The organism is Limnovirga soli (genome assembly GCF_013106755.1).
Lineage (GTDB): Bacteria > Bacteroidota > Bacteroidia > Chitinophagales > Chitinophagaceae > Limnovirga > Limnovirga soli.
In genome coordinates this window covers 1-57,671 of sequence record NZ_WHPF01000001.1, presented here as the reverse complement: position 1 = coordinate 57,671, position 57,671 = coordinate 1, and the positions used below count along the sequence as shown (strand labels likewise).

Sequence of the window (57,671 nt, the reverse complement as noted above, 5' to 3'; positions counted from 1 at the left end):
TGATACCATGCGTAATAAAATAATTTCTGTAGAAGCCTGTTTAGGCAGCACCGGAGATTATATTAGCTATAAAGGAAATGTAGAGCCTCAATACCAGATTTCAGGTTCACAGTTTTTTGATTTATACAAAGAATTTACACTATATTATTATAATGAATACCTAAATACAAATCCTAAAATTAATATTGGTAGTAACCCTAAAAATGATGGTGCTGACCAGGCTATCTGGTTTAGAGATAATTGCCCTGGCGGATGGATTAAAACAGGTTCTATTGGTAAAGGATACCAGTTAAATGATGAAGTAAGCAAAAAAGAATGGTTATACCCATTATTAAATGAACCACAGTTTAATACCAGTGACCCTTATATGAGGTCACGTTCTGAAATTACCGGTGGTGCTGTGTTTTCAAACATGTGGCTGGATGGAAAATACCGTAATATGTTTGCCTTGATGACCTATATGCTACACTGGGGTGTGGATATGAGCAATCAGGGATATGATCAAATTCTGGATGCTAATTATGATTCTTCTTTTTCTTTTTATGATAAATATGCAGGCGAAAAATATGCACCTAAAAGTGCACATGCCATGTGTGCATTACGCGATGGGTTGGATGCCGCAGATGTTGTTCGATTCCCTGAATCAGTTTACGGACCGGCTACCAGAACAGTAGAAAGATTAACAAGTGTAGTAGCCCCTTTTATGGCTTATGGTGCTAAATTAAATGACCCAGAATCTGCTATAAGTACCAATGAAATGGTACAGTTAAATTCTAATGGTATTAATGATGCAGGTTGGAATGTATTTGCCGGTAATTACGACAGGTTTATGCACCAGATTACACCTAATGAAACAAGTGTAGGTTACTGGAATGTTTTATCTGCCAATTATAATTCTATGTATGGCCGTTTTGCCAGAGGCTTTGATAATGCAAAAGGCAAAAATGCTTTATATTTTGATCTGGATAGTAATTTTTTAAATTATGAACCATTAGCAGCCAAAACATCCATATTACTAAAAGTAGTTTACTTAGACAGAGGCACTGGTAGCTGGCAGTTATTTTATGATGCATTAAACGATGCAAACAAAGCTTCTATTAGTGTTACATGTACCGGTACCAATATATGGAAAACAGCTTCTATCACCATTGAAGATGCTTATTTTGGCAACCGTGGTTTAAAAGGTGCTGATTTTTATATTAAAAGTATGAGTAGTGAGAATGTATTGTTCTCGCTTATTGAATTGGAAAGACCTGATCAAAACGCTTCAAACACTGGTTTGTTTGTTACCAATACCTTATCATTCGACAGCACCTGTATTAACAGTACTGTTGATGCTAAACCAATTATTTTAGGCGGATCATTTCTTAATGGAAGCCCTGTAAAAGTTGGTCCGTTAAAAGGCTTTTTATTTTTAGATACAATTAATAATGTGTATGCCGATTCATTAATATTTAATGATTATGGTGCTACCCTTAATATTGTAGTTAATGTAAAAGTAAACACTGCTAATGCCGGAACATTTGAAGGATTGATTCCTGTTACAGGTGGTGGTGTAAATCAGAAAAATATTTTAGCAAAAGCTATTGTGGTTAACAGTTCTCCGGTTATTACAGAGAATCTGATTAATGTTACCTGTTATAATGCTAAAAACGGAAATATTGATATTACAGCTACTGGTGGTTTTGGTACTATTGCCTATAACTGGTATGTAGGTGGAAAAGTAAAATATACTACTCCTGATATTACAGGTCTTACTCCTGGTGATTATTCACTGGAAGTGTTATCAGCTGCTGCTTGTAAAATAAATAAAACCTATACCATTACCCAACCCGATCCTATTAGTGTAAGTGTAACCGGTGATGATATGATTTGTAAAAATACCACTACTACAGTATATGTAAATGTTACTGGTGGTACAGCTCCTTATACAAATGCAGGAACCATTACCAATGTTTCTTCAGGCTGGGCCAGTTATAAAGTTACTGATGCCAACGGATGTACAGGTAGCGCACCATATACAGTAACCAACGGTACTGGTGTAGCCCCTGTAAAACCTGCAGCCATCAGCGGTGCTGAAGCAGATGCCAAAGGCTTATGCGGTGGTGGTATTTTTAATTATACCATTGCCCCGGTGAGCAATGCTACATCATATACCTGGACAGTACCTGCCGGATGTGCAATTGTTTCTACTTCAAATGGTGGTACACAACTAACCATGAGTGCCCCTGCTAATTTTAATTCAGGTGCTCTTGCAGTTTCAGCAAATAATACCTGCGGAAGCAGTGTTTCACAAACAAAAAATCTGGTAAGCATACCTGCTAATCCAAGTGCCATCAACGGTTACAAAGTAGTAGCTCAAAATCAAACAGGGTTGGTATACAGTGTAACTCCAATAAGTGGTATGCAATATACCTGGACAGTTCCTGGAAGTGCAAAAATTATCGGTAGCAGTGTAGGTGCATCTGTAACCATTAACTGGGGCAGTGCCAATGGCAGAATTAAAGTTGCCGCTTCTACAAGTTGCGGTCAGTCTGGCGTTTCAGTACTTGATATTACAGTGTCTTCAGGCACTTCATTATATGCTTCAGTTGCTGCTTTACCAACATTTGACCCCATTTGTGTAAATAGTAGTAATGTAAAATCATTTGTAATAAATGGGATGAATTTGAATGGTTCAGCTATTTCATTGGCTCCTGTATCCGGATATAGCTATTCAACCAGTGCTACAGGTACTTTTACCAATTCACTTTCTTTAACCAATTATGGCAGCAGTATTAGTCAAACAATATATGTTAAATTCCTTCCAGTAGCAGCAGCTGCTTATAATGGCAATATTGCTGTTAGTGGTGGTGGTGCTTCTTCCTTTAATGTTGCCCTTAGCGGTACAGGTGTAAGTAGCAGCCCTGTATTAAGCGCTGTAATTTCTGATGTTAGTTGTTTTGGATTACAGGATGGTTCAGTAGCTCTTACTGCCACCGGCGGTGCAGCTCCTTTTATTTACAGCTGGACAGGTGCAAATAATTTCACATCTACCACAAAAGATATTAGCGGCCTGGTTACCGGTAATTATACCGTAGCAGTTACATCATTAGGCGGATGTACCACCACAAAATCAATTGTAATTAATCAACCAGCCGCCTTAAGCATGACAGCAACTGCAGGTGAAATTTCATGCAATGGTGCAAGTACCAATGTGTTGGTTGCTGCAACAGGCGGCTCAATACCTTATACTGGTACAGGTAATTTTACCGCTTTTGCCGGTACTAATGATTATATAGTGACCGATAAAAACGGTTGTACTGCAAATAAAACCTTAGTAATTACCCAACCTCAGCCATTTGTTGTAACAACCTCACAAAATAATATAACCTGTAATGGCGGTACAGCAACCATTAACGTAACTGCAGCAGGTGGTACATTACCCTACACCGGCACAGGTACATTTACAGTACCAGCAGGTACCTATAATTATACCGTAACCGATGCCAGAGGTTGTAATGATACAAAATCAGTTACCGTTTCTCAGCCTTATAAATTAACCATGAGTATTGCTGCAGGTAATGTGGGTACCAATGGATTGGCTTCTGTTACCGTAACAGCCATGGGAGGTACCAGTCCTTATACAGGTACAGGTGTATTTAATGTTACTCCAGGTACACATGCATATGTTGTAACTGATGCCAATGGTTGTTCTGCAACAGGCAGTGTAACAATTAATCCATTATCTGATTTAACCGCTCAGGCAAATGCAGGTACTATCATGTGTAAAAATGGTACTACCTATATTGTTGTTACTGCAACCGGTGGATTAGCACCATATTCCGGAGTAGGTACTTATACCGTAACTGCCGGACAATACAACTATAAAGTAACTGATGCTATTGGTAATGTGGCATTTGCAAATGTAACTGTAAACCAACCTGAAGAACTGGTTGCTGCAGCCAATGCCAATGCAATACTTTGCTATAATGGATCAACAACCATCAATGTTTCTGCAACCGGCGGTACAGCACCTTATTTAAATACAGGCTTATTTACAGTAAAAGCTGGTACTTATTCCTATAATATTACTGATGCAAATGGTTGTAAAGACACTGCTTCAATAGTAGTAAACCAACCTCAGGTATTAAGCTCAACTGTAACAGCAGGTACAATAATTTGTAATGGCTCAACTGCCAATGTAACTGTATCTGCAACTGGTGGTACCCTGCCTTATACTGGCACCGGAACATTTGCAGAAACTGCAGGTGCTCATATATATACTGTAACAGATGCTAACGGATGTACTTCGGTTAAAAACTTAACCCTGGTTCAACCATCTGTTTTAAATACAAATGTTAAAGCCAGTGCCATTGTTTGTGCTGGTGGCTCATCTACAGTTACAGTTACTGCTAATGGTGGTGTTGCTCCTTATATTGGCACTGGAACCTTTAACATAACTGCCGGTACATATACATACACTGTAACTGATGCCTATGGTTGTGCAGTACCTAAAACCATTGTGTTGGAAGAAGGTACACTTACTACTCCTGCAAAACCTGGTATCATCAACGGTTTAAATGCTGATACATTGGGCGTTTGCGGTACAGCAACATTTGTTTACAATATTGATACTGTACCAAATGCCGCAACATATTCCTGGTATACCCCAGCTGGTACCTCTATATCTAGCACCAGTGCCGATGGTACTACCATGAGATTAATAGTAAATGGTAATTTTGTGGCAGATTCAATCTATGTAACAGCCAACAATGTGTGTGGTATTAGCGAAAGAACAGGTAAATTCATCACCGCTACTCCTGCTCAACCTTCTGCTATCAATGGCCTTACTTCTGTAAATCCTTTGAAAGTAAATGTTAGCTATAGTGTTAACGGCAAAACTTCTTTAAATTATTTCTGGACAGTTCCTCAGGATGCTACCATCGTATCAGGTCAAAATACAGATGCAATAAAAGTGAACTGGGGTATTAACCCAGGTACCATAACAGTACGTGCTTTTAATGGCTGCGATACCTCTGCTCCAATTAGCTTGTATGTTGGTGTAGCAACAGGTAGCCTAAGTACTTCAGTAAATGCACTGCCTGCTTTTGATACCATTTGCGTAAACAGTATTAGTGATGCTAAATCATTCACCCTTACTGGTAGCGCATTAAATGGTTTTGATGTGATAATTGGTGCGGTAAGTGGCTATACTTTCAGTACAACTAATTATGGTACTTATACTGATTCTTTAATCATCTCAGGTTATGGCACTTCTATTAATAAAAGCATTTTTGTAAAATTCAACCCTAATGGGGCAGGTAATTACAACGGTGTTATACCTGTATATGGTGGCGGTGCAAATACTGCCTCTGTGAATTTGCTTGCTGCTGCAGTACAAAGTGCACCTGCCTTAAGCGCTCAAATTACCAATATTACCTGCAATGGATTAAAAAATGGTGCTATAGATCTTACTACCACCGGTGGTGTTGGCCCATTTGCTTATAACTGGAATGGTACAGGTAGTTTTGATAAATCACAACAGGATATCAGTGGATTGTCTGCTGTTAATTATACAGTAACTGTAACTGCTTATGGTGGTTGCACCAGCAGTGCTACTTATACTGTAAACCAACCCGCTGCCCTGGCAGTAAGTGTATCTGCTGATGCAATGATTTGTAAAAACACCACCACTAATGTGTATGTTTCTGCTGCTGGTGGTACTTTACCTTATACAGGCACTGGTACATTTACAGCTGCATCAGGTTCTTCTCCCTATACTGTTACTGATGCCAATGGTTGTGCTGTAACAAAATCTATTACCATTGCCAATGGTGCTGGTGTAGCACCTGCAAAACCAGTATCTATCAACAGTACATCTGATGCTAAAGGCCTATGTGGTGGTGGTAGCTTTACCTTTACTATCGATCCGGTTGCTACAGCAACTTCTTATAGCTGGGCTATTCCTGCTAACACAAGTATTAGCTCAAAATCTCCCGATGGTACCCAAATCGTATTATCTGTGCCTGCAAACTTTAATACAGGTACTTTAAATGTAACAGCCAACAATAGCTGCGGTATTAGTGCAGCACAAACAAAATCACTTACAGTTATACCTGCCAAACCTGCTGTTATCAATGGTTCTACCAGCGCTAAAGCACAACAAACAGGTATGGTATACAGTACAAGTGGTATTGCCGGTTTAACTTATACCTGGACAGTACCAGCAGGTGCCACTATCACTGCCGGACAAAATACACCAACCATTACAGTTAAATGGGGTAACAATGCCGGTAATGTAAATGTAAAAGCAGTATCTAATTGTGGTAGCTCTTCCAACACTAGTTTATACGTTGGTATTTTGCCTTCTTTCTCTGGTCAAAATGGTTTAGAAGCCTCTAGTACCAGCAAAGTAAGCAACCCATTAATTATGCCTAACCCGGTTAAAGACATTGCCTATATGGTATTCAATGCCGATACAAGCATGCAATACAATATCATCATCAGTAATCTTGCCGGTAAAGTATTACAACAGTTACAAGGTGTAACAGTACAAGGCGAAAACAGAATTAAAATAGATGCACGCAATTATGCAAATGGCATGTATTTGGTTACCATGATAAATGCAGATGGTACCAGAACAAATATGAAACTTATAAAAGAATAAAATAATAAAACGCCGGCAATGTTTGGCAAATAAGATCTTTTAAATACACAATTACAGCATCGAAAATGCAATGCGTTATCGATGTTGTTTATACCCCGGTGTATAAAAAAATTGTTAGAGAAAGGTAGGTACTAAAATATCTGCTGTGTATTCCTACACTGGCAGATTTTATTTTGAAATTAATAAATGATCATATAACAATGTATTCAGAGAGGGTAGGTAATAACTGCTGTGTAGTCTTGCACTGGCAGTTTTTCTTTTTTTGAATACAATTGTACTTACGAATGTTGAGGGTAGACGGATAGGTACATGGCCCGCTCTGTATAGTATACAGGGTCGGGCTTTTTTATTGTATGGGGTTTTATTATTAGCCGGGCAAAGGCAACAATAGCAACATCCTTGCGTCGCACACTTGTGCTGCAGAATAAGCATGGGCTTTTAAATGCTGATATATGGCCCGAACGTACAAGAGTGCGACGCAAGAATATTTCATAGCAGTACAAATGCCGGGTACATGATGGCAGCATTGTTTTTTCTATAACACAGATTTGCAACAGCGTTATAAAGATATTCCGGCATTAACAAAATAGCTTCTATATAATGTAAATACCTTTGTGCCATATTCTAAGGTGCTTTTTTTGGGGCACCGGCTAATAAACAATATTATATGGAAACAGTGAATTGGAAAGTGGAAGGCATGAGTTGTACCAATTGTGCACTTAGTATTCATAAATACCTCGAAGCAAAAGGACTTGATAATGTTAAAGTAAATTTTATTGGCGGCGATGTAAGTTTTAACCTGAGCAATACCCTTACCAAAGAAGAGTTGGAAAAGGGGATAGACAATCTTGGTTATCATGTAGTAAATGGTACACCCGGTAATAAAGCCCCTAAAAGAGTTTTTAAAAATCACCTGCAACGTTTTTTATTCTGTATCATATTTACCGCACCAATGCTGGCAGGTATGATTCCCGGTATACATATTCACGCACTTATGAATCCTTATGTGCAGCTGGGTTTAACCATGCCGGTGTTTCTTGTGGGTATGGATTTTTTTGGCCGTAGCGCCATTAATAGTTTGTTGAAGGGTATCCCCAACATGAATGTATTAATTGCATTGGGTGCCTTATCGGCCCTGGTGTACAGCCTGTATGGTACATTAATTGGTCAGGCAGAAGAATACATGTTTTACGAAACCACAGCCGCCATTATTACCCTGGTTTTTCTTGGTAATTATTTGGAAGATAAATCAGTTGAAACTACACAGGCTGCATTAAAAAAATTAACTATCTCCCAAAAGATTACCGCTAATATGATTGCTTATGATGAAGACCATAACGAACATATTTTTCCCGTAGACAGCAATAGCTTAAAAGTTGGCGACCTGATACTTATCAAATCCGGCGAATATGTGCCCATGGATGCCAAAGTGTTATGGGGCGAGGCCAATGTAAACGAATCTATTCTTACCGGTGAAAGCCTGTCTGTAGAAAAGAAAATGAATGATAAACTAATTGGCGGCAGCATAATAGAAAGTGGTACCATAAAAGCATATGTAACTGCCGTGGGTGAAGAAACCGTACTAAGCAGTATTTTAAAACTGGTAAAAGAAGCTCAAACCGAAAAGCCACCCATACAACAAATGGCCGATAAAATAAGTGCCATATTTGTACCGGTGGTAGTTGGCATTGCCTTGCTAACGTTACTGGCTAATTATTTTTTTACCGATATTGGTTTTGGCGCCAGTTTGTTAAGAAGCATTGCAGTATTGGTTATATCATGCCCCTGTGCCATGGGGCTGGCTACACCTGCTGCCATTGCTGTTGGCCTTGGCCGCGCAGCACGCAATGGTGTGTTATTTAAAAATGCACGTAGCCTGGAAGTATTTAAAAATATTAAGCAGGTAGTATTTGATAAAACAGGCACTTTAACTACTGGTGCATTTGCCATTGCAGGTTTTAACACCACCATAGATGAGGAGGAATTTAAACGCATTGCTTTTTCTTTGGAAAAATATTCCACCCACCCAATTGCCAAATGCATTGCACGTACATGGAAAACAAAAAGCGATATTCGCTGGGCCGCCATACAGGAAGTTAAAGGTCAGGGAATGCAAGCTACAGATAAAGAAGGTAATACCTATGCAGCAGGCTCCTACACCATTGCTGCACAGTTTACTGCAGATGATACACACAATATTTACATACTACGCAATAACCAGCTCATCGGCTGGATGGATGTGGCCGATGACATACGCCCCGAAGCAAAACAGGTAGTACAGCAATTGCATGCCATGGGCATTAAAACAGTTTTATTAAGTGGCGACAGAAAAGCTAAGTGCGATACCGTTGCCCAACAACTGGGTATTGACGAAGTAATTGCTGAGCAGTCGCCGGAGCAAAAACTACAAACCATTGCTGCATACAATGCCATAACACCAACCGCCATGATTGGCGATGGTATTAACGATGCCCCTGCACTGGCCAAAGCCACCGTAGGCATTTCACTAAGCGATGCCTCTCAAATTGCCATGCAAAGTGCGCAGGTGGTGTTAATGAGTCACGGAATAAAAAATTTACCATTATCGCTTGGTTTAGGCAAGCATACTTATATCACCATCAGGCAAAATTTATTCTGGGCATTTATTTATAATATCATCGCCATACCCATTGCGGCTCTTGGTTTTTTAAACCCCACATTTGGTGCGCTGGCCATGGGTTTAAGCGATGTGGTTTTGGCCATCAACTCTTTACGTTTAACCTGGAAAAAAGTAGTATAAAAATGGGGGGCGTGCCCTTGCGGGCCGGGCTATTCGCTGCAAGTCCTCGCTGCACTGCGTTACGCTGTGGGCTTTCCGCTGCTATCCCTCACGCAACAGCCATAATACAATTATCTTTACGGCAATATGGTATCTCCCTTACACATATTACAGCAATACTGGCGGCATACCTCCTTCCGGCCCATGCAGGAAGAAATTATCAATGCCGTACTTTCCGGTAAAGATGTGCTGGCATTATTACCTACGGGTGGTGGTAAGTCAATTTGTTTTCAGGTACCTGCTTTAATGCAGGATGGTGTATGTCTTGTAATTTCTCCCCTTATTGCATTGATGAAAGATCAGGTGGCCAACCTGGTACAAAAAGGTATTCCCGCCATGGCCATTCATAGTGGCATGCCCTACCCCGAAGTACAGCAATGTTTGCAGCAAGTGGCCGAAGGTGAAATTAAATTCCTGTACTTGTCTCCCGAACGGTTGGAAACTGAATTGTTTAAAGACTTTCTGGAATATATGCAAATCAACCTTATTGCTGTAGATGAAGCGCACTGTATTTCGCAATGGGGATATGATTTTAGACCGCCCTATCTGCGTATTGCACAAATACGTACCCTTTTACCAAATGTGCCTGTATTGGCTTTAACAGCATCTGCTACGCCAAAGGTGCAGGAGGATATTATTGATAAACTGGTTTTTAAACAATACAGCATTTTTAAGCAATCTTTTGAGCGGCCAACTTTATCCTACAGCGTTTTTTTGGTAGACAGTAAAATAAATAAGTTACTGGATATTTTACGTAAAGTGCCCGGCAGCAGCATTGTGTATTGTAAAAGCCGCAGGCTAACAAAGGAAGTTGCACAAATGCTGGCCATGCAACAGGTATCGGTAAATTATTACCATGCCGGTTTAAGTGAACAGGAACGCAGTGAACGGCAAATGGCATGGCTGCAAAATAAAACCAGGGTTATGGTATGCACCAATGCATTTGGCATGGGCATAGATAAACCTGGCGTACGAACAGTGGTACATTATGATGCACCCGATTGTATTGAAAATTATTATCAGGAAGCTGGCCGTGCCGGGCGTGACGGCAAAAAGGCTTTTGCTGTTTTATTGTATACTCAGGAGGATATCGCCTACCTGCAAGGCCTGCCTCAACAACGCTTTCCTGATGAACTGGTGATACAGCAGGTGTACCAGGCACTGGCAGATTATCTGCAAATACCCGTAGGTATTGGCCAATACCAATATTTTGATTTTGATTTTGGCAGCTTTGTAAAAACCTTTAAACTGGATTTGCTACAGGTAATAAACGTGCTTAAGGTATTGGAGCAGGAGGGGCATTTAAGTTTTAATGAAAATATTTTTTTGCCGGCACAGGTTATGTTTAAAGCGCCACAATCTTTAATGGAAGCCTATGAAGAAAGCCATCCCATGTTACAACCGGTTATTAAATGCCTGTTGCGTACGTACCAGGGCATATTGGATAACCGTGTGTCTATAAACGAAAAGCAAATTGCTAAAATGGCGGGACTTTCTTTTGAAAGTGTATATAAAGATTTACAACAACTGCATGCTTTGGGGATAATAGAATACCTGCCACAAAAAGAAACGCCGCAAATACATTTCTTAACCAACCGTGCACCAGCCAGGTTTTTGCATATTAATAAACAGCATTATGCCAGCCGTAAAAAACTATACACGCAAAGGGTAGAGGCAATGTTGCAATTTATGGGAAGTAAAAAGGATTGCCGCAGTGTATATATTGCAGCTTATTTTGGCGATAATGCAGTAAACAAATGTGGCATTTGTGATAATTGCCTGCACCAAAAAACATCTAACCTGGCCCCTGATGAATTTAATGCCATTCAAGAGCAGCTATATGCCCTATTGCCGCCAGAGGGCATGGATACCAAACAACTTTTAGAGAAGCTTACTACCATACCAAAAACTAAATTGTGGCAGGTGCTCAACTTTCTACATGCTGAACATGAATTGGCTATTAATGAATTTGGATGGATCATAAAACTGTAGTAATTATGAAGGCAGCTTCCTTTTTAATGAGTTTTATTTTCTTGCTTTAGGTCTATTGAAATTCCTGTTTTTTGTTAAACAAATGCCTTTCTTTTTGATGGCAGCTTTACACATTCTGCAGTACAAGAGTGCGACGCAAGTAAAGCTAAATAGCATTACTGCTTTCTGGCTAATAAAAAAAGAATTCCCCCATTGAAATGGAGGAATATTAACCCTTAAAACAACCAACATGAAAATCGTTCTTAGTAGTATTACAAACGATTAAATTGATTGTTTAGAATTATTTGCTAAAATTATTGTAAAGCAATTTCAAGTACCTGTTGCATGGTTTTTACATAATGAAACTGTAGACCATGTATAAAATTGCTATCTATTTCTTTAATATCTTTTTCGTTTTGCCAGCAAAGAATAATTTCCTTTAAGCCTGCACGTCTGGCGGCCAATACTTTTTCTTTAATGCCACCAACGGGTAGTACTTGTCCGCGAAGGGTAATTTCCCCAGTCATAGCCAGATAAGATTTTACTTTGCGGCCGGTAAAGGCTGAGGCTAGTGAAGTGAGCATGGTTACACCTGCGCTTGGACCATCTTTAGGTACTGCCCCTTCCGGTACGTGTATATGTGCGTTGCGTTGCAGGAATAAGGATGGTTCTATGCCAAACTTTTTGGCGTTGGCTTGCAAATAGGTAAGTGCAGTGGAAGCGCTTTCCTTCATCACATTGCCCAGATTGCCGGTGAGTTTAAGATCGCCTTTGCCCTCACTTAGGATGGTTTCTATAAACAGGATATCGCCACCAACATAGGTCCATGCCAGGCCAACGGTTACCCCAGGCATATTGGCTATTTTATAAATATCATTACTATATCTTGGTGCACCTAATATTTTCTCAACATCGGCCTGGGTAAGGATGGATTTGATTTTATTTTTAGTGGCATATTCTTTTGCTTCGTAACGCATAATGCTGGCTAACTGGCGGTCCAGTTCACGAACGCCGCTTTCGCGTGTATAGCTTTCAATAATTTTTTCGAGCACTTTATCGCTGATCTTGAATTTTACATTAGCCAGTCCATGCGCTTCTTTTTGTTTAGGTTCCAGGTGGCGTTTGGCAATTTCTACTTTTTCTTCGATGGCATAGCCGCTAAGATCAATAATCTCCAGCCTGTCGCGCAGGGCGGGTTGTATATTCTGGAGGTTATTGGCAGTTGCTATAAAAAGCACTTTACTTAAATCGTATTCCAGTTCCAGATAGTTATCGTAGAAAGAATTGTTTTGTTCGGGGTCTAATACTTCCAGTAAAGCAGAAGAAGGATCGCCACGAAAATCGTTGCCAATTTTATCAATCTCGTCGAGTATCATTACCGGATTGGATGATTTTACCTTGCGGATATTTTGCAAAACACGGCCTGGCATGGCACCAATATAGGTTTTTCTATGGCCGCGTATTTCGCTTTCATCGTGTAAGCCACCTAAACTTACGCGTACATATTTGCGGCCTACGGCATGTGCAATGCTTTTGCCCAAAGAGGTTTTACCAATACCGGGAGGGCCTATAAAGCAAAGGATGGGGCTTTTCATATCGCCCTTTAACTTTAATACGGCCAGGTATTCGAGTATGCGTTCTTTTATCTTGGTCATGCCATAGTGATCATTATCAAGCACTTTTTTGGCACGTTTCAAATCGTAATTGTCGACCGTGTAATCTTCCCAGGGAAGATCGAGCATGAGATCTAGATGGTTGTATACCACAGAATAATCAGGTGTGGAAGGGTGCATACGCTCCAGCTTTTCAATACCTGATTTAAACATGTTTTTGGCAGTTTCGGGCCACTTTTTGGATTCGCCCTTTTTCTTCATCTGAGCAATTTCCCTTTCATTGGTATCGCCACCCAGTTCTTCTTTGATGCTTTTGAGTTGCTGCTGAAGAAAATAATCGCGTTGCTGTTTATCAATTTCGCTGCGGGTTTTGGAAGCAACTTTATTTTTAAGTTCAGCAAATTGAAGTTCTCTTTGCAGTAGTTCAATCAGTTTTTCTGCACGTTTCTTGATGTCTTCAATTTCCAGCAGAGACTGTTTTTCCTTAAGATCGCTGTTTAAATTACTGCTTACAAAATTGATAAGAAAAGAGGCGTTCTCAATATTTTTTAAAATGATAGAAGCTTCGGTAGGCAAATTGGGCGACAGCTGAATAATTTCTGTTGCCAGTTCTTTAATTGTGGCAGTATATGCTTCAAAATCTTCATCCAGCATTTTTTCATCATCGGCCAATACTTCTATACTAGCTTTAAAATAGGGCTCTTCTTCCACCAATGCCAGCATTTTAAACCGCTTTTTGCCCTGAATGATAATGGTAGTACCCCCATCTGGCATTTTAATAAGCTTTACAATTTTGGCAACGGTACCAATAGTGCAAAGGTCATGTACGGCAGGTTCTTCTACATTTGGGTCTTTTTGTGCCAAAACACCAATCAGCTTGTCGGTTTTGTATGCTTCGTTTACGGCTTTAATACTTTTATCCCGGCCAACAGTAATGGGAATTACTACACCAGGGAAAAGTACCGTATTGCGTAAAGGCAATAATGGAATGATAGCAGGTATAATCAGGTTTTTATCCTGTTCGCTATCATTTTCACTTATGGGGATAATAGGCAAAAAATCTGTATCCTCGTCAGTAGAAAAATATACTTTATTAATATTCATGTTCATGTTACTTAAAGTCAAATTGTCATTGTGTACCATCATTAGCTATAGCTGGTAAAGGTATTTCTAATGTTCAATTAAGATGCCAAAGCAAAATAAGTAACAAAACGCGAACAAAATGGCGCAAAAAAGCCGGATACATAAAATTATCCGGCAATTGTCCTCCCCCTGAAATAATATTGTTTAAAGAATTCGTAATCCTACACCAAACTGGAGTTGTTGGTTTTTCCATTTGTCTTTATTGTCAATATCGTTGATATTGCTTAAGCCTATATTGTACCGGACATACACTTTTAGTGTGCCCAGGTTAATTTGTGCTCCTGCAACGGCAGCGAAATCTCCTTTTTTAAAGGCATTAGCCCCGTTTTCCAGGAGGTTTTCTTTATCGTTCACTAATATGCTATACTGAGGTCCAACCTGAAAAGTGAGCAATTTACCAGCGTTAATACGTAACAAAACAGGGATATTCAGATAGTTAAGTGTTACTTCATCGCCAGTAATTGCACTTCCTATGCCATCATAAATGTCCTGAAAGCCATTGCCTACTTTGGTATTTGTTTGGCTAAATAAAATTTCTGGCTGGATACCGATTTTTTTATTAAAATCAATTTCCATAAAGCCACCTAGCTGGTACCCAAAATTGAAACCATCTTTAAAAGATTGCCCTTCAATTTTATTCATGTTGGCGCCACCTTTTACACCTAAATGAAAACCTTGGGCTTTAGTGATTGTTGAAAATGCGATAATTGCCAGTGCTGCTAAAATGATCTTTTTCATATTTGTTGTTTTGTTGATGTAATTCAATTGTTGTGCCATAATCATTTGCTTTAACGACCAGTTTCTTATAAGTATTGTTAAAAGAAAATCTAAAATTGTTGGCTGGCTGGCATTGGGTGAAGAGAAGGATGGCATTGCAATAAAAGCAATAGCAGTTGGATTGGTGTTTAATTAAGCTGGGTTATGGTAATGCAAGTGGGTAGCTGTGAAAAAAGATAGGAGTATTAATCGACTGTAGTTGTTTTAACTTGTTTTAAACAAGATTAGAAGTTTACCGGCTGCAAATGGTAGTATGAATAAAATAAGTAGTATGAATACAATATTCACTAATTGTATTCATACTATTACCAGGATGTATAAAGGCCCGACCCGGATTGGGACGTACAAGAGTGCGACGCAACGGATGCCCAATAGTTATTTTACTGATGGGCCCACCATTACATAATATCCGAAAGTGGAATAAATATTATTTGCCAAATACTTTTTGCAATAAATCACTTGTTCGGGCAACTGGATCTTTTCTGATTTGCGTTTCCTGTAAGGCTACTTCATAAAAAATGCCCGACAAAGCTTTTTCAGTTACATAGCTGCTTAGATCGGGGTTTATTTTCTTAAACGAAAATTTATTGTAACTGCTAAATAGGGTGTTCCAGTATTTGGTAGCACCGGTTTTAGCCAGAGATTGATCGATGACTGGTTTGAATGCTTCGGTTAATGAGGCATTGGTTTTACTGCGCAAATAGGCGGTAGCTGCGGTGTCGCCGCCTTTTAAAATGCCCCAGGCATCAGTTATACTCATGCCTTTAATGGCATTTAAAAATATGGGTGCAGCGCTTTTTGCTGCATCTTCCGCAGCATGGTTCATAGATACAATGGCATCATCTACTTGTTTGCCTAGGCCAATGCCACGTAATGTTTTCTCCACTTTTTCCGCTTCGGGAGGTAAAAGAATTTTTATAGCAGCATCTTTTAAAAAACCATCTACTGCCGATAATTTGCTGGTGCCTTTGGTTACGCCATTACTAAGGGCTTCTTTTAAGCCGCTGGCAATATCATTGGTGCTTAGCGAATCACCCGATTTGGGCTTGGTTACTTTTTTTAGGAGGTCAAGTGGCGATTGTGCCTGAACCGAAAACGTGCCAATTACTGATAATGCAAATAATAATACCCAATTTTTCATGTACAACTGTTTAAGTGTATATCTCAAAAGTAATGCCGTATATGATAAGAACTAGTTAAATAAAAAAAGCAGGAATTATTTGTTCCTGCTTTTTTATTGAGTTAAAAGTATTTTTACTGTTTTACTACTTTGAATATCTGCTGTTCATTACCAGCATCGATTTTTAAAATGTATAAACCGTTTTTAAGTTGAGTAGATTGTATTAATGTAATTGTATTGGAGCCGGCATTATATGTTGCCGCTTTTTCTGTAGCAACTAATTTGCCTTGTATGTCGTAAAGTTTAGCAGTAATGGTTTGCATTGTAGCTAAGCTAAACTGCACCTTTAATGCATTGTTGAACGGGTTTGAAAACAAAATGCTGTTTATATTGCTGCTGCCGTTTAAGCCGATTGTTTTTGAATAGGTGAATGTGCCATCGGCGTTGATTTGTTTGATGCGATATTGTACAGCGCCGCCTGAAGATGCAAAGGCATTCTTATCTGTAAAATTGTATATATATTCTTTAGAACTATTTATGGAGCTAATGTTTGTTACGGGTTTAAATATACCGTTATTAAAGGCTTTTTCAATTTCATAACCTTTCATATTCAGCTCGTTACTTACTTTCCAACTTAAACTTACATCATTATTTTTCCTTTCACCATTGAATGAAATAAGGCTAACAGGTAATGCTGAACAACCACCTGCACTAGTGCTGACAATTGGGAATGCCCAAAGAGTTACATCAATGCCATACCCGTTTGTTTGATCATTAAAAGGTACCCAACTATCATCACTCCATTGTTCAATTGCCAAACCAGGAACATCCTCTCCATCAAGAGTGCCTGCAATCCATATAGAATCATTTGGGTATTTGAAATTAGAAATGTCCGCAGTTATATGTACCACTTTTGATGTAGGTAAAGCCAACGGGGTTGTAAAATTGATATAAGTAAAAGAAGAAGCCAAAACATCTGCTTTAACCTGAGAAAGTGTTCTTTCTTCTGTAGCCAGTAAAGTGCCAGGTACACCGCTATTATCGTCATATACCCTGAAAAATATTTTCTTGTTCAGGTTGGCTCCTGTTTTTGAATTAGCTTTTCCAAAAGCAAAATAACAACCTAGAAGATGGGTGAAAGAAGAGGCCGACAGGTCGAATGTATTTCCCTTTTGCTTGTCGAGATACTTGTTTGTACCGTTTACATAATCAGGTTTGCCATTGGTAACGAGATAGGTAGTGCCAGACCATAACTCATTCACAGGGTAATTAATGGTGTCACAATCACCTGATGTTCCTTGTACCGTTGGTGGTAAGTGGCTAGATAATTTTTTCTCGCTTTGAGCCGAATTTTTGCTAAAAGGTTTTTGAGCCAAACCAGACATTGCAGATGTGCACAATCCAATCAGGAAGAGTAAAGTGTAGATTTTTATATTCATAATTCTTGTTTTTTGTAATGTAAATCTTAAAAGCCAACTATCCTCATTTTGTTGGTGTTATGGTACAATTTTATTTTATTCTTACCATTTTTTTAAAATATAGCACATTACATTTGTTGCAACTTTATATGTATGCGTTATCCTATTTTACTTATAGCGGCGTTAGTTTTTATTTGTTCCTGTAATGGCGGCGGCAGTGGCACTACCACGCAGCAGCAAGATGTACCTACAGAAGTGCCAGTTGCCACGTATAACGTAATTAAAGTATATCCGCATGACACCAGCTCTTATACCGAGGGACTGGTTTTATTAAATAATGTTTTGTATGAAAGCACTGGTAACAGGGGGAAAAGCAAATTGCGCCAGCTTCAATTGGAAACTGGAAAAGCGGTAAAAGATGTTGATTTGGCTGCCAATTATTTTGGCGAAGGCATAGCTATTTTAAATAATAAAATTTATCAGCTTACCTACGAAGAGCATAAGGTGTTTGTGTACGATGCCGCCACCTTTAAAAAAACAGCGGAATTTACCTGGCCTTTTGAAGGTTGGGGTATGACCCACAATGGCAAAGACCTTATTATTGGCACGGGGTCCAGCAACCTGTATTTTGTAAATCCGGAAACATTTAAAATTATTAGCACCATTAGCGTTACCGATAATTATGGCCCGGTGGGTAATATAAATGAACTGGAATATGTAAACGGTGCCATTTATGCCAATGTATATTTAACCGATGATATTTTAAAAATTGATCCGGTTACCGGAAAAGTATTGTCTAAATTAGATATGAAGGGATTGCTTGATAAAAGCGGTATGGTATACAACCCCGCCAAATACGATAATAACACCGGAAATGTACTTAATGGTATTGCATACGACAGCGCAAAAAACACCTTGCTGGTAACCGGTAAATTTTGGCCGGCCCTGTTTGAAATACAACTAAATTAATTGAATAAGTATTGGCCCAACAGTAGCGCTGCCATTGGCTTTACTTGCGTCGCACACTTGTACGGCAGGTAGGCGTGGGGGCAAAAAAATACGACAGTTTTTTACATTATTTATTAGCGGTTCTTTCAAGTAGTAATACTGTAACTATTCCTAATGTATACGCGACTAAATCGCCCCAGGCAAAACCATTACCCAGAATAATATTTAGCCATACCACATGTTGTAAACCAAACAGTTGTAAAAAATGAAAATATTGTAAAACCTCCAGCAGGTAAGCAATTAAAAGTACGCTTATAGCCAAAGGCCATGGTGGTATGTTAAACAAGCTTTTAATGCTGCAATACATTAAAATTACCACCAAAAAATCGCCAAAATAGGGGCGTATATATTTATCGTGCAAAAAAATGGCTATCAGTACTTCTGTTACAAAAAGCAGGATAGCCGGGATAAAATATTTTTTTTGAAACCTGAGCATAATTTGTGGTGGAAATACTTAATGCAGCTGCCATATAACCCGAATGTACAAGAGTGCGACGCAAGCGCAGATGATATCATATATGTGGCCGGGCCAATAAACCTTTTTATTTTTTTCTGATAATATAAATCACCGAGCTGCACCGCTCAGTATTGGCCAGTGTTTTTAGATTTGATATAAAACCATTCCAAATGGCATTTAAAAAATTATTATGTCCGTTTTTGTATTGTTCGCTTAACATGGCAACATAAAAACTGTCGAACCACATGGGGCGGTAAGCATCTACAATAAAGCCATGCTGAGCCATTAACTGCTGCATACTTTGCGGCGAAAAATGATATAAATGGCGGGGTACATCATAGGCCGCCCAGTACCTATTATACAGGGTAGCATCGTAACTGGTATAATTGGGTACAGCTATAATAAGTACACCTTGTTGCTTTAATATTTTTTGAAAAGTTTTAATATAGGGGTGTAAATCGTGAACATGCTCCAGCACATGCCACATGGTAATTACGTCAAAACTTTGGGCGGGGAAGCTAAATAGCTGACTAAGCGATTCTAATGGCAGCCCGTGATTACGCATGGCATTTTCACGGGCAATGGCATCGGGTTCCAGTCCGGTAACCTGCCAGTTAGCTTGCTGCATAGTGGCTGCAAAAGCACCGGTACCGGCACCCACATCCAATAAAACACCGTTTTGCCGGCGGCTAACTTCTTTTACCAGGTTCTTTTTAGATTGCAGGGTATAACTGCGTACAAAATGATAGAGCCGGTTAACCAGCCCTTTTTTTGTATCGGAATGGGAAATATAATCTGCCGATTGGTAGTAGGCCCCAATAGATGCAGCATCTGGAACATGTTGCGTAAACCGGCCATTACATTGCTGGCAATGCCAAATGCTAAAATTATTTTTACTAACAGTATAGTCTTTTGCATCTAATACAGCCGTAATTTGAGTACTGCTGCAAATGGGGCATTGCCGGTAAGTGATTAAATTGCTCATTCGTGGCAAAGAAAGCAAAGTTTCAGTTAAAAAATACCCTTTGCGGGGTACTAGTTTTTTCAGCCATTGATCTTTCTTTACATTTAGCTTTATTATAATGGGAAGAACACTTCAATATATTCGTGGCCAGTTAAGATGGGCCTTATTTTTTATACCTTTTACCTTTTACTTTCTGCTATTTTCAGTTGCAGGGGTGCTGGTATACAATTGGTTACTCTCCAATAATACCCAGCCAGGCAGCTCCTTCGCCGATATTTTTACCCTTTTACTAAAGGCGGCTGTATGGTTTGTGGCGGTTATTGTTGGGGTGGCAATAATCTCTTCTTTGTTGGCCTATCTGGTATTTGTTTGGCGAATGAAAAAGAATAACATCCAATTTTCTATACAAAGCAAAGCGGCGGCAGCAAATAATGGCAATAAGCCCACACAAAGAATAATTATTGCCATTGCACCTTTGCTAAAACCTTTGCTTGGATTTATCAAATTGCGCTTACAATACGATGATAAGCAGTTTTCACCAAAATTTGCCTTAGTACAACAGCAGCAGAAAAAGTTGTTTAGCAGCCAGTATATGGGTGAATACCATTGGCAATTACCAGAAATAAAAGAATACCGAATAGAAAAACTGGTGTTGTATTTTGAGGATATGTTTCAGTTTTTTTCTTTTACCATTGCCCTTCCAGTAAGTAATCGTTTTTATACAAGTCCTTTTGCCCCTGCTATAGCAAATATGCCTGTTTCGCCACGCAAAACAGAGGATAGCGCCACCCGCATTGAAGAACTGAAAAAGGTAGAAGGCGAATACCTGAACTATAAGAATTTTGAAAATAACGACGATGTGAGGCGCATTGTTTGGAAAATTTATGCCAAAAATAAAGAGTTGGTGGTACGCACCCCCGAAGTGCTTGACCCTACCGCTTCGCATGCCTATATTTATACCTCTTTTTACACTGCATTCGATATTGCCGGTAATAGCACCGCCGAAATATTTTTTCTAAACTATTACAAAACCATGTTGTGGGGCGTATATCAGCAACTTACTAAACAGGGTTTTGCTTTGCGTTTGGTGGCCGACCAGCCTACGCCCACTTTGCCTAATGCGGCTGAGCAGGATCTGGTGCAATATGCGCTTAGTACCAGCAAATGGCAGGCAGATAAAAATATTACCCAATTGGCTGGTGCCAAAGATGCATCGGTAATTATAGTTTCCTCTTTTTGCCATGCAGATGATATTGCTGTATTGCTAAATAACCAATCGGCTTATACCACCATTGTTTTTGTAAAGCTGAGTAATAGTTTGCAAAGTACATATCTGATACAACTGGTGCAATGGTTGTTTATACAGCAGGAGAAAAACGAGGTGGAAATGTATAAAACCAATTGGCGATTATCGCTTTTGCGCAGAACGATTTTAGATAATGAGCATAAGCTGGAAACTTTACTGGGAAAGCATTCCAGAACATTGGTGTTATAAGAGAAATATTATTAGCCCGGCAATGGTGCATGCATTTGGCTTTACTTGCGTCGCACACTTGTACGGCAGAATGAACAGCTGCTATTTGAGTGTAAAGCCGAATTAGCTGTATCACTAAAAGCACGAATTTGTATTTAATAGAAATGCCCATTATTGTTTTACAGCACAAGAGTGCGACGCAAGCGGTGATGCATAATGCCTTAAAGTTTGGTTCAAAAAAAATATAAAACATAGCTGTTTAATTACAGTAACAGATAGCCCAATAAAAAATGCAGATAGGAAAAATACATAGCTGGAAAAAAGTAATTGCGCAAATTATATTGCTGGCACTGCCCACAGTAATGCTGGCCTGTTACCTGTTATGGAATGCCAACCGGTTTTATAATATTTTGCAAAACCAATGGATATTGCAGGGCAGTTATTTTGCGGCTGGTATATTGCTGGCAACTGTTTTTTATAGTTTCCGGTTTAGGTTTTTTACAACCACATTGGTGCTGGGTTTATTGTATTATGGCGTGTATAAGCTATTGGGTAGTTTTAGTGTGGGCGAGTTTGATGCGTTTTTTGTATCGGTTCAGTTTATGTTGTTTGCAGTATTATTTACCGTTGGCTGGATCACCGGTTTCGGCTTTTCGCGTTCCAGATATTATACCATTTTTTGGTCGGTGTTTTTACTGGCTGTACAAATTGTAATAATTAGTAAAACCAGTGATTATAAAGCAGCCAATATGATAGGTGCATTTGCTCCGGTACTGGCATATGCCTTTTATATCATTTTTACGGCTGAACTTATTCGTAACATGAATGAGGATGAAACCAGTTTTGGCTGGTTTATAACCAAAAGATTACTTGGTTTTGGTGTGGTGGTACTGGCATTATTGTTGGCGGTATTAAGCATTTTTCAAACCGATTTTAAAGCCATTGAAAAAGAGTGGGGTAATGCGGAAGGCAAGTACGACCCCAATAAGGGCAGTGGTGGCGAAAGCATGACCAAAACAAATAAAGACGGGTCAGTAAGTAATAATGATCAAACCAAACTCACCAGTTCTTTGCACAAAGGTAAAAGGCTGGTATTTGTAGCTAAGCTGGATAATTTTTTTGAGGGCGGTACAGCGCCCAACCCACTATATTTTACGGCTTATTACTATACTAAATTTGATACACTTACTCAGGCATTTGAAATAGATAGCCTGATGCCGGATAATGATTTGTTTAGGCCCAATCCGTCAAAGATTCCCTTGTATTTTGCCAAAAAAGATTCTGCAGTAATTAAAAATACACATGCTACTATTGCCCGTAAAGTGGTAAATGCAGAAGTGTACAAAGTATTGCTATCACCTGATGAGTTTATTGCACCTTCCACTGCATTTTTTTGCCAGCCCATACCTGTACCCAATGAATACAAAGACCAGTATAAAAGTGCTTACCGGGCCAAAATGTGGGTAAGTGATTTAAACAGTGCCTATTTTATTTATAACCCTGCTGGTAATGAAAGTCTTGAACAGTTTCAGGAACAGCGTTTTCAGGCCCTGCGTTCGGTTACCAGCTATACTGGTGTTGATAAAAAACTGCTGGATTACTATACATATATGCCATCCAATACTGATTATGACAGTTTGCGGCAACTGGCAAAACGCATTACGGCCAATGCCGTTACCCCAATTGATAAAATGATTGCCATACGCGATTATTTTTTAAGTAAGGATGAATTTGACCAGCCTTTATTTAAATATTCTGATAATCCGGGTATTCCGGGCATACCAAGTGCCAGTAAACTCAACTATTTTCTGTTTGAAAACCGAAAGGGTTATTGCGCCTATTTTGCAGGTGCCACTTTATTTATGCTAAGGGCATTGGGTATACCCTCCCGGGTGGCAGCAGGTTTTTTAACTATAGATCGCAGTAGCAAAAACCCTGGCTGGTATTGGTTTTATGAAGATCAGGCACATGCGTGGGTGCAGGTATTTTTTCCGGGTTATGGGTGGATAGATTTTGATACTACCGTGCCGGATGTAAACACCCAACAAGCCCCGCAGCCTGATGAAACCCCGCCTTTAAATATGCAGGATGCTTATTTTGTAGCAGATGGTACGGTAACTAGCATAGACACAATAACCAAAAAGCTACAATTAAAAGTGTCAAAGCTATTATTTCATGACAAGGATTATGAAACAGCCAACCCGGAACAAACAATGCTGGATGTTTCGCTGGCAACAGTTTCCAAAGATACTGGAGTTGTAACGTTGGGTACTATTAAAAAGGGCATGCATATTACTACTGCTTCTTATGCTGAAATATTAAAAAATATTACTGCAAGCGAGCAGGATAGCCTGAGCGATGTTATTAAAAAATTACATCAGCCTATTCCGGTTGACCAGATTAAAATAATTGATCCGGAAAATGAAAAGCTGCAAAAGAAAAAGGAAGCAGCTGCAAATGAAACACCTACAGATTGGCTGCAACTAATGTGGATTTTACTTGGCACTATTGCTGCCTGCACTGCAGTAGCTTTTCTGCTGCCCTGGTGTATATGGCTGTATTATGATGCTAAGGCGCGTAATGCTACAGAAGTAAAAGCACAGGCATTTAACAGGTATACGGCTGCAATGTTTTATCTGCATGTTTTAGGGTATTCAAGACAAGGGAAGGGGCCTGTTGAGTTTGCTGTTGCAATAGATCAGCAATTCAATACTTCTTTTGTGGCTTTTAATAATGTTTATCAGCAATTAAAATACAGTACTGTGCCATTAACGGCCAAACAGGCAGGGGTGATTGAGGGATTTTATACACCGTTTATACAATCTGTTAAAACGAAAGTGCCATTAAAAACAAGGGCCACCGCATTTTTAAATATTTATAACACAATTTCCTATTTCGCACAAAGCAAAAAATAAATTTATGGAGCAAGAAATTCAGTTAGAGCACGCATTGGCAAATATTCAAAAACTGGTTGATAATATAGAAACGGTTATCCGTGGAAAAAGAACGCAAATACAATTTATATTAACAGCCTTGCTGGCAAAGGGGCATATTTTAATGGAAGATAATCCGGGCACCGGTAAAACTGTAATGGCCAAAACATTGGCTCAAAGTATTGCAGGCAGCCATAACCAAAGTTCGGTGAATTTTAAACGTATACAGTTTACACCAGATTTGTTGCCTATGGACCTGATTGGCTCTCATATTTTTGATGATATTAAGAAAGAATTTATTTTTAAAAAAGGCCCTTTGTTTTGTAATGTTTTATTGGCCGATGAAATAAACCGTGCTTCTCCCAAAGTGCAATCCGCCCTGCTGGAATGTATGGCCGAAACCCAAATTACCATGGGCGACATTACCTATCAGCTGGAAAACTTGTTTTTTACTATTGCCACACAAAACCCCATTGAAATGGAAGGAACTTATCCGTTGCCTGCGGCGCAGCTGGATCGGTTCTTTATCAAAATTATTTTTGGGTATGTGGATGAAGCTACTGAACTGGATATTTATAAAGACTACCTCGGCATTCAAAATAACCTGCAACATATACAACAGGTATTATCTATGGATGAAATATTGTTTTTGCAGCAGGAAACAGAAAAGGTTTATATACATGAAGAACTGATTACAGCAGTGCGCAATATTATATGGGGCACCCGTAAACATGCCGATATTGTGTTGGGTGCTTCTACCCGCAGTGGAATTACCTTTTTAAAATGTCTGAAAGCGTTTGCACTGGTAAATGGTCGCAGCTTTGTTACAGAGGATGATATAAAAGCAATAACGCTGGCCGTATTAGATCATAGATTGATATATAGGAATAAGGAAGCCAAACAAAAGGCCCTGGCAGGAATTCTTGATACGGAATTGTTGCGGTTGAGTAAACTGAATATTGCAAAATAGCAGCATTGGAAAGACGAAAAAGTTGCTATAGCTATTGTTTTAATGGCTGCTTTGCTGCATTTGCTTATAGGTGTACAAGAGTGCGACGCAAGTAAAGCAATATTTACTTTCTACTAGCCTGGCTCAAAAAAAATACAGAATAGAATACATGACAAAACAGTTTTTATATCGTATTATATTATTAACCTGCTTTTTTTACGGTTGGGTATTTACTACTTTGGCGCAAAACGCGGCAGCCCGCTACGAAATTGATGCTAAGCGTAAAGGTGTAAACCCAACTGATAAAGATGCATTACCCCGTAGCCGCGAATTTATAAGGCTGGATAGTACCTATTATGTAGGCTATTTATACGAAGGCTTGTATAAATTCGATAGAAGTGCCGATTATCTTGGGTATAAGAATGCTATTATCCCACTTAAAAAAGCATTCGACCTGCTGGATAAGGATTACCATAAAAACTTTGCAACCATTTATAATAGTGTTGATAACCTGATTGCCAATTTTCCGCGCTATCAGGATTTGTATATGATTTTTACGGCTTTGAAAGGCTGTTACGATAATATTGAAATGCCTGATGAAGCGATGGAACTGGTGAATAAAATTGATGCCTATCATTTTAAAAATGATTATGGCTTTGATCTTTGTTACCAGCGTTCCTGGATGTATCACCGCAGCAGATTTTTAACAGCATCCAAACATAATTTTCTTAAAAATTCTGTGCAGGAAAATGAGCAAATGGCATTTCAATGGTGTTATAATGGGCTTGCTTATATTAAGCGATATGAAGCAGATAACGATGCCATTTTTGGTCCCGGACAAACACAGCAAAGACAGCTAACCATATATCATAACCTGGCTTTATTACATTGCTTTAATAAGAATTACGATAGCAGCCAGTATTACTACGAATTGCTGGCCGATGGTGGCCGGGTTTCGTGGAATAATTACGGTGGCATGCAGGGCGAGGTAGGTAATTTTGCCACTTCTCAGGAATATTTTAGTCGCGATATGTATAAAAGCGCTGAGCATTTTTTGCGGGAGCCCTATTACTATTTACCACAACTGTATGTGTATGCCGGTAAAACAAAGGAAGCCATAAGCCTTTGCCAGGAAATGATTACCGAAAGTGGCTCTACGCCAGGCTTTGGCTGGTATAATATTGCATTGGGCCGCAGTTATATGTACGATGGACAATTAGACAGTTGCGCATTTGCATTGGATAAAGCTGCTAATTTTAAAGAGCTGCATATTGGCACCACACTTACCCAAAACCAATATGATTTTACAATTAATTTATTGCGCATACAGTTGTATGATAAATTACTGGCTCAGGAAAAATTTTTAAACAAGGGATGGTGGTATTCGCCCACCAGTTTGTATAATATTGCCGAGTTTAAAGCCAAAAAAATGGCAGCTGAATATGTGGTGGTTAACCAATTGATGAACGACCCCGAACGAGACAGATTGGTGTACGATTTGTTTTGCGCAGAATCTACCACCACCTTTGATGAAGCCTGGTATCTGATGAAAGATTTTAGTCCGCGTTACTTTATAAAAAAGTACCAGGATTACCAGCAAACAGATAAGCGGGCCAATATTCAAAAATATTTTCAATTGTTTACGGCCAAATTTGCCTATGAAAAAGGTGATAAAAAAGAAGCATTAACTGCATTGCAAAATATCGATCGTTCAGCAGTGGCAGATACCGCCAGCGAAAAATTGTTTATTGCCCGTGTATACGAAAACCTGGTACAGGCTTATGATGCAACTGATGACAAAAACAAACTGGCCATATACAGCAATGCATTGTTGGAGGAGTATCCGCAAATAATTCCATTTGCAGGTATACAGACCACGGTGCAACTTAATACCGCTGGATTAACAGACGATGTTACCAACGCAGTAATCAACGAAATAAAAGATTGCAATATCAATTTTGCCAATACAGATAATGCTGCTCAGGCAACTATAGCGTTTACAAAAAAAGGTAGCAGCTATCAGGCCCTGATAAACCTGCGCAGCGCCAATGGAAAAAAGTTGGTGATTAATCAGCGGCTTATTTTTAAAACCCCTTCCGGTGCCGGCAAGGAAATTGCCTTGCGTATGTTTGGCAAAGGTGGCGCTTTGGTGTTTGATCCTCCACCCGCTCCTGAAAAGAAATGATGCTTTTATTAACCCAACACAGGTAATGCTATTGTGCAGTCCTTGCGTCGCACTCTTGTGCTGTATCAAGCGTTTCAGCAGGTTGCTATTGTATATGAAATTGTGCGTGGTAACAAAAAGTCCACTTTTAATCAAACCGCACAAGAGTGCGAAGCAAGTAAAGCTAAATGACTGTTATACAGCCGGGCAACAACTGCTTTACTATTATATTTTTGCATGGCAAGGTTCTGTAACAGAAATTTGTATTTTACATCCCTCTATTGTGCAAACAGCCAGGCCATCCATATTAGATTCCCCCATAGAATACCTGAAAGGCGTTGGCCCCCTGCGTGGCGATATGCTTAAGAAAGAATTAGGCATATTTAGTTTCAGGGATTTGCTGGAACATTTTCCCCTAAGGCATATTGATAAAACACAGGTAAGCCCCATTGCTGCCATAACACCAGCTACTGAATTTATTCAGGTGGCCGGCGTATTAGTACAGGTAGAAACCATTGGCGAGAAATATGGTAAACGTATGGTGGCGCAACTAAAAGATAAAACAGGCGTGCTGGAGCTGGTTTGGTTTCAGGGCATTAACTGGGTGCAAAAAATGCTGGAACCGGGCAAAGAATACCTGGTATTTGGCCGAACCGGTTTTTTTAATGGTCGCCCACAAATTACCCATCCCGAACTGGAATTGCTTTCTGCACAAACAATGGATGGTAAAAGTTTTTTAGAGCCGGTATATCCTACTACTGAGAAACTTAAAGCCCGTTCGTTAAATGGCCGTCAAATAGGTAAATTAATGGCGGCATTATTGCCCCAAATTAGCGAACGCGATATTGCTGAGAATATTCCCGAAAGCATTTTGCAACAATTGCAATTAGTAAGCAGGTATAAAGCTTATTGTAACCTGCATTTTCCGCCATCCGTTGACGCCTACGACAAGGCAGTGGAACGATTGAAATTTGAGGAGTTTTTTATAGCACAGGTTAGGTTACAATTAACCCGACTGGAAAGACACAAGCAAAGCCGTGGTGTAGTATTTGAAAAAGTAGGCGATTTGTTTAATGATTTTTATGCAAACCACCTGCCATTTGAATTAACCGGAGCCCAAAAACGCGTTATCCGTGAAATACGTTTAGATACTGCCAAAGGTCATCAAATGAACCGGCTGCTTCAGGGCGATGTGGGTAGTGGTAAAACCATTGTGGCATTGCTTTGTATGTTACTGGCAGCAGATAATGGTTGCCAAAGTTGTCTGGTGGCGCCTACTGAAATACTGGCCCAGCAACATTATAATGGTTTGCAGGAATTATTAAAAGAAATGCCGGTGGGCATAAAACTGCTAACAGGCAGCACCAAAAAAAAGGAAAGAAAAATAATTGCAGAAGGGTTGATGGATGGATCTATACTTATATTGGTAGGCACTCATGCCATTATTGAAGATACGGTACAGTTTAAGAACCTGGGTTTTGCCGTAATAGATGAACAACACCGCTTTGGGGTGGCACAAAGGGCGCAGTTATGGAAAAAAGCAGACATTCCACCGCATATATTGGTAATGACGGCCACGCCCATACCCAGAACATTGGCCATGACTGCTTATGGCGATCTTGATTATAGTATTATGGATGAATTGCCGCCGGGCAGGCAACCTATTACAACTGTTCATCGTTTTGAAACAAGACGGGCCAGCGTAATGGATTTTATAAGAGATGAAATTGCCAAAGGCAGGCAGGCATATATTATTTATCCACTAATAGAAGAAAGCGAATCGCTTAGTTACGAAGACCTGATGCAGGGCTACGAACAGGTAAAAAGTTATTTTCCTGAACCTGCCTATAGCATTAGTATGGTGCATGGCCGTATGCCTGCTGAACAAAAAGATACCAATATGCAACGTTTTGTTACTCACAATACTAACATTATGGTAAGTACCACCGTAATAGAAGTAGGGGTAAATGTGCCAAATGCCAGCGTAATGGTGGTAGAAAGTGCCGAAAAATTTGGATTATCGCAATTACACCAGTTACGCGGTCGTGTGGGGCGGGGTAGTGAAAAAAGCTATTGTATTTTATTAACCGGCGTAAAACTTAGTAACGATGCCCGTGAACGCATTAAAATTATGTGTGCCACCAACGATGGCTTTGTTATTGCTGAGAAAGACCTGGAACTGCGTGGCCCCGGTGAAATAGATGGTACAAAACAAAGCGGTGCATTAAACTTTAGGCTGGCCAGTATAGTCAATGATAAAGGATTGCTGGATACTGCCAAATACTTTGCCGAACAAATCATCAGTAGCGATGAGGGGTTAGATGCATCTCCAAATTTGCCATTAAAAAATTATTTAATTGCGCAAAAGGGAAAAACTGTTTGGAGCAAAATATCTTAAGCAACAATTAACATATTGCAGGCGTTAATTTACAGCTAATACAGTTGTATTGTTACCGGCAATGGAATGGTTGGCGGCTTTACTTGTGTCACTCACTTGTACGCCGGCAATGCTATTCAGCAAAAAGCAAAATAGCAGTACAACTGTTTTACTTTTCCTAAGCTTCATATTTGATGTACATAAACATAAAAAGTGGATTATCAGAACTAAATACCACCGTATTGCGTAACTTTTAAACATGATTACCTTGAATACTTTCAAGCGCTCTTTTTTATTCATTTTAATAATCTTCATAAGTGCAGTAAATGGCATTGGGCAAAGCCTGCAATATGTAGAAAATAAAGGGCAGTGGGATAGTAAAGTAACCTATGCCAGTGATATGGGTGGCAGTGTGTTCTTTCTCCAAAAGCAAGGGTATAAAGTACTTTTAAACAATCAGCAGGATCTTAAAAATATTGCGCAGCACTATTCCGGTCATGTGCACGATACAAAAAATACCCCCGGTGCTGCCAATCAGTTAAATAGCGCAGCTGCAAACAACTCATCAGACAACCTCATATTACATTCTGTAGCGTATGAGGTAAAGTTCCTTGGTGCTGCAGCCAATCCCCGAATTATTCCTGATAAACCTTTAGACACCTACAATAATTATTATCTGGGTAACGATAGCAGCAAATGGGCCAGCGGGTGTAAAATATTTCAGGCCATCACCTACGAAAACGTATACCCAGGCATTGATGCCCGTTATTATGCGGATAATGGCAGTCTTAAATACGATTTTATTGTGCATCCCGGTGCCGATGTAAATAAAATTGCTTTACAGTTTACCGGTGTTTCCGGCATTAGTATTAAAAATAAAAATCTGGTTATTAAAACACCTTTGGGTGAAGTATCTGAAGAGCGGCCCTATACTTACCAGTTTATGGAAAAAGGCAGGGCCGATGTAGATGCATCTTACTATATAGAAAATGGCAATATTGTAAAATTCAGGTTACAGAATTATTCAAAAACTGCAACAGTTGTAATAGACCCCACATTAATCTTTGCCAGTTTTACCGGCAGTTTGGTAGATAACTGGGGTTATACCGCTACTTATGATGGAACTGGTAACTTTTATGCAGGTGGCATTGCATTTGGGTCTGGATTCCCAACCAGTGTAGGGGCATTTCAAACAAATTATTCCGGTGGAGTGGGTGAGGGGTCTTTAGGAGGTTATGATATAGCACTAATAAAATTAAGCGCTAATGGCTCTACTCGTTTATATGCTACCTATTTGGGCGGAGGCGGTAATGAGCAGCCACATAGTTTGGTGGTAGATAATAATGATGATCTGATTATCGCCGGCAGAACCAATTCTTCCAATTTTCCTACCACTGCTGCTACCATTGGATCCGGTGGTAAGTTTGACATTTTTATTACCAAAATAAAGTCAGATGGATCTGCCATTCTGGGCTCCCGTAAAATTGGAGGTGTTGATGACGATGGGGTTAATATCCGGTCCAAAGAAATTGCAGGTCCATTAAGCATAACCCGAAATTACGGTGATGATGCCCGTAGTGAAGTAATTGTAGACCAAAGCAATAATATTTACCTGGCATCCTGTACCCAATCATCTGGCTTTCCTGTAACTGCAGGTGTTTTTCAAAGCAGTTCAGGGGGTAAACAGGATGGGGTATTAATTAAGATGAATAATAGTTTAAGCAACTTGCTCTTTGCATCCTATTTGGGCGGCAATGGCGATGATGCTGCTTTTGTATTGTCTCTAAATCCACTAAATAATAATATATATGTGGCTGGATCTACAGTAAGCGATAATCTGCAGGGGGTAGCAGGTAATGCTGGTCCTATACTATTTAATAAATTTCAAAATGGTGCTTGCGATGGGTACGTATCAATTATTAACAACACTGGTACCGCACTTATCAAAACTGTTTATGTAGGAACGCCTGGAAATGATATGTTGTATGGTATACAAATCGATCGTTTTGGTTTTCCTTATATCACTGGTGCCACCACCTCCGCATTTCCGGTAATAAATGCAGCATTTAATACCCAGGCCAATGGTAAGCAGTTTATTACCAAATTACAGCCTGACTTAAGCGGTGTGGTTTATTCAACCAATTTTGGTAAGGGGCTTTCGGCACCAGATATTGCTACCAATGCCTTTCTGGTAGACCGTTGCGAAAATGTGTATGTAGCCGGATGGGGCGGAGGTTTGGCAAACCTGGAAGGCTATCCCAATGCCGGCACTTTGGGGCTTACAACTACTGCTAATGCGATTAGAGCCAATTCCGATGGAAGTGATTTTTACTTTTTTGTGTTAGAGAAAAATGCCCTAAGCCAGTTATATGGTACTTTTTATGGTAATATAGATAATGTACCCGATGTAGGCGACCATGTAGATGGCGGCACCAGCCGTTTTGATAAAGAAGGTGTAATTTACCAGGCCATGTGTGCCAATTGTAATAAGGCAGGTGTATTTCCCACTACGCCAGGTGTTTGGGGGCCAACTAATCCGGCAAATACTGGTGCGGAATGTAATGAAGCAGCGGTTAAAATTGCTTTTGAACTTGCCGGTGTGGGTTCGGGCATAAGGCCTACTATTCATGGTAAGGTAAGAGATACCAGTGGCTGTTTGCCATTAACGGTAGATTTTAGAGACACCATTGCAACCGGTAAAATATTTGTCTGGAGTTTTAATGATGGCAGCCCTGATCAAACAACACTTGTGCCTACCATCAGCCACACGTTTACTACTACAGGTTTGTTTAGGGTTAGGCTGATCTCTATTGATTCCTTAACCTGTAATATTGCAGACACTTCCTATACCCGAATCAGGGTAAGAGATGATTCAGCCTACATTAATTTCAATACGCTCAAATTACCTCCCTGCCAATCCTTAAATTATCAGTTTAATAATATCTCGGTAGCGCCTCCGCTTAAACCTTTCAATGCCAACAGTTTTGAATGGAGTTTTGGAGATGGAACAACCCTTATAAGTAATGCCCTTACACTTACCCATGCTTATCCGGCACCAGGTACCTATAATGTGGTATTAAGGTTAATTGATACAGCGTATTGTAATTACCCCGATTCTGTTACAATTCAATTAAGAATTGCATCCAATGTAAAAGCACAATTTGAAACACCGCCATCCGGCTGTGTACCGTATACCTTACCCATTAATAATACCTCATTGGCGGGTACGGAGTTTTTGTGGGATTTTGGGGATGGCAATACTTTTTCCGGCCAGCAACCAGTATACACTTATTTTATTCCCGGTACTTATACCATAAAATTAGTGGTGATAGATAGCAATACCTGTAATATCATAGATAGCACACAGCAAACCATTACAGTAAGTGCAAAACCTATTGCCATTTTTACCTATAGTCCTCAGCCATCAGAGGAAAATACCCCAACTATATTTACTAATTTTTCATTGGGCGGCATATCATACAAATGGAAATTTGGAGATGGCGATTCTTTGGTTACCACCAACAGAGATTCACTTATCTCTCATATATATGCAGCTACCGGAACCTACAATGCCTGCCTAACCACCACCAACCAATTTGGATGCGACAGTACAGTATGCCAACCGGTACAAGCCATTATCAGGCCCGTATTAGGTGTGCCCAATGCCTTTACCCCCAATGGAGATGGTGTGAATGATAAGATTTTTGTAAAAGCATTTGGTATTGACAAAATGAGCTGGCGTATATATAATCGTTGGGGACAGTTAATATATACCTCAAACAGTATAAGTGATGGTTGGGATGGTAAATATAATGGCGTTTTACAACCACAGGAAGTATATGTATATGTTTTAGATGTAACATTTACTGATGGTACCCAAAGCCGCAAAAAAGGTGATATAACATTATTAAGATAGCGCAATGAAAATGAAGCAAAATAAAATATTATTGGTATCAATGCTGTTGCTGTTGGTTGCTTCGATGCAAAATGGTTTGTATGCACAAGACCTCCATTTTTCGCAGTATTTCAACTCGCCATTATTGGTTAATCCAGCCAATACAGGTTTTGCGCCAGATGTAGATTATCGCGTAGGTATCAACTACCGCAACCAATGGGCAAGTGTTACCCCCAACCCCTATAAAACCATGAGTGCATGGGGCGATGTTCAATTGTTTAACGATCGTTTTCAAAGTGGCTGGGTTGGTTTGGGCGGGGCATTGTTAAGAGATGTTGCCGGTAGCGGTGGCTTAACTTCTACCCGTGGTTTTGCTTCTGTTGCTTACCACCAGTTATTGGGGCAAAACAGTTTGTTAAGCGGCGGGTTTAATGTAGGGCTTACCAATAAAAGAATTGACCTTAGCAAACTTACTTTTAACAGCCAGTGGAATAAAGATTTCTTTGATATTACCATTCCCAGCGGCGAAAGCTTTGCCTATAATTCAGTTACCTATCTCGATATTCAGGCCGGCCTTAATTTTGCTTTTTTCCCTACTGATAATGCCTATATTAATCTTGGCGCCAGTGCCATGCATCTGAACCGGCCAAGGGAATCTTTTTTTAATAACAATACCCTCGATACCCGTATAGACCCCAGGTTTACTTTTTTTGTAAACGGTAGTTTTAAATTAAACGACCAATGGATTGTAAACCCCAATATTTATGTAAGTAAAATGGGTACTGCTTACGAAACGGTTGCCGGACTAAATGCCCATTACAACCTTAGTGGCGATGGCAGTACACAGGTAATTGGTGGCTTATACCTGCGCTTAAAAGATGCATTTATACCCATGATAGGCTTTCAGTTAAAAGATGTTTCTATCACGGTGAATTACGATGCTACCAGCTCTACCCTGGGCACCTACAACCAAACCAATGGAGCCTACGAATTATCTATTATTAAAACAGGCTTGTTTACCCCGGGCGGTAAAGATGTTAAATGCCCAACCATTAGCTTTTAAATAATACCCATTTTTTTGGGGCCCGGCAAATCAATATCCATAAGGCTTTTCTTGCGTTGCACACTTGTGCTGCAACAATACTATTGGGCTTTTACAGCCGGAATTTTACATGCTAAAATGCAGTTACTAATATTCCAAACCTCTGTTTTTTGACGCTTTAGCCACAGTCATGCTCAATAGGAAAAGCTTGCCTGCCTGACCGTTTTTGGGTAAATCATTGGCTGTTTATGCAAAAATGTACTTTGCCCTTGTCATCCTGTCATATTTTTTGGTTTTGGTACTTTCTTTGTTTGCCCAAGCTGGTTATGGCGTACAAGTGTGCGACGCAACGGCTGCTTAATTAAATTACCTAAAGCTTAGTACAAAAAAATAGCAATATGCAAAAAGGACAAATAAGGGTAGAAACAGAAAACATTTTCCCCATCATTAAAAAATTCCTGTACAGTGATCATGAAATTTTTCTGCGCGAACTGGTAAGTAATGCAGTAGATGCTTCTCAAAAACTTAAAACCCTGGCATCGAACGGCGAACCAACCGGCGATATTAGCGATATGCGCATTGATATTGTGCTGGATGCCACCGAAAAAACACTTAGTGTTATTGACCGCGGTGTGGGTATGACACAGGATGAAGTAGATAAATACATAAACCAGGTGGCTTTTAGCGGCGCCGAAGAGTTTATGAATAAATATAAAGATGCCAATATTATCGGGCATTTTGGTTTGGGTTTTTACAGCTCGTTTATGGTGAGCGATAAAGTAGAAATGTATACCAAAAGTTATAAGGACGAAAGTGGTGTTTACTGGAGTTGCGATGGCAGTCCCGAATTTGAATTATATGCCGTTGACAAAGCCGACAGGGGTACCAAAATTGTAATGCATATAAATGAAGACAGCAAAGAATTTTTAGAAGCCGACCGTATTGGTAAAATGCTGGAGAAGTTTTGCAAATTTTTGCCGGTACCTATTTTTTATGAAGACAAACAAATTAACAATACCAACCCCATCTGGACCAAAAAGCCAGCTGATTTAACTACCGAGGATTACCAGAATTTTTATAAGGAATTATACCCTTACAGCGAAACACCATTGTTTTGGATACACCTGAATGTAGATTATCCGTTTAATCTTACGGGGGTATTGTATTTTCCTAAAATAAAACAGAGCTACGAAATACAAAAAGATAAAATTCAATTATACAGCAACCAGGTATTTGTTACTGATGAAGTAAAAGAAATTGTACCTGAGTTTTTAATGCTGATGCATGGTGTAATTGATAGTCCGGATATTCCTTTAAATGTAAGCCGCAGCTATTTACAGGGCGATCCTAACGTAAAAAAAATCAACTCTTACATTACTAAAAAAGTAGCCGATAAACTGGAAGAAATTTTTCGCAACGAAAGACCAGCTTTTGAAGAAAAATGGGAAAGCCTTGGCTTGTTTGTGAAATATGGCATGATGACCGATGATAAATTTCTGGAAAAAGCGAATAAGTTTCTGGTAATGCAGGATGCAGTTTCCGGTACCTTTTATACGTTGGAAGAATACAAACTAGCTACCGAAGTTTTACAAAAAAATAAAGAAGGCAAGCAGGTAATTTTATATACTACCGATATGGTACAGCAAGATGCTTATCTGCAGGCCTGTGCCGCCAAAGATTACAAGGTAATTAAATTAGATACCCTGATAGATGCTGCCTTTATCAGCAATATGGAAATGAAATGGGAAGGCGTGCATTTTGTACGTGTTGATGCTGATATTGTAGATAACCTGATTGATAAACAGGAACACGACGCCAGTGTTTTAAGCAAGGAAGAAGAAGAAAAACTAAAAGAGCTGTTTACACCCGAAACAAAAGCCGTTAATGTAACCGTAGAAATAAAAGGCCTAAGTGCCGATACTGCGCCGGTTATAGCTACACGCCCCGAGTTTATGCGCCGTATGAAAGATATGGGTGCCGCAGGCGGTGGCATGGCTGCTTTTTACGCCAATATGCCCGATGAAGTTACTTTAACCGTAAATGGTAATCACCCACTGTACCAAACACTGTTAAAAGAAGAAAATGCCGATAAACAACAGAAACAGGTTAAAACCCTGGCCGATCTGGCATTGCTTTCTCAGGGCTTATTAAAGGGCAACGATCTTACGGCGTTTATTAACCGTAGTGTAGATTTGATGCAGGCATAGTATACCTATTATATATAAAGCCATCAGCTAAAGCAGGCTGGTGGTTTTTTTGTGCCCGGCGTCTGGTAAGCTATTTGGCTTTACTTGCGTCGCACACTTGTACATGGGGAACAATTATCAGCAATCAACAGCCAATACCTATTTAAAGGGAACCTCCCTCAATTAAAACAGATTCTACGGTAAGCTCCTGTATAAAGGTACTGCCCGATAAGCAGGCCATCATTCTGGTAAAAGCCAGTTTACCCAATTTATAGCCACTGGTTTCGGCATAGGTAATTTCCGGGTAATATAGTTTAGGTATATCTCCATTACTAATGGAAACTACGGCAATTTCTGTGGGTATTTTTAGGTGTAATTCCTGCAGGGCCTTCATTACACCGGTTAAAATTTCATCACTCATGCAAAAAATGGTATCTGCCGCTTTTTTGTTTTTTAGCAGGCTAAGTGTTTTATTTCTGGCTTCCTCGGCGCTCATAGCATAGTCAATTACCAGTTTGTTGCTCATATTATGCTGTTCGAATGTAGCAGTAAAAGCGGCTACCCTTTTTTTGGTAATAGACAGGTTGTTATTGCCAAACAGGGCAAAGGTTTTTTTACGCCCTTTTTGAATAATGGCTTCTGCAGCCAGTTTTGAAGCCTGGGTATCTGCCACACAAATCTTGTTACATTCCTCATAGGCAGGCACTTTATCAAAAAATATAACGGGTATATCCAGTTCGTCTAATTTAAGAAATGGACTAACGTCGGTGGTATTGGGCGATATACAGGCGAAAACCCCGCTCACCCGGTTTAGCCGGCAAAGCTTTAGATTTTTTAATTCGGTTTCTGTATCGTCTAATGTTTGCAAAATCATTAGTGAATAACCGTTTTTACGGCTTTCTTCCTCTATAGCAGATATAAAGGAGTCGTAAAAGAAATTGGTGATATTGGGTACAATTAGCGTAAATACCTTGCTGTTATTGGTTCTAAGGTTAATAGCATAGGTGTTGGGCTCATATTCCAGTGTTTCGGCCAGTTCAAGTACTTTTTTCTTGGTTTTATCAGAAATATCCGGGTGATCTTTTAATGCTCTGGATACGGTAGATATGCTTATATCGAGAATAGAAGATATTTTTTTGAGCGTGGTATTGTGTTTCATGGCAAAAAATCAAAAAAAGGATAAATAAAGCAAAACGTTTAAATCGTTAGCGTTGAATACAACATTGCCAAATAAAAAAGGACAATTACTCACCATATTTGCTGCGTAAAGACCTGTTGTACAAGTGTGCGACGCAAGTAAAGCTGCGATACATTCTGTAGCATGGCTAATTATATGTATTAAACTGCACTATAAATATAAGCATAACCTTAATTGAAGCGGGAAATTAACTTGTATTACTATGTGTATACAAATTTACAAGGAGGTTATTGGTGTACATTTTTATCACTCTTTAGGTCATTATTTCTAAAGCAGGTGTTAAAAAAGGCAAAAGGTAGAAAAATTTATAAAAATATTTCCACAGCAACCGTGTTCGCAAACATTTTCGCAAACGTTTGCAGTAAATGAGCGCAAATGAACCTGATATAGGTTTTTAAAATGAATGTAATATTGAACCCGGTTTGAAATAAAATGTTATAGTATAAGACTGTTCTTTATTGTTTGACATGGTATACCAATTTCGAAAAAATCAAAACAATAATAAATAGTTGCCAGAAAAAAACTGGTTATTTTTTACCTAATGTGCAGCATATATTAATATATACTGTCTCATTATTACAAAATTGGAAAAACAGGCATGCAAAAAAAGAATTTTGCAACTTTTTTTTATAAATGTGTATTATATACACAGATTACCTATTTTTAACAAATATTAAACTGCTTGTTATTATGACTACAACTCGTATGCTAAGAGTTCTTCTCTTGTGCCCGCTGTTCATGTTTATCATGCAACAATCCTGGGCTCAAAACAAAACCATCAATGGTAAAGTAACTGACGACAAAGGGGCTGCAATTGCAGGCGCTTCAGTAATTGTGAAGGGAACCAAAATTGGTACATCTACCGATGCATCAGGTTCTTTTAAACTTACTGCACCTGCTTCGGCTGCTAAATTGGTTATTACTTATGTTGGTTTTGGTTCTACAGAAGTTGATATTACATCTGCTTCTGATGTGTCGGTATCATTAAAGCCTGAATCAACAAATCTTACAGATGTTGTTGTGGTAGGTTATGGTACTTCTAGGAAAAAAGATTTAACCGGTGCTGTTGCATCAGTTAAAGAGAAAGATTTTAACAAAGGTCTTGTTACTGCTCCGGATCAATTGATCCAAGGTAAAGTTTCTGGTGTTCAGGTTTTGAACAACAGCGGCCAGCCAGGCGGTGCTACTACTGTTAAAATCAGGGGTAACTCTTCTATCAGAGCTGGCAGTCAGCCTCTGTATGTAGTTGATGGTGTTCCATTAGATGGCCGTTCTGCTAGACCAGGTGGTTCTGGTGCAGGTATCGGTACTTCTCCAGATGGTAACCCATTGAACTTCATTAATCCTAACGATATCGCTTCTATGGAAGTATTAAAAGATGCATCTGCAACAGCTATCTACGGTTCCCGTGCAGCTTATGGTGTTATCTTGATTACTACAAAACGTGGCCAGGCTGGTGCTACTAAATTAGATGTGTCTTCATCAGTAGGTACCAGCAGTATTCTTAAGAAGCTGGATGTATTAGATGCAACTCAGTACAGAGCTGCTCTTTCCCAGTATGGTTTGGGTACAGGTAACGACTATGGTAGCAGTGTTGATGCAATGGATGCTATTTTGCAAAATGGCATGACTCAGAACTTCAGCTTAGCTATTGGTGGTGGTAATGAAAATGGCCGTTACCGTTTATCAGCCGGTTATTTTGACCAGAACGGTATTATTAAAAAGTCTGAATTCAAAAAATTCACTACTAATTTCAGTGGTAACTTTAAATTCTTAGACAGTAAAAAGCTGGGTTTAGATTTTAATTTAACCGCTACTCAAACAAGGGAAGATATTCCTCCTGTAAGTAATGATGCTGGTTTTACCGGTAACATTGTTGGTCAGGCACTTCAGTGGAACCCAACCAGACCTTTAATGGTTAAAAGAAGTTCAGACGGAACGGATTCACTTAATATATTGAGAGGATCTACTACTGTTAACCCATTAGCTATGTCTGCAGCTTATGAAGATGTTGCTAAGGTAACAACTGTATTAGCCAGTGTTTCTCCTTATTACAAGTTTACTCCTAATTTGGAATACCGTATGTTGGCCAGTGTTAACTACGCCAGCGGTAACAGAAGAAACCAAATTTCTTCTTTTATTAATCTGGATGGTATTCTTGACAGAGGTTTTGCTTATTATGCCAACAATGAGTTAACTACTTATCAGTTAACCCAAACATTAAACTATAACAAGCAAATTACTTCTGATCTTAATCTTAGTGCTGTGGCAGGTTATGAGTATATGAAGTTTGAAAACAAAGGAATTAACATGAGCGGCAAAGATTTTGGTAACTATCCTATAGATTATACCAATTATTTCCAATACTCTTCACAGGGTAATCGTGGTATAGGTTCTTTTGCAGATCCTACCGTTGAATTGCAGTCTTATTTTGCTCGTGCAACTGTTAATTTTAAAGACAGGTACTTATTAACCGGAACATTTAGGGCAGATGGTTCTACCAAATTTGGTAAGAACAACCGTTATGGTTATTTCCCTTCTTTCTCTGCTGCCTGGAATATCAGCAATGAATCTTTCATGAAAGATGTTGCTTTTATCAGCAATCTTAAATTAAGAGCTGGTTGGGGTAAAACCGGTAGTCAGGATATTCCTCCTGGTGTATCTCAACTTAAATATGCTTTTACTGGTATTAATGCGCTTGGTTTAACCAACTATCCAAATGCTGATTTAAAATGGCAGGCTGATGAGCAAATTAACGTAGGTATTGATTTCGCTGTACTTAAAGGTCGTGTGGCAGGTTCTGTAAACTATTTCAACAAAAAGACCACTGGTTTGTTATATCCAACAATTACTCCTCAGCCAGCACCTCCGGGAGCTCCTCCAACATGGAAGAACCTGGATGCTACTATCGAGAACAAAGGATTTGAAGTTGATTTGAACACTACTATTATCAAGAATGCTAACTTAACATGGGATTTTGGTGTAAATGCATCCTTTATCAAAAATATGGTTAGTAATTTTAAAGGACAAATCCCCACAGGCTCTTTAAGCGGTCAGGGTATTTCTGGAGCAACTGCTGAATTGATTGTCAACAATCAACCATTGAATGTATTCTATACCAGAGAATATTTAGGTTTGGATAAAGATGGTCAGTCTACTTATACAGATGGTGGTTATGTTCGTTATTTCCTGGGTAATCCAAACCCAACCACATTGTTAGGTATCAGTACTTCTCTTAATTATAAGAAATTAACTGTATCAGTAAACATGAATGGTGCTTTTGGTCAGAAAATTTATAACAACACCCTGAATAGTGTAACACCAATTGGTAATATTCTTGGTGGTCGTAACATTGCCGCTTCTTTAATTGGTGGTCCGGTTCAGGAAGCATTGTCTAACCCAATTGCTCCTTCTTCCAGGTATATTGAAGATGGTAGCTATTTAAAACTGGCCAATGCCACTTTATCTTATAATATTGGTTCTTGGGGTAAAGTTGTAAAAAGCATGAATGTGTTTGTAACAGGTCAAAACTTACTTGTATTTACCAAATTTACTGGATTTGATCCTGAGGTAAATACTGACAAACAAGTAAGTGGTGTGCCTTCAGTAGGTATAGAGTACACTCCTTACCCATCTGCAAGATCATTCCAGTTAGGTTTAAACTTTTCTCTATAATTAGTTAAAAAATCAGTTATATGAAATATACAAAATTGCTTGCTTTAGCTATTCCCACTGTTTTATTATTCAGCTGTACCAAGCTGGATGAAAAATTCAACGGGGATTTAACTGCCTCTGAAGTAGGAGGTGGCTCCGGTGGCGGTAACGCCGGCGCATTATTAACGGGCGTATACAATGCGATGCGCACACCTTATCAGGATCAAAGTCAGGTTTGGGCTTCTCAGGAGCACACTTCTGATGAAGCAATCGGACCCACAAGAGGTGGTGACTGGGATGATAATGGTGTTTGGAGAGTATTACACCTGCACCTTTGGGATGGTGACCATGCATTCTTAAGAGGCACCTTTGAAAATTTGGGTGGTATTATCTTCTCTGCATCCGATATGTTGCAGTATTCACCTACTCCTTCTCAGGCGGCACAGGCAAGGTTCTTAAGAGCTTTTGCTATGTTCACTATGTTAGATGGCTGGGGTCAGGTAGTGTACAGAGAGCCGGGTTCTGCAATACTGGATGCTCCAACTGTATTGTCTGGTACTGAAGCTCTTGATTTTATCATTTCTGAGGTAACTGCTATTCAAAATGACTTACCAGATGGACCCGCTAATGTTGCCAATAAAGATGCAGCAAAAGTATTCCTGATGAAAATTTATCTGAATAAAGGAGCAATCACCAGCAGGGAAAACCCCACTTTTGATAATGCTGATATGACACAGGTAATTACCCTTGCTGATCAAATCATCAACAGTGGTAAATATTCATTAAGCAGCGATTATTTCGACAACTTTGCACCAAACAATGATGCCCTTTCTACTGAAAACATTTTTACAGCAGAAAACATCGGTGGTTCAAGCAGTGGTAATGTTCGTTCAAGATGGTATTGCGGATTACACTACAACATGAATCCTAGTGGCTGGAACGGTTTTACTACATTGTCTGATTTCTATAATAAGTTTGATGCAAATGACACACGCAGAAGTGAATCCTATGCTGGTGTAACCAATGTTTCAGGTATCAAACCTGGCTTCCTGATTGGTCAACAATACGATCAAAATGGTACAGCTTTAAAAGATCGCGGTGGTAATCCATTGTCTTTTACTCCTGAAGTTAAAAACATCGAAACAGGTACCAACCTGGAAGTTACCGGTATTCGTGTAATTAAATATCCTATTGATTATGTGTCTGGTGATAATGCCAATAACGATTATGTATACTATCGTTATGCTGATGTATTGCTGATGAAAGCCGAAGCTTTATTAAGAAGCGGTGGTAATGCAGGTGATGCCTTAGCCCTGGTAAATCAGGTAAGAACAAGAAGTGGTGCTGCTGCTTTAGGTTCTGTATCTGTTGATCAATTATTAGATGAAAGAGGACGTGAATTTTACTGGGAAGGTATGAGGAAACAAGACCTTATCCGTTTTGGTAAATTCTTACAGCCTTGGCAGGAAAAACCATCAGATGATCCTAAATATCTGTGGTTCCCAATTCCAAACCAACAATTATCTGCTAATCCAAACCTGGTTCAAAATCCTGGTTACTAATTAGTAGTTAAAGTATAATTTTTGCAAAAGGCCATTTACGAATGGCCTTTTGCTTTTTATAAAAGTGAGTAGCTATATGCCTTTATAAAAGCTAATTATTTTTTGGCAAACTATTAGGCCAACAGGCAGCTTTACTTGCCACGCTCGGTTCATCGTTCTGTTTTCATGGCAACAAAACAGGTTGGGAGATTTCTGTTATTTTGAAACAAATGGGGTTATACTAAAACGTATACTTCCATCAAAATGTCAGGCAGCAGTATGGTTTATCTGAAGTATGAACAGTTAATGGTTAAATTCACCTGAAAATATTATTCTTATAAAAATCTTATATAACAGAAGGTTTTTGTAATAACACTCGTCACTAACTTTGAATATGTTTTTAACTGTATCGTTTTTTTTATTGCTCAGCTATTTGTTGCTGTTCAAGTGTGCGACGCAAGTAAAGCTGAATAATTACCTTACAGCCGGGTCAACAACGCTTCGCATTTGCTTTATTCTTATGTTACCTTTTTTCCTGTTTACAGCCTGTAAAAATGAGGAACAACCCCCCGCTCTTTTTGAATTACAACAGAATAGCGGTATCAATTTTACCAACGAAGTACATAACACTAACGACTTTAATATTTTTAGTTACCGTAATTTTTATAATGGTGGCGGCGCAGCCATAGGCGATATTAATAACGATGGACTGGCCGACGTTTTTTTTACAGCCAATATGGGCAGTAATAAATTGTTTTTAAACAAAGGCAATTTTAAGTTTGACGATATTTCAGCAAAGGCTGGGTTTACCAATAAGCAAGACTGGAGCACCGGGGTTGTAATGGTAGATATTAACCATGATGGCTGGCTGGATATATTTGTTTGTAATGCAGGTTATGTAAATGGTAAATTACCCAAATGCCAGTTGTTTATTAATAATCATCAACTTGGCTTTACTGATTCTGCAGCACAGTATGGTTTAACCAACCCGGGTGGATATACTACCCATGCGGCCTTTTTTGATTATGATTTGGATGGCGATCTGGACTGTTATATTTTAAACAATAGTTTTATACCTGTTAACACCTTGAATTATGCCAATAAGCGAAACCTGAGAGCCGAAAACTGGCCGGTAGCAGATTTTGTAAAAGGCGGGGGTGATCATCTTTTGCGTAATGATAATGGTCATTTTACGGATGTTAGTGAACAGGCCGGTATTTATGGTAGTTTGATTGGTTTTGGACTGGGTATTACCGTGGGAGATATTAATGGTGATCATTATCCCGACCTCTATGTGTCAAACGATTTTTTTGAAAAGGATTACGTATATGTAAATCAACAAAACGGCACTTTTAAAGAAGAAGGGGAGAACTGGATTGGCCATATGAGTCTGGCATCTATGGGTGCCGATATGGGCGATATTAACAACGATGGTTTCCCCGATATTTTTACAACCGATATGCTACCCAGCGATGAGTATCGCTTAAAAACAACTTCTTCCTTTGATAATATTGATGTAGAAAGATTAAAAGAAAAATCCGGATTCTACTATCAGTATATGCAAAACACTTTGCAACTAAACAACCAGCATGGAAAATTTTTGGAAATAGCCAATTATAGTGGCGTAAATGCATCTGACTGGAGTTGGGGTGCACTTATGTTTGATGCGGATAATGATGGCTTAAATGATATTTATGTATGCAATGGTATTAACCATGATGTAACCAACCAGGATTTTATTGATTTTTTTGCCGATGATGTGGTACAAAAGATGGTAATGACTGGTAAAAAGGAAGCGGTGGATGATATTATAAACAAAATGCCATCGCAACCCATACCTAATAAGGCTTTTAGAAATAATGGCAACCTAACTTTTTCTGATGAAGGCAACAACTGGGGTTTCTCTCAACCCTCTCTTTCCAATGGTGCCGCCTATGGAGATTTGGATAATGATGGCGATTTAGACCTGGTAGTAAACAACGAAAACGAACCGGCATTTGTATATAGAAATCAAAGCAGGGAAAATAATAAACACCATTACCTGGGTGTGCAATTAAAAGGTAAAGGCAATAATACTTTTGCAATAGGCAGCAAAATTGAACTGTACAAAGGCTCCCAAATTCAAAGCCGCGAAGTAATTCCCAATCACGGCTTTCAATCATCTGTAGATTATAAAATTATTTTTGGAACAGGAGATAATACTGCCGCCGATTCTCTGGTAATTATTTGGCCCGATTTAACCCAAACCACCATAACACATCCGGCAACCGATTCTGTGTATACCATCAGCTGGGCAAATAATTCCTTTCCGTTGGTTGCACCTAAAACAGTTATTCCTGCAACAATTTTTACTGCGGTACCTGCTAATTTTGAAAAGCATACCGAAGACGATTATATAGATTTTTATTACGAACCTGGCCTTATGGAAATGCTTTCCCGTCAGGGCCCCAAAGCCAGCACCGGAGATGTAAACGGCGATGGTCTGGAAGACATTTTTATCGCCGGTGCAGCTAATCAGGCATCACAATTATACCTGCAACAGGCCAATGGTAGCTTTTTAAAAAGTGAACAATCTGTATTTAAGCAGTTCGCCGATTTTGAAGACGTAGCCGTATTGTTATTTGATTGCGATAAGGATGGCGATCTGGATATTTTTGCGGGTGCCGGTGGCAACAATGCACCCGCTGGCAGCCGATTAATGCAAAGCCGTTTGTATAAAAATGATGGTAAAGGCAATTTTGCCGTCGATACCAAAGCCATCCCCAATAGCGGCATGAACACTTCCGTTGTAATTGCCAATGATATTGATGGCGATGGCGATATAGACCTTTTTGCAGGTAGTAAAAGTGTGCCACAACTCTATGGGGTTTCTCCTTCCAGTTTTATTTATTTAAACGATGGTACCGGCCGCTTTACCGATATGGCTAAAACTAAAAATCCTGATATAGCCACTATTGGCATGGTATCGGCAGCTGTATTTGCAGATGTTACCGGCGATGCCCGCAAAGAATTGATTATTACTGGCCAATGGATGCCTACACGTATTTTCACCTTTGCAAAAGATCATTTTGAAGAAGTGAAATCCAACCTCAACGATAGAAGCGGCTGGTGGCAGGCCATTGCTGCCGCCGATTTAAATGGCGATGGTAAGCAAGACCTTGTACTGGGAAATATTGGTGAAAATTTTTACTTGAGACCTTCCGCCACAGCCCCCGCAAAATTATTTTTAAAAGACTTTGATAATAACGGTGAACTGGAAAAGATTGTTACCAGAACAGTAAACGGAAAAGATGCTACCATTTTAATGAAACGCGATATTACCGATCAGTTGCCTTACCTAAAAAAGGAAAACCTGAAACACGAGGATTATGCAAAAAAATCCATGCAGGATTTGTTTACAACAGATCAGTTAAAAAATGCCACAGTAAAATTATTTAATGATGATGCCAGTTGTATTGCCATCAATATGGGCAATGGCCAATTTGAAATACAACCTTTGCCGGCAAATGTGCAGTTCTCATCAGTAAACGCCATTTTGTGCACCGATGTTAATAGCGATGGTATTCCCGATTTGATTATGGGCGGTAACGATTTTTGTTTTCAGCCGCAATTTGGCCGGCTCGATGCCAGCTTTACCCATGTGCTCATTAACAATGGTAAGGCGCAGTTTAGCTATGTGCCCAATGCGGTAAGCGGTATTGAATTGCGTGGTCAGGTACGTGATATTCAACCGGTAAAAAATAAGAACGGTAAGTATTTGCTTATGCTGCAAAATGGCGAAATGCCTGTTTTGTATGCCTTTAACAAGCGCCCATTTACGGCGGCAGGTAAATAAGCGAAATGTATAAATGCCTTTTTAGCCGGGCAAAAGAATAGATATGAAACATGCTTGCGTCGCACACTTGTACTGCATAGCCCGGCGCAACAGTAAGCTGTAGTACAAAATAAAACATCGCTCCAACTAAGCATTACATGGGTAAGTATAACTATAAAAATATGCTGTATTCAATACACACTTCAGTTATAAGCTGCATACAATTGTTGCAGCACAAGTGTGCGACGCAAGTAAAGCTTCCTGCAACATTTACAGCCGGGCTCAACAGATTATTTGTTGTTATTATTGTTGCCATTGCACTTAACTCATGCGGAAAAAACCCAACCGCAACGCCCCCAATTTTCGAAGTGCTGGATAAAAGCCGTACAGGTCTTGATTTTAATAATACCCTGCACCCCGATTCGGTATTTAATGTGCTGGATTATATGTATTTCTACAATGGCGCAGGTGTGGCCGCCGGCGATTTTAATAACGATGGCCTGATTGATTTGTTTTTTGCCGCCAACCAAAGCACCAATAAAATATTTTTAAATACCGGTAACCTGCATTTCAAAGATGTTACCGCCGCGGCCAAACTTCTACAGGATGGTGGCTGGAGTACCGGCGTATCTGTTGTGGATATTAATAACGATGGCCTGCTGGATTTTTATATTTCCCGTGTGGGCAATTACGAAGTGCTAAAAGCCAATAACCAATTACTTATTTGTAAGGGCATTGACAAAAACGGCGTTCCATTTTATAGCGATGAAACGGCTACCTGGGGCCTTGCATTTTCGGGCTTTAGTACACAAGCTGCTTTTTTAGATTATGATATGGATGGGGATCTGGATATGTTTCTCTTAAACCATTCCGTACACCAGAATGGCACTTTTGCGGAACGTTCTTTATTTCTGGGAACCTATCATCCACTGGCAGGCGACAGGCTTTTTAAAAATGAGGGCAATCATTTTACAGATGTTACCAAAGCCTGCGGCATCAACAGTTCTGCCATTGGCTATGGCCTGGGTGTTTGTGTGGCCGATATAAACCTGGATGGCTGGCCCGATATGTATATTGGCAACGATTTTCATGAGAATGATTATCTCTATCTAAACCAGCATGATGGCAAATTTAAAGAAGTATCGGGCGAGGAAATGATGCATAGCAGCCAGTTTTCTATGGGGGTAGATATAGCCGATATAAACAATGATGCCTATCCCGAAATTATCTCCATGGATATGCTGCCCGAAGATCCTTCCATTTTAAAGCGCTCCCTTGGCGAGGATAATTACGATTTGTTCTATGAGAAAATAGGCTACGGCTATAGCTTTCAATACACCCGTAATAACCTGCAATTTAACCAGGGCAATAACCATTTTAGCGAACTGGGTTTATATGCCGGTGTGGCGGCAACAGACTGGAGCTGGGCACCGCTTTGGCTAGACTTTGATAATGATGGATTAAAAGACCTTTTTGTAAGCAATGGCATACCCAAACGTATGAACGATATTGATTACGCCAACTATGTATCTAACGATGTGGTGCAGCAAAATATGGCCAATCAAACCAAGGGACAAAAAGATATGGCGCTGATAGAAAAGTTCCCACAGATTAAATTGCCCAATAAGTTTTTTAGTAATAAGGGCAACCTGCAATTTATTGACAGGCAGGATGCCATTGCTGATAATGCACCCAGCTATTCCAATGGCGCCGTATATGCAGATTTTGATAACGATGGCGATCTGGATATTGTAGTAAATAATATTGACGCCGATGCGGTATTGTACGAAAACAAAACTGCTGGCAGTAGTGCCCAACATTTTTTGCAGTTACATTTAAAAGGCCCTGCCGCAAATATTAATGCAATAGGCGCCAAACTTTTATTGTATACCGGTAACAGTATAAGAACTTATGAAAATTACCCGGTGCATGGCTTTTTATCCAGTATGGAAATTCCTTTGCATATTGGCTTAAATAATACCAAACCCGATTCCCTGATATTGATATGGCCCGATAATACCTGCCAGCACTTAACCGCTTCCGATACAGGAATTGTTCACCTTAGCTATCAAAAGGGGCTACCTGATTTTAACTATACCGCCTTACAGCAACACCAGCCCAATACCACCATTCCCATGGCTGATATTACGGCTGCAACCGGTTTGCAATATACCCATCAGGAAAACCCATTTAACGAGTTTAACCGCGAACAGTTAATCCCCCGCATGTTCTCCACCGAGGGCCCGGCATTGGCGGTTGGTGATATTAACAAGGATGGATTAGAAGATGTATTTATAGGCGCTGCCAAACGGGTTAAAAATGCCTTGTTTATTCAAAATGCCAATGGCACATTTACCCAAAGCCAGCAACCGGTATTAGCTGCCGATAGTGTTTATGAAGATGTAAGTGCCTGCTTTACTGATGTAAATAATGATGGCCAAATTGATCTGGTGATAGCCAGTGGCGGCAATGAGTTTTTTGGCCACGACGAGCACAATACGCCCCGGGTTTACTTAAACGATGGCAAAGCCCATTTTACCAAATTGGCCGGCGCATTTGATACCTTGTATACCACTGCCTCCTGCGTAATACCCTGCGATTTTAATAAAGATGGGTTTACCGATTTATTTATTGGTGGCAGATGCGTACCTAATGCCTATGGACAAATACCTGCTTCTTATCTATTGCAGAACAATGGTGCCGGTAAGTTTACCAATGTAACTTCAAAATATGCCAAAGACCTGTCCACCATTGGCTTTGTAACCAATGCTTATTGGTGCGATATAGATAAGGATGGCGATAGCGACCTGCTTTTATCCCTTGAATGGGGCCCCATCACTGCATTTATCAATAACAAAGGCAGCTTTACCAAACTGCCCCTAACCACCCAAAATGGCTGGTGGAACAACCTGTTGCCCTGCGATATAGATAACGATGGAGATATAGACCTGATAGCGGGCAACCTTGGCCTAAACAGCCGGCTGAAAGCCAGCGAGGAAGAGCCAGTGCGCATGTACTATAACGACTTTGATGGCAATGGTAAAAAAGAACAGGTGCTCACCTATTACCTGCAGCACCGCGAATATCCCTTTGCCAGTATTGGCGAGCTGCAAAAGCAAATGCCTGTATTAAAAAAACAGCTTCTCTATGCAGCCGATTTTGCCAAAGCCACCCTGCCCGAAATTTTTACGGCGGATAAACTCAATAATGCCACGTTATTTACCGCCAACTATTTTGCCAGTGCCCTATTAATAAACGATGGTAAACTACATTTTACCCCAAAAGCATTGCCCTGGCAGGCACAGTTAAGTCCGGTAAAAGATGCTGTTATCATCAATGCCAATAACGATGGGCTGCCCGATATACTGCTCACCGGTAATTTTTACGAAAACAATATAGAAATGGGCCGCTACGATGCCAGCTATGGCACCATTCTTATCAACATGGGGGCGGGCAATTTTGAATGTAGCCCTATAAACGGATTAAGTATACAGGGGCAGGTACGCCATATATTGCCCTTACAACTGGGCAAAAATGCCACCTATATATTGGCCCGTAATAACCAACCAGTACAAATTATACAGCAACTGCAAGCAAAAAAATAGCAGCCAAAGCCAATGTTTGGGCCCGGCAAAAGCAACACTATTGGGCTTTACTTGCGTCGCACACTTGTACGGTGGGGAATACTAGGCAGTTTTTAGGGAAATAAATTATTTTATTTGTAATGAATCAAAGGGGAATAAACGCTTGGTTGACGACTATTTTAAGAAGATGTTTGTTTAGCTATTGCAGGAATAGACAGTAAGCAGCAGTTATTGTTTTGCTCTCCAATCTGTCAGTGCGGTTTGAATTGCAAAGTCTTTGGTGTCTATAAACATTTTTTCCGCTTCTTGTCCATAGAGTTGCAAAAAACTGTCTGCCGCATATTCTCTAGTATTGTCGTCACTTTTATCAAGCAGCTTTAACAATATTGTCTTTGTATTTTTATGCCTAAATTTTTTTAATGATATTGCCAACTCACGGTCAATGGTAATTGATTTCATATCCATTAAAAACAAAAGTTCCATTGGGTCGGCACTCCTTTTCTTCTTTCGGATTGCCCAAAGTAAAACCTCTAAATCACTTTCATTTTTTTCAGTTTGTAGCTTGGAAAGGATTTCATCATATTGCAAATCCTTTTCCTTTGGTTCATATTTTTCCCTAATACTTTTTGCTTTTATTTTGCCACTTTGGCAATAATCACATCCGCAAGGCTTTTTTCCATTGGAACCTGGTTTATATCGCCATCCAATGGTTTGGGGCAGACTTCTTATCTTGTGGATTTCCTTCGCCTCTATTTTCCTGCAAATAATTAATTCATAGCCCAATGGGTCTTCTATGGATAATATTTCTTTGATGGCTTCACCCAATTCGATATGCCTATGTGGTTCGTTGAATTTTCCAGCAAATACTTTTTCTGAACTGTCAACCTTAAAATAAACACCGACAAATGTATTACCTCCAAAACGCTTTAATTCTCGCAACCATTGATGGGAAACATAGAAATTTTGCATTACAGGCATACAGAAAACGCCTTTCATTCGTTTCCCGATTTTTATTCCATTGGTTTTAATGTTTGAGGATTCTCTTTCGTCAGCAAGATGGACTAATGTAGGCATGTTGGTTGAGTTTATAATTGCTGCTTACTTTTTTCGACTGGACTAAGGTGGCGATTTTCAACACAGACTTTTATACGAAGCCTGCTGGATTATTAGAGAATTTTGATTTTAGGGCCGAATTTCTTGAGCATCGATTCTGATTGATTTTTTTATAAGATGGGATTTTCACCAAACTTTTCTTCAACGTTAGCAAGAACTTCGCAATCACAATATCCGCTATTTTGCCTCAACCATTCCTTTACATTATTGATATTCTCGACTCTTTTGGATTCCAAAAAAAGACTTGTCAATTTTAATGTATGATCGCAACTATTGTCAATTAGTTCTTTGTCTAAGTGATCGAATAAATTTTGAAATAATTCACGGCTAATGGGCAAACTTGCTTCAAACTCTTCTCTTGCTTTTTTACGAAGATCATTAGTAATTTGCTTACGTCTTTCTTTTTCGCTTTTATTAGGCATGTTAAGTATTGAGATGTTCAATTAAGCTTGCATTCAACTCAAAAATAGACGAACTAAATAGCCATACCAAAAAAAGTCTCTTGTTGATATTTCATGATTTAATGGTGCACTTTTTTAAATAGAGGGCATTCTATGTTTTTCCCATTCAAATATTGGCCAGACTAAATAATAACTATTAAACTTCACTTGCGTCGCACACTTGTACAGTGGGAATGCTATGCAGCTTTTAAGGAAGGAAATTGTTTTTCTATGTTGTAATACATTATATCCTTATGTTAAACGTACGGTTCTGTGAGGAGCTGCGGGGCGAAATCCTCCTTGCTTACTCAACTAGCGGCTGCTCTTTGTCTGGCAGTAGTCAGATAAAGCCTCTGTTATCATTTTTGATTTGTCACCTAAGAACACTGCCTTTTGCAAGTCATTACAAATTTTTTCTTGTTCGTCTTGCGGAATTGGCACTTTATCCTTTGATGCTAAAACTGTAACCTCGCTATTTTTAGACAATGTTCTACTGCTTGCAAACTGATATTTTCTTATTCGGGCAAATGCTCTATTAGCTAATGCAAATTCCATTAACGGCTCAAACTTTAATGCTTTGTCAAAATCTGCAATGGCTTCGTCAAATTGAAAATCATTCAATTTTATAGTTCCTCTTGAAAAATAAGCTGCAGCATATGTGCTGTCTAACTCAATAACTCTGGAACAATATTTTATTGCTGCTTTTGTGTCTCCTACTTTATTACTTTCGTTACTATTGGTCATTAACTGATTTATTTTCACAAGACTTGGGTCAGGAATTACTTTCCCATTTTTGATAAAAACAGTTTCTTTTATTTTTCCCGTAGAATAATACTTTGTGGCAGTGTCAAAAACTTCACCTGATTTGTATTTGCTCCGTAATTTGACTTGCCCATTAGGATAAAATGATTCCCAAATTCCTTCTTCTTTTCCATTTACAAATTCTCCTTTTTGTTTCAATGAACCATCTTCATAATATTCATTTTCAAAACCATTTTCAATTCCGTCTTTGTAATCTCTCTCCATTGCTAATTTCCCATTCTGATAGTACATTTTGCGATGTCCATTTAGCTTGCCATTGAGAAATGTACCTTCTCCTTGTTTTCTACCACTATAGTAATAGTCAATAAATTGTCCGCTGTATAGATTGCTACGAAAAAGAAAAGCTCCATTTTTCTTTTCCATTTGTTTTGAGGAAGGAATTTGTTTTATGCTTTCGGGTCTATTGCGATATTCTTTTGTAAACAAAAAAGTTACTCCATCAAATTGCCCATAACCTAACAGCATTAATGTGTCTTTATTTTTTATTACTGTGATGTCAGCAACATCGGTTTGCAAAATGTCATTCCCTTCTTCGGGGTCCTCTATAACTGGAATAGAGTCAATCACAAACATTATCTTGTCATTTGAATTCTGTCCAAATGATATACTACTAAAGAAAAAAAGTCCTGTGAAAAGTAAAATTATTTTATTCATATTCGGGTGTTCAAATAGAGTTGCCGCTAACTCAAAAATAAACGAACTAAATAGCCATACCAAAAAAAGTCTATTGTTGATATTAAATACTTAAATAGAGGTTTTTTTTAAAAATACGGGGCATCTAATTTTATTATTAAAATATTGGCGCGGCAAAAAAATAACTATTAAACTTCCCTTGCGTCGCACACTTTTGCAGTGGGGAATGCCAGGCAGCTTTTAAGGAGGGAAATTGTTTCTCGATGTTGTAATACATTATATCCATAACTTACACGTACGGTTCTGTGAGGAGCAGGGGGCGAAATCCCCCTTGCTTACTCGACTGGCGGTGGTTTTTATCTTGTCGGCTCCCATATGTAGTTCCCTTTTTTGTCAATAATACCATATTTGTATTGATTGTAATTTTCGCCAGTTACCACAGACGCAAATCCATTTTCAAAGTCGTCTGCACTAGTAAATATTGGTTCCACTATAATGTGTCCAGCCTTATCTATGTAACCATATTTTTTGTTTTTCCCTTTAGGCTTAAAAACAGCAAGCCCTTCATTAAAATGTTCTCCTAATTCAAAGTCATAAGGAATGATCAGATTTCCGATGTCGTCTATATATCCATAACCATTGTTCCAAACCGCACACAAGCCTTCTGAAAAAAAAATGTCCGAACCTTGCAAAGTTGGCGGGATTATCATTTCATTTTGTTTGTTTATGAACCCGTATAAATTCTTTTTGTTTGGCTTTCCGGTAATGTCCTTTTTCGGTGACACCGCTGCTTTGCCTTCAGAAAACTCCCTGGTGTATTTGTATATTGCAGGAATAACAAAATTACCTTCTAAACTAATGTGGCCCCAATTACCATTTTCAGAACAATTTATTAGGCCGTCGCTATATTTTGAAACTGCGAAATTTTTTCCACTTAGAATTATGTTGCCTTGCCTATCAATAAAACTGCTCTCTGATATGATGTCTTCCCTAATAAGAGCTATCCCATTTTCGAAGTTATTAGCCTGATAAAAGGATGGTTTTACTGCTATGTTTCCTTTTGTATCTATGTATCCCTGATTGTCACCAATAGTAACTACTGAAAGGCCTTCCGAAAATCCTAAAGCACTATCAAACTTGGGTTCAATAACTATGTTTCCTTTTGTATCTATAAATCCCACTTTTTCTTCTACGAATATTCTTGCAAGCCCCTCGGAAAAGGAAGATGCACCGTCAAATTCAAAGTCTATAACAACATCACCTTTATTGTTAATAAACCCTGATTTTCCGTTCTTGATTACGTGAAATAAATTTTGATTGAAGTATTCCATAAAATTACCGCCATCTCAAAAATAACCGAACTAAATAGCAGCACCCAATAAATTATGGAATTGATATTCAATCCTTGTATGGCGCGTCTATTTTTTACCATTCCATTTAACAATTGTCTTCGCATTGCTAACTGTTCCCTCGTACTATCAAAAAACAGTCAAATTCCCATTCTGGCGCAAGTATGCGAACTATTATGGGTGTATAGCTATTTATCTGGAATAGTAATTATTTTCTGTATTGAATCCGTGGCTCCAATAGTCAAATATACCGGTCTGTATACTTTTCTAAATGGATCTAGTTCCCACGCATGAACATTGTTTTCAATTAAAGGAGTATGAATAAAAAAATGATAATTAAAGGTTTTTGTACCTTTTTCAATGAAAGTTTTGAAATCATAATTCTCTGAAATATTCAGCTTAAAATTCAATTGTTCATTAGCTTTTAAAATAATGAAATTTTCTTTGATTTTAAAATTAGGGATAACAGCAGGAGGTGAATTTTTTTGACTGTAATATTTTTGCTGACTATCCGAATCAACATAGAAATTCAAATGATGAAAATTGGAATCCATAAAATCAAAATAATTCTCAACCAAATTTTTATATGGAAATACTGGCTTATATATAGTAATATCAGATGTTGAATTATTAATTATGATAATTGTAGCGAAAATTGAATCTATGGATTGTGCAGTTACTTTAACCTCAGCATACAAGCCCTTTATATCTTTAAATATTAACATATCAGATAGCGAATCAGCATTTAATGATTTTGTTTGCGGCTGCTCTTCGACTATTACTTTTTTTTCATTTTCAAGTTCACAACTAAGCCCCCATTCTGGCGCAAGTATGCGGAAGCACATGAAAGCAATAAAAAAAAGTACAAATGCAGCAGCTATTTTCATTTCATGCGTTTAACCTTTACCGACAAAACGGGTACTCAAATAAATTTCACAAAGAATAAGCACGGCTAGTAAAATGGCAAAGTGAATGAATGTTTTTGTCACTTTTGGTCTGTTGCCTTTATAAACGAAGTAAGATAGTCTGATGATTGTTAACAATGCACCTGCCGCAATAAGTAGTTTGTAAAAACCAAAAACTATTCTGTCTGTGCGATAATAGTAATACAAGTCTCCGTTTAAACCTGGTCTCTCTGTGAAAGTTGCGAACGAAATCCAACCATAGCTTATAGAAATTAGTCCACATGTAATTACAATGAGAACTGTCAAGATGAAGTGAAATATGTTAATTTGAATTCTCAAACCAGGTTGCTTTGAATTACTGAAGATGTTAGTTTAAAGTGACGCACAGCGTTTTGGCGCTTGGCGAAGAAGCGGATTTAGAAGCACTAAACTTTCAACCCAGCACAAAATTTGATACGAAGCAGGATGTTCAATTAACCACTGAACCCGCTTTTTTGCCAAACGCCTGTTACCTGCCGTTATTCCCATTTTTCAAGTTGTCTGAAATTGATAATTGTTCTTGGCTTGCGTCAATACAAATTGAAATTAAACTTTCAATGTCTATAGCCAAATATTCACTGCGATTGATATACAGTCGTTTTTCATTCACAAAGGTCATTTCTATTTCATCCGTCAACCCGTTCAATTTCATGCTTTTTAATTGACTTAAATTCCTGTTTGTATTTCTAAAGTCATTCAATATGAGCTTCTTTTCCTTAATAACCATTCCAATTGGTTTCAGTCTCTTTGTAAAAATGCTTATAACAATGTCAAATATAACAACTGACCAGAATAATAGTATTTGAAGGAAATTAATTCTATTATTGATAAAATAGCTGACAGATGGAATAAGTGCCAAGAGAATAAAAAGTGGTCGAACCATTTTTGTTTGTCTTCTGAGGATAAGGTCGCCTTCAATTTTAGTATTTGCAATATTATTGAATTCGTAGATCAAATATCCGAAAAACAATACTGTCAAAACAATTACAATGGAATTCGAATAAGGTATGTCAACAAATGTTGTCGACATTAGAATTCCTAAGTAGATAATTAGTATTATAAGCTGTTTTTTCATAATGGCAGGTAACTCAAAAATAGACGAACTAAATCGCAGCACCCAAAAAATTATGGCGTTGATATTCAATGCTTGTATGGTGCATTTTTTCAAATAGATGGTGCGTCTATTTTTACCATTCCATTCAATAATTGTCTTAGCCTTGCTAACTGTCTCCTTGTATTATCAAAACAGCCATCAAACTCTTTTAATTGCTTCCACAGTTATTTGAAAATTCGTGATAATACCCGTTTTGGGACGCAAAAGGGCCAAAAAACATCTAAACGGACAGGTTTGCCATGTAAACGGACACTATTTCCATCTGGACAGACACTATTACCATTTGGACGGACACTATTGCCATGTGGATGGACACTATTGCCATGTGGATGGGCACTATTGCCATATGGATGGACACTATTGCCATGTGGACGGACACTATTGCCATCTGGATGGGCACTATTGCCGGTAATATCCAAATAAGTGTGGGGTACTATGCAAATAAGTGTGTAAGTGCTAAACTTGCATAATAAAATGAAAGAACAAAACGAGTTATTAAAGAGTTTA

The 57,671-nt window shown here is 39.0% G+C and carries 30 protein-coding genes (1 of these 30 running past the window's edge); 17 read left to right on the top strand and 13 right to left on the bottom strand.

From position 1 onward, the window contains the following. From GD597_RS00150 to GD597_RS00140, 3 genes are all read left to right on the top strand, one after another. Positions 1–6,649, top strand: the 3' portion of a protein-coding gene (locus GD597_RS00150) for a T9SS type A sorting domain-containing protein (RefSeq protein WP_171605763.1). Its footprint begins 449 nt before the window's first position; 6,649 of the gene's 7,098 nt are visible here — the last part of the coding sequence; its start codon lies off the left edge, out of view; the stop codon is at positions 6,647–6,649. 667 nt (positions 6,650–7,316) lie between these two features. Next, positions 7,317–9,428, top strand: coding sequence for a heavy metal translocating P-type ATPase (locus GD597_RS00145; RefSeq protein WP_171605762.1), 2,112 nt, complete (start codon positions 7,317–7,319; stop codon positions 9,426–9,428). Between the two features lie 126 nt (positions 9,429–9,554). Then, complete coding sequence (locus GD597_RS00140) at positions 9,555–11,459, top strand: RecQ family ATP-dependent DNA helicase (RefSeq protein WP_171605761.1); 1,905 nt, start codon at positions 9,555–9,557, stop codon at positions 11,457–11,459. 293 nt (positions 11,460–11,752) lie between these two features. Here GD597_RS00140 and lon read toward each other — a convergent pair whose 3' ends face one another. The 4 genes from lon to GD597_RS00120 all read right to left on the bottom strand — a co-directional run bounded on the left by lon (position 11,753) and on the right by GD597_RS00120 (position 17,530). Beyond that, positions 11,753–14,161, bottom strand: a complete 2,409-nt coding sequence (gene lon, locus GD597_RS00135) for an endopeptidase La (RefSeq protein WP_235954133.1) — start codon at positions 14,159–14,161, stop codon at positions 11,753–11,755. A gap of 177 nt (positions 14,162–14,338) precedes the next feature. Then, entirely contained in the window at positions 14,339–14,932 is a 594-nt protein-coding gene (locus tag GD597_RS00130; RefSeq protein ID WP_171605760.1) for a porin family protein, read from the bottom strand. A 466-nt stretch (positions 14,933–15,398) separates the two neighbouring features. Continuing rightward, on the bottom strand, positions 15,399–16,112 hold the full coding sequence (locus tag GD597_RS00125; protein WP_171605759.1) for a DUF4197 domain-containing protein: 714 nt from the start codon (positions 16,110–16,112) through the stop codon (positions 15,399–15,401). 113 nt (positions 16,113–16,225) lie between these two features. Beyond that, the gene (locus GD597_RS00120; protein ID WP_171605758.1) at positions 16,226–17,530 is read right to left on the bottom strand and encodes a T9SS type A sorting domain-containing protein; all 1,305 of its coding nucleotides are present in this window, start codon (positions 17,528–17,530) and stop codon (positions 16,226–16,228) included. Positions 17,531–17,662: 132 nt separating this feature from the next. On the opposite strand from GD597_RS00120, the gene GD597_RS00115 reads away from it, so the two are divergent. Next, entirely contained in the window at positions 17,663–18,478 is an 816-nt protein-coding gene (locus GD597_RS00115; protein WP_171605757.1) for a glutaminyl-peptide cyclotransferase, read from the top strand. Positions 18,479–18,584: 106 nt separating this feature from the next. Here the strand turns inward: GD597_RS00115 and GD597_RS00110 are convergent, their stop codons facing one another. Together GD597_RS00110 and GD597_RS00105 are read right to left on the bottom strand one after the other, a co-directional pair. Continuing rightward, positions 18,585–18,953 carry a ribosomal maturation YjgA family protein gene (locus tag GD597_RS00110; RefSeq protein WP_171605756.1) on the bottom strand — a complete coding sequence of 123 codons (369 nt, stop codon included), beginning with the start codon at positions 18,951–18,953 and terminating at the stop codon, positions 18,585–18,587. A gap of 106 nt (positions 18,954–19,059) precedes the next feature. Then, the gene (locus tag GD597_RS00105; protein WP_171605755.1) at positions 19,060–19,959 is read right to left on the bottom strand and encodes a class I SAM-dependent methyltransferase; all 900 of its coding nucleotides are present in this window, start codon (positions 19,957–19,959) and stop codon (positions 19,060–19,062) included. 97 nt (positions 19,960–20,056) lie between these two features. On the opposite strand from GD597_RS00105, the gene GD597_RS00100 reads away from it, so the two are divergent. From GD597_RS00100 to htpG, 8 genes are all read left to right on the top strand, one after another. Further along, positions 20,057–21,433: a DUF58 domain-containing protein gene (locus tag GD597_RS00100; RefSeq protein ID WP_171605754.1), complete on the top strand. Its 1,377-nt coding sequence runs from the start codon at positions 20,057–20,059 to the stop codon at positions 21,431–21,433. 269 nt (positions 21,434–21,702) lie between these two features. After that, on the top strand, positions 21,703–24,327 hold the full coding sequence (locus GD597_RS00095; RefSeq protein ID WP_171605753.1) for a transglutaminase domain-containing protein: 2,625 nt from the start codon (positions 21,703–21,705) through the stop codon (positions 24,325–24,327). A gap of 4 nt (positions 24,328–24,331) precedes the next feature. Then, positions 24,332–25,315: an AAA family ATPase gene (locus GD597_RS00090; protein ID WP_171605752.1), complete on the top strand. Its 984-nt coding sequence runs from the start codon at positions 24,332–24,334 to the stop codon at positions 25,313–25,315. Between the two features lie 148 nt (positions 25,316–25,463). Beyond that, positions 25,464–27,479 (top strand): hypothetical protein, encoded by a 2,016-nt coding sequence (locus tag GD597_RS00085; RefSeq protein WP_171605751.1) that lies wholly within the window; start codon positions 25,464–25,466, stop codon positions 27,477–27,479. Positions 27,480–27,741: 262 nt separating this feature from the next. After that, entirely contained in the window at positions 27,742–29,856 is a 2,115-nt protein-coding gene (gene recG / locus GD597_RS00080; RefSeq protein ID WP_317170272.1) for an ATP-dependent DNA helicase RecG, read from the top strand. 238 nt (positions 29,857–30,094) lie between these two features. Then, positions 30,095–33,751, top strand: coding sequence for a DUF7948 domain-containing protein (locus tag GD597_RS00075; protein ID WP_171605749.1), 3,657 nt, complete (start codon positions 30,095–30,097; stop codon positions 33,749–33,751). A 4-nt stretch (positions 33,752–33,755) separates the two neighbouring features. Next, positions 33,756–34,793, top strand: a complete 1,038-nt coding sequence (locus tag GD597_RS00070) for a PorP/SprF family type IX secretion system membrane protein (protein ID WP_235954132.1) — start codon at positions 33,756–33,758, stop codon at positions 34,791–34,793. A gap of 377 nt (positions 34,794–35,170) precedes the next feature. Further along, positions 35,171–36,979 (top strand): molecular chaperone HtpG, encoded by a 1,809-nt coding sequence (htpG, locus tag GD597_RS00065; protein WP_171605748.1) that lies wholly within the window; start codon positions 35,171–35,173, stop codon positions 36,977–36,979. A gap of 142 nt (positions 36,980–37,121) precedes the next feature. Here the strand turns inward: htpG and GD597_RS00060 are convergent, their stop codons facing one another. Next, positions 37,122–38,117 carry a LacI family DNA-binding transcriptional regulator gene (locus tag GD597_RS00060; protein WP_171605747.1) on the bottom strand — a complete coding sequence of 332 codons (996 nt, stop codon included), beginning with the start codon at positions 38,115–38,117 and terminating at the stop codon, positions 37,122–37,124. A gap of 786 nt (positions 38,118–38,903) precedes the next feature. Between GD597_RS00060 and GD597_RS00055 the strand changes: the two genes are divergently transcribed. The 4 genes from GD597_RS00055 to GD597_RS00040 all read left to right on the top strand — a co-directional run bounded on the left by GD597_RS00055 (position 38,904) and on the right by GD597_RS00040 (position 50,770). Further along, positions 38,904–41,831 carry a SusC/RagA family TonB-linked outer membrane protein gene (locus GD597_RS00055; RefSeq protein ID WP_235954131.1) on the top strand — a complete coding sequence of 976 codons (2,928 nt, stop codon included), beginning with the start codon at positions 38,904–38,906 and terminating at the stop codon, positions 41,829–41,831. A 20-nt stretch (positions 41,832–41,851) separates the two neighbouring features. Further along, complete coding sequence (locus GD597_RS00050) at positions 41,852–43,372, top strand: RagB/SusD family nutrient uptake outer membrane protein (protein WP_171605746.1); 1,521 nt, start codon at positions 41,852–41,854, stop codon at positions 43,370–43,372. A gap of 499 nt (positions 43,373–43,871) precedes the next feature. Continuing rightward, positions 43,872–47,186 (top strand): VCBS repeat-containing protein, encoded by a 3,315-nt coding sequence (locus GD597_RS00045; RefSeq protein ID WP_171605745.1) that lies wholly within the window; start codon positions 43,872–43,874, stop codon positions 47,184–47,186. 347 nt (positions 47,187–47,533) lie between these two features. Next, the gene (locus GD597_RS00040) at positions 47,534–50,770 is read left to right on the top strand and encodes a VCBS repeat-containing protein (protein WP_317170271.1); all 3,237 of its coding nucleotides are present in this window, start codon (positions 47,534–47,536) and stop codon (positions 50,768–50,770) included. A gap of 207 nt (positions 50,771–50,977) precedes the next feature. Here GD597_RS00040 and GD597_RS21840 read toward each other — a convergent pair whose 3' ends face one another. The 6 genes from GD597_RS21840 to GD597_RS00010 form a co-directional block, all read right to left on the bottom strand. After that, the gene (locus GD597_RS21840) at positions 50,978–51,823 is read right to left on the bottom strand and encodes a hypothetical protein (protein WP_216368480.1); all 846 of its coding nucleotides are present in this window, start codon (positions 51,821–51,823) and stop codon (positions 50,978–50,980) included. Positions 51,824–51,972: 149 nt separating this feature from the next. Beyond that, positions 51,973–52,284, bottom strand: a complete 312-nt coding sequence (locus GD597_RS00030; RefSeq protein WP_171605743.1) for a DUF2695 domain-containing protein — start codon at positions 52,282–52,284, stop codon at positions 51,973–51,975. Between the two features lie 330 nt (positions 52,285–52,614). Further along, entirely contained in the window at positions 52,615–53,778 is a 1,164-nt protein-coding gene (locus GD597_RS00025) for a toxin-antitoxin system YwqK family antitoxin (RefSeq protein ID WP_171605742.1), read from the bottom strand. Positions 53,779–54,113: 335 nt separating this feature from the next. Continuing rightward, positions 54,114–55,088, bottom strand: a complete 975-nt coding sequence (locus tag GD597_RS00020; RefSeq protein WP_171605741.1) for a WG repeat-containing protein — start codon at positions 55,086–55,088, stop codon at positions 54,114–54,116. A 206-nt stretch (positions 55,089–55,294) separates the two neighbouring features. Further along, entirely contained in the window at positions 55,295–55,993 is a 699-nt protein-coding gene (locus GD597_RS00015) for a hypothetical protein (RefSeq protein ID WP_171605740.1), read from the bottom strand. Between the two features lie 526 nt (positions 55,994–56,519). After that, positions 56,520–57,125: a hypothetical protein gene (locus tag GD597_RS00010; RefSeq protein ID WP_171605739.1), complete on the bottom strand. Its 606-nt coding sequence runs from the start codon at positions 57,123–57,125 to the stop codon at positions 56,520–56,522. A 341-nt stretch (positions 57,126–57,466) separates the two neighbouring features. On the opposite strand from GD597_RS00010, the gene GD597_RS00005 reads away from it, so the two are divergent. After that, positions 57,467–57,634, top strand: a complete 168-nt coding sequence (locus GD597_RS00005) for a hypothetical protein (RefSeq protein WP_171605738.1) — start codon at positions 57,467–57,469, stop codon at positions 57,632–57,634. Positions 57,635–57,671: the final 37 nt, after the last annotated feature.

Excerpts from the sequence above, each read along its gene's own strand:
- GD597_RS00110 (WP_171605756.1), bottom strand. The coding sequence starts at position 18,953 with ATGCTCAGGTTTCAAAAAAAATATTTTATCCCGGCTATCCTGCTTTTT.
- GD597_RS00060 (WP_171605747.1), bottom strand. The coding sequence starts at position 38,117 with ATGAAACACAATACCACGCTCAAAAAAATATCTTCTATTCTCGATATA.
- GD597_RS21840 (WP_216368480.1), bottom strand. The coding sequence starts at position 51,823 with ATGCCTACATTAGTCCATCTTGCTGACGAAAGAGAATCCTCAAACATT.
- GD597_RS00010 (WP_171605739.1), bottom strand. The coding sequence starts at position 57,125 with ATGAAAAAACAGCTTATAATACTAATTATCTACTTAGGAATTCTAATG.
- GD597_RS00130 (WP_171605760.1), bottom strand. The coding sequence starts at position 14,932 with ATGAAAAAGATCATTTTAGCAGCACTGGCAATTATCGCATTTTCAACA.
- GD597_RS00095 (WP_171605753.1), top strand. The coding sequence starts at position 21,703 with ATGCAGATAGGAAAAATACATAGCTGGAAAAAAGTAATTGCGCAAATT.
- htpG (WP_171605748.1), top strand. The coding sequence starts at position 35,171 with ATGCAAAAAGGACAAATAAGGGTAGAAACAGAAAACATTTTCCCCATC.
- GD597_RS00115 (WP_171605757.1), top strand. The coding sequence starts at position 17,663 with ATGCGTTATCCTATTTTACTTATAGCGGCGTTAGTTTTTATTTGTTCC.
- GD597_RS00045 (WP_171605745.1), top strand. The coding sequence starts at position 43,872 with ATGTTACCTTTTTTCCTGTTTACAGCCTGTAAAAATGAGGAACAACCC.
- GD597_RS00105 (WP_171605755.1), bottom strand. The coding sequence starts at position 19,959 with ATGAGCAATTTAATCACTTACCGGCAATGCCCCATTTGCAGCAGTACT.
- GD597_RS00075 (WP_171605749.1), top strand. The coding sequence starts at position 30,095 with ATGATTACCTTGAATACTTTCAAGCGCTCTTTTTTATTCATTTTAATA.
- GD597_RS00005 (WP_171605738.1), top strand. The coding sequence starts at position 57,467 with ATGTGGATGGACACTATTGCCATGTGGATGGGCACTATTGCCATATGG.
- GD597_RS00085 (WP_171605751.1), top strand. The coding sequence starts at position 25,464 with ATGACAAAACAGTTTTTATATCGTATTATATTATTAACCTGCTTTTTT.
- GD597_RS00055 (WP_235954131.1), top strand. The coding sequence starts at position 38,904 with ATGCAACAATCCTGGGCTCAAAACAAAACCATCAATGGTAAAGTAACT.
- GD597_RS00025 (WP_171605742.1), bottom strand. The coding sequence starts at position 53,778 with ATGAATAAAATAATTTTACTTTTCACAGGACTTTTTTTCTTTAGTAGT.
- GD597_RS00015 (WP_171605740.1), bottom strand. The coding sequence starts at position 55,993 with ATGAAAATAGCTGCTGCATTTGTACTTTTTTTTATTGCTTTCATGTGC.
- GD597_RS00020 (WP_171605741.1), bottom strand. The coding sequence starts at position 55,088 with ATGGAATACTTCAATCAAAATTTATTTCACGTAATCAAGAACGGAAAA.
- GD597_RS00100 (WP_171605754.1), top strand. The coding sequence starts at position 20,057 with ATGGGAAGAACACTTCAATATATTCGTGGCCAGTTAAGATGGGCCTTA.
- GD597_RS00145 (WP_171605762.1), top strand. The coding sequence starts at position 7,317 with ATGGAAACAGTGAATTGGAAAGTGGAAGGCATGAGTTGTACCAATTGT.
- GD597_RS00140 (WP_171605761.1), top strand. The coding sequence starts at position 9,555 with ATGGTATCTCCCTTACACATATTACAGCAATACTGGCGGCATACCTCC.
- GD597_RS00030 (WP_171605743.1), bottom strand. The coding sequence starts at position 52,284 with ATGCCTAATAAAAGCGAAAAAGAAAGACGTAAGCAAATTACTAATGAT.
- GD597_RS00090 (WP_171605752.1), top strand. The coding sequence starts at position 24,332 with ATGGAGCAAGAAATTCAGTTAGAGCACGCATTGGCAAATATTCAAAAA.
- GD597_RS00120 (WP_171605758.1), bottom strand. The coding sequence starts at position 17,530 with ATGAATATAAAAATCTACACTTTACTCTTCCTGATTGGATTGTGCACA.
- GD597_RS00125 (WP_171605759.1), bottom strand. The coding sequence starts at position 16,112 with ATGAAAAATTGGGTATTATTATTTGCATTATCAGTAATTGGCACGTTT.
- lon (WP_235954133.1), bottom strand. The coding sequence starts at position 14,161 with ATGAACATGAATATTAATAAAGTATATTTTTCTACTGACGAGGATACA.
- GD597_RS00050 (WP_171605746.1), top strand. The coding sequence starts at position 41,852 with ATGAAATATACAAAATTGCTTGCTTTAGCTATTCCCACTGTTTTATTA.
- GD597_RS00070 (WP_235954132.1), top strand. The coding sequence starts at position 33,756 with ATGAAAATGAAGCAAAATAAAATATTATTGGTATCAATGCTGTTGCTG.